At 64.9% G+C, this 55846-nt stretch carries 54 protein-coding genes (1 of these 54 cut by a window edge); 32 read left to right on the top strand and 22 right to left on the bottom strand.

The annotated features are described in order from the left end of the window. The first annotated feature begins 111 nt into the window (after positions 1-111). A complete protein-coding gene (gene pbpC / locus ACH196_RS01875) occupies positions 112-2226 on the top strand; it encodes a penicillin-binding protein 1C (RefSeq protein WP_396644453.1) in 2115 nt (704 codons plus the stop codon). Positions 2227-2526: 300 nt separating this feature from the next. On the opposite strand, the gene ACH196_RS01880 is transcribed toward pbpC, so the two are convergent. Then, a complete protein-coding gene (locus ACH196_RS01880) occupies positions 2527-3558 on the bottom strand; it encodes a histone deacetylase family protein (protein ID WP_396644455.1) in 1032 nt (343 codons plus the stop codon). Positions 3559-3703: 145 nt separating this feature from the next. Here ACH196_RS01880 and ACH196_RS01885 point away from each other — a divergent pair, with 145 nt between their 5' ends. From ACH196_RS01885 to ACH196_RS01915, 7 genes are all read left to right on the top strand, one after another. Continuing rightward, the gene (locus ACH196_RS01885) at positions 3704-5368 is read left to right on the top strand and encodes an amidohydrolase (RefSeq protein WP_396644456.1); all 1665 of its coding nucleotides are present in this window, start codon (positions 3704-3706) and stop codon (positions 5366-5368) included. Between the two features lie 233 nt (positions 5369-5601). After that, positions 5602-6699 carry an ABC transporter ATP-binding protein gene (locus tag ACH196_RS01890; protein ID WP_396644458.1) on the top strand — a complete coding sequence of 366 codons (1098 nt, stop codon included), beginning with the start codon at positions 5602-5604 and terminating at the stop codon, positions 6697-6699. A gap of 3 nt (positions 6700-6702) precedes the next feature. Further along, positions 6703-7620 (top strand): ABC transporter permease, encoded by a 918-nt coding sequence (locus ACH196_RS01895; RefSeq protein ID WP_396644460.1) that lies wholly within the window; start codon positions 6703-6705, stop codon positions 7618-7620. Then, positions 7613-8413 (top strand): ABC transporter permease, encoded by an 801-nt coding sequence (locus ACH196_RS01900; RefSeq protein ID WP_396644462.1) that lies wholly within the window; start codon positions 7613-7615, stop codon positions 8411-8413. Before ACH196_RS01895 ends, ACH196_RS01900 begins: the two co-directional genes overlap by 8 nt. A 23-nt stretch (positions 8414-8436) precedes the next feature. Continuing rightward, complete coding sequence (locus ACH196_RS01905) at positions 8437-9465, top strand: extracellular solute-binding protein (protein WP_396644464.1); 1029 nt, start codon at positions 8437-8439, stop codon at positions 9463-9465. A 51-nt stretch (positions 9466-9516) separates the two neighbouring features. Further along, positions 9517-10719, top strand: a complete 1203-nt coding sequence (locus ACH196_RS01910; RefSeq protein WP_396644757.1) for a serine hydrolase domain-containing protein — start codon at positions 9517-9519, stop codon at positions 10717-10719. 25 nt (positions 10720-10744) lie between these two features. Next, entirely contained in the window at positions 10745-11935 is a 1191-nt protein-coding gene (locus ACH196_RS01915; RefSeq protein WP_396644466.1) for a serine hydrolase domain-containing protein, read from the top strand. Between the two features lie 5 nt (positions 11936-11940). On the opposite strand, the gene ACH196_RS01920 is transcribed toward ACH196_RS01915, so the two are convergent. Together ACH196_RS01920 and ACH196_RS01925 are read right to left on the bottom strand one after the other, a co-directional pair. Further along, positions 11941-13164: an MFS transporter gene (locus ACH196_RS01920; protein WP_396644467.1), complete on the bottom strand. Its 1224-nt coding sequence runs from the start codon at positions 13162-13164 to the stop codon at positions 11941-11943. A 160-nt stretch (positions 13165-13324) separates the two neighbouring features. Next, positions 13325-13636 (bottom strand): hypothetical protein, encoded by a 312-nt coding sequence (locus ACH196_RS01925; RefSeq protein ID WP_396644468.1) that lies wholly within the window; start codon positions 13634-13636, stop codon positions 13325-13327. A 180-nt stretch (positions 13637-13816) separates the two neighbouring features. Between ACH196_RS01925 and ACH196_RS01930 the strand changes: the two genes are divergently transcribed. Both ACH196_RS01930 and ACH196_RS01935 read left to right on the top strand, forming a co-directional pair. Continuing rightward, positions 13817-14311 (top strand): MarR family winged helix-turn-helix transcriptional regulator, encoded by a 495-nt coding sequence (locus ACH196_RS01930; protein WP_396644470.1) that lies wholly within the window; start codon positions 13817-13819, stop codon positions 14309-14311. After that, positions 14308-14994 (top strand): GNAT family N-acetyltransferase, encoded by a 687-nt coding sequence (locus ACH196_RS01935; RefSeq protein ID WP_396644471.1) that lies wholly within the window; start codon positions 14308-14310, stop codon positions 14992-14994. Before ACH196_RS01930 ends, ACH196_RS01935 begins: the two co-directional genes overlap by 4 nt. A gap of 43 nt (positions 14995-15037) precedes the next feature. Here the strand turns inward: ACH196_RS01935 and ilvD are convergent, their stop codons facing one another. From ilvD to ACH196_RS01975, 8 genes are all read right to left on the bottom strand, one after another. Continuing rightward, on the bottom strand, positions 15038-16876 hold the full coding sequence (ilvD, locus tag ACH196_RS01940; protein ID WP_396644472.1) for a dihydroxy-acid dehydratase: 1839 nt from the start codon (positions 16874-16876) through the stop codon (positions 15038-15040). Between the two features lie 151 nt (positions 16877-17027). Continuing rightward, a complete protein-coding gene (locus tag ACH196_RS01945; protein WP_396644473.1) occupies positions 17028-17927 on the bottom strand; it encodes a transglutaminase domain-containing protein in 900 nt (299 codons plus the stop codon). Between the two features lie 253 nt (positions 17928-18180). Then, positions 18181-20583, bottom strand: a complete 2403-nt coding sequence (locus ACH196_RS01950; protein ID WP_396644475.1) for a circularly permuted type 2 ATP-grasp protein — start codon at positions 20581-20583, stop codon at positions 18181-18183. A 34-nt stretch (positions 20584-20617) separates the two neighbouring features. Then, positions 20618-23974, bottom strand: coding sequence for a DUF2126 domain-containing protein (locus tag ACH196_RS01955; protein WP_396644476.1), 3357 nt, complete (start codon positions 23972-23974; stop codon positions 20618-20620). 143 nt (positions 23975-24117) lie between these two features. Then, complete coding sequence (locus ACH196_RS01960; protein WP_396644477.1) at positions 24118-24459, bottom strand: winged helix-turn-helix domain-containing protein; 342 nt, start codon at positions 24457-24459, stop codon at positions 24118-24120. A gap of 249 nt (positions 24460-24708) precedes the next feature. Beyond that, positions 24709-25734: a Gfo/Idh/MocA family protein gene (locus ACH196_RS01965; protein WP_396644478.1), complete on the bottom strand. Its 1026-nt coding sequence runs from the start codon at positions 25732-25734 to the stop codon at positions 24709-24711. Beyond that, positions 25731-26924 carry a mannonate dehydratase gene (gene uxuA, locus ACH196_RS01970; RefSeq protein ID WP_396644480.1) on the bottom strand — a complete coding sequence of 398 codons (1194 nt, stop codon included), beginning with the start codon at positions 26922-26924 and terminating at the stop codon, positions 25731-25733. The genes ACH196_RS01965 and uxuA overlap by 4 nt, the downstream gene beginning before the upstream one ends. Before the next feature lies 1 nt (position 26925). Further along, positions 26926-28398, bottom strand: a complete 1473-nt coding sequence (locus ACH196_RS01975; protein WP_396644482.1) for a mannitol dehydrogenase family protein — start codon at positions 28396-28398, stop codon at positions 26926-26928. Between the two features lie 238 nt (positions 28399-28636). Between ACH196_RS01975 and uxaC the strand changes: the two genes are divergently transcribed. The 8 genes from uxaC to ACH196_RS02015 all read left to right on the top strand — a co-directional run bounded on the left by uxaC (position 28637) and on the right by ACH196_RS02015 (position 35847). After that, on the top strand, positions 28637-30046 hold the full coding sequence (gene uxaC / locus ACH196_RS01980) for a glucuronate isomerase (protein WP_396644484.1): 1410 nt from the start codon (positions 28637-28639) through the stop codon (positions 30044-30046). 34 nt (positions 30047-30080) lie between these two features. Beyond that, positions 30081-31058: a TRAP transporter substrate-binding protein gene (locus tag ACH196_RS01985; protein WP_396644486.1), complete on the top strand. Its 978-nt coding sequence runs from the start codon at positions 30081-30083 to the stop codon at positions 31056-31058. Positions 31059-31222: 164 nt separating this feature from the next. After that, entirely contained in the window at positions 31223-31813 is a 591-nt protein-coding gene (locus ACH196_RS01990) for a TRAP transporter small permease (RefSeq protein ID WP_396644488.1), read from the top strand. 2 nt (positions 31814-31815) lie between these two features. Further along, complete coding sequence (locus tag ACH196_RS01995; protein ID WP_396644490.1) at positions 31816-33096, top strand: TRAP transporter large permease; 1281 nt, start codon at positions 31816-31818, stop codon at positions 33094-33096. 9 nt (positions 33097-33105) lie between these two features. Further along, positions 33106-33873 (top strand): FadR/GntR family transcriptional regulator, encoded by a 768-nt coding sequence (locus tag ACH196_RS02000; protein ID WP_396644492.1) that lies wholly within the window; start codon positions 33106-33108, stop codon positions 33871-33873. A 27-nt stretch (positions 33874-33900) separates the two neighbouring features. Beyond that, entirely contained in the window at positions 33901-34743 is an 843-nt protein-coding gene (kduI, locus tag ACH196_RS02005) for a 5-dehydro-4-deoxy-D-glucuronate isomerase (RefSeq protein ID WP_396644494.1), read from the top strand. Continuing rightward, a complete protein-coding gene (gene kduD / locus ACH196_RS02010) occupies positions 34740-35498 on the top strand; it encodes a 2-dehydro-3-deoxy-D-gluconate 5-dehydrogenase KduD (protein ID WP_396644495.1) in 759 nt (252 codons plus the stop codon). The genes kduI and kduD overlap by 4 nt, the downstream gene beginning before the upstream one ends. 10 nt (positions 35499-35508) lie before the next feature. Continuing rightward, positions 35509-35847 carry a cupin domain-containing protein gene (locus ACH196_RS02015; RefSeq protein ID WP_396644496.1) on the top strand — a complete coding sequence of 113 codons (339 nt, stop codon included), beginning with the start codon at positions 35509-35511 and terminating at the stop codon, positions 35845-35847. Positions 35848-35952: 105 nt separating this feature from the next. Here ACH196_RS02015 and ACH196_RS02020 read toward each other — a convergent pair whose 3' ends face one another. Further along, positions 35953-36270 (bottom strand): hypothetical protein, encoded by a 318-nt coding sequence (locus ACH196_RS02020; RefSeq protein WP_396644497.1) that lies wholly within the window; start codon positions 36268-36270, stop codon positions 35953-35955. 145 nt (positions 36271-36415) lie between these two features. Here ACH196_RS02020 and mbfA point away from each other — a divergent pair, with 145 nt between their 5' ends. Both mbfA and ACH196_RS02030 read left to right on the top strand, forming a co-directional pair. Then, positions 36416-37399 carry an iron exporter MbfA gene (gene mbfA / locus ACH196_RS02025; RefSeq protein ID WP_396644499.1) on the top strand — a complete coding sequence of 328 codons (984 nt, stop codon included), beginning with the start codon at positions 36416-36418 and terminating at the stop codon, positions 37397-37399. A gap of 129 nt (positions 37400-37528) precedes the next feature. Beyond that, entirely contained in the window at positions 37529-38209 is a 681-nt protein-coding gene (locus tag ACH196_RS02030) for an ArsR/SmtB family transcription factor (RefSeq protein WP_396644501.1), read from the top strand. 58 nt (positions 38210-38267) lie between these two features. Here ACH196_RS02030 and ACH196_RS02035 read toward each other — a convergent pair whose 3' ends face one another. Then, the gene (locus tag ACH196_RS02035; RefSeq protein ID WP_396644503.1) at positions 38268-38774 is read right to left on the bottom strand and encodes a ferritin-like domain-containing protein; all 507 of its coding nucleotides are present in this window, start codon (positions 38772-38774) and stop codon (positions 38268-38270) included. 401 nt (positions 38775-39175) lie between these two features. Between ACH196_RS02035 and ACH196_RS02040 the strand changes: the two genes are divergently transcribed. Then, the gene (locus ACH196_RS02040) at positions 39176-39334 is read left to right on the top strand and encodes a hypothetical protein (RefSeq protein WP_396644505.1); all 159 of its coding nucleotides are present in this window, start codon (positions 39176-39178) and stop codon (positions 39332-39334) included. Between the two features lie 75 nt (positions 39335-39409). Here the strand turns inward: ACH196_RS02040 and ACH196_RS02045 are convergent, their stop codons facing one another. Further along, positions 39410-39814, bottom strand: coding sequence for an iron chaperone (locus ACH196_RS02045; RefSeq protein WP_396644507.1), 405 nt, complete (start codon positions 39812-39814; stop codon positions 39410-39412). A gap of 156 nt (positions 39815-39970) precedes the next feature. Here ACH196_RS02045 and ACH196_RS02050 point away from each other — a divergent pair, with 156 nt between their 5' ends. Then, positions 39971-40414 (top strand): thiol-disulfide oxidoreductase DCC family protein, encoded by a 444-nt coding sequence (locus ACH196_RS02050; RefSeq protein ID WP_396644509.1) that lies wholly within the window; start codon positions 39971-39973, stop codon positions 40412-40414. Continuing rightward, positions 40407-42068 (top strand): DUF4166 domain-containing protein, encoded by a 1662-nt coding sequence (locus ACH196_RS02055; protein WP_396644510.1) that lies wholly within the window; start codon positions 40407-40409, stop codon positions 42066-42068. Before ACH196_RS02050 ends, ACH196_RS02055 begins: the two co-directional genes overlap by 8 nt. Before the next feature lie 63 nt (positions 42069-42131). On the opposite strand, the gene ACH196_RS02060 is transcribed toward ACH196_RS02055, so the two are convergent. The 3 genes from ACH196_RS02060 to ACH196_RS02070 form a co-directional block, all read right to left on the bottom strand. Then, positions 42132-42512: a DUF1850 domain-containing protein gene (locus ACH196_RS02060; RefSeq protein WP_396644511.1), complete on the bottom strand. Its 381-nt coding sequence runs from the start codon at positions 42510-42512 to the stop codon at positions 42132-42134. A 37-nt stretch (positions 42513-42549) separates the two neighbouring features. Further along, positions 42550-44628 (bottom strand): TRAP transporter permease, encoded by a 2079-nt coding sequence (locus ACH196_RS02065; protein ID WP_396644513.1) that lies wholly within the window; start codon positions 44626-44628, stop codon positions 42550-42552. A gap of 308 nt (positions 44629-44936) precedes the next feature. After that, entirely contained in the window at positions 44937-45896 is a 960-nt protein-coding gene (locus ACH196_RS02070) for a TAXI family TRAP transporter solute-binding subunit (protein WP_396644515.1), read from the bottom strand. Between ACH196_RS02070 and ACH196_RS02075 the strand changes: the two genes are divergently transcribed. Then, positions 45871-46500, top strand: a complete 630-nt coding sequence (locus ACH196_RS02075) for a YciI family protein (protein WP_396644516.1) — start codon at positions 45871-45873, stop codon at positions 46498-46500. The genes ACH196_RS02070 and ACH196_RS02075 overlap by 26 nt on opposite strands. After that, positions 46497-47768: an RNA polymerase sigma factor gene (locus ACH196_RS02080; RefSeq protein ID WP_396644517.1), complete on the top strand. Its 1272-nt coding sequence runs from the start codon at positions 46497-46499 to the stop codon at positions 47766-47768. The genes ACH196_RS02075 and ACH196_RS02080 overlap by 4 nt, the downstream gene beginning before the upstream one ends. An 85-nt stretch (positions 47769-47853) precedes the next feature. Here ACH196_RS02080 and ACH196_RS02085 read toward each other — a convergent pair whose 3' ends face one another. Together ACH196_RS02085 and cysK are read right to left on the bottom strand one after the other, a co-directional pair. Beyond that, on the bottom strand, positions 47854-48471 hold the full coding sequence (locus ACH196_RS02085) for a glutathione S-transferase family protein (protein WP_396644519.1): 618 nt from the start codon (positions 48469-48471) through the stop codon (positions 47854-47856). A gap of 173 nt (positions 48472-48644) precedes the next feature. Beyond that, positions 48645-49625 carry a cysteine synthase A gene (gene cysK / locus ACH196_RS02090; RefSeq protein WP_396644520.1) on the bottom strand — a complete coding sequence of 327 codons (981 nt, stop codon included), beginning with the start codon at positions 49623-49625 and terminating at the stop codon, positions 48645-48647. A gap of 139 nt (positions 49626-49764) precedes the next feature. On the opposite strand from cysK, the gene ACH196_RS02095 reads away from it, so the two are divergent. Then, positions 49765-50061, top strand: a complete 297-nt coding sequence (locus ACH196_RS02095; RefSeq protein WP_396644522.1) for a DUF3303 domain-containing protein — start codon at positions 49765-49767, stop codon at positions 50059-50061. 8 nt (positions 50062-50069) lie between these two features. Here the strand turns inward: ACH196_RS02095 and ACH196_RS02100 are convergent, their stop codons facing one another. After that, the gene (locus tag ACH196_RS02100) at positions 50070-50687 is read right to left on the bottom strand and encodes a LysE family translocator (RefSeq protein ID WP_396644524.1); all 618 of its coding nucleotides are present in this window, start codon (positions 50685-50687) and stop codon (positions 50070-50072) included. A 170-nt stretch (positions 50688-50857) separates the two neighbouring features. Between ACH196_RS02100 and ACH196_RS02105 the strand changes: the two genes are divergently transcribed. Together ACH196_RS02105 and ACH196_RS02110 are read left to right on the top strand one after the other, a co-directional pair. Next, complete coding sequence (locus tag ACH196_RS02105) at positions 50858-51460, top strand: cytochrome b (RefSeq protein ID WP_396644526.1); 603 nt, start codon at positions 50858-50860, stop codon at positions 51458-51460. Then, positions 51453-52055: a YceI family protein gene (locus tag ACH196_RS02110; RefSeq protein WP_396644527.1), complete on the top strand. Its 603-nt coding sequence runs from the start codon at positions 51453-51455 to the stop codon at positions 52053-52055. The genes ACH196_RS02105 and ACH196_RS02110 overlap by 8 nt, the downstream gene beginning before the upstream one ends. Positions 52056-52094: 39 nt before the next feature. Here the strand turns inward: ACH196_RS02110 and ACH196_RS02115 are convergent, their stop codons facing one another. Together ACH196_RS02115 and hrcA are read right to left on the bottom strand one after the other, a co-directional pair. Then, a complete protein-coding gene (locus ACH196_RS02115; protein ID WP_396644528.1) occupies positions 52095-52280 on the bottom strand; it encodes a hypothetical protein in 186 nt (61 codons plus the stop codon). A gap of 83 nt (positions 52281-52363) precedes the next feature. Continuing rightward, positions 52364-53434: a heat-inducible transcriptional repressor HrcA gene (gene hrcA, locus ACH196_RS02120; RefSeq protein WP_396644529.1), complete on the bottom strand. Its 1071-nt coding sequence runs from the start codon at positions 53432-53434 to the stop codon at positions 52364-52366. Between the two features lie 50 nt (positions 53435-53484). On the opposite strand from hrcA, the gene ACH196_RS02125 reads away from it, so the two are divergent. The 4 genes from ACH196_RS02125 to rdgB form a co-directional block, all read left to right on the top strand. Beyond that, positions 53485-53997: a GNAT family N-acetyltransferase gene (locus tag ACH196_RS02125; protein ID WP_396644530.1), complete on the top strand. Its 513-nt coding sequence runs from the start codon at positions 53485-53487 to the stop codon at positions 53995-53997. Positions 53998-54067: 70 nt separating this feature from the next. Next, positions 54068-54784 carry a ribonuclease PH gene (gene rph / locus ACH196_RS02130; protein ID WP_396644531.1) on the top strand — a complete coding sequence of 239 codons (717 nt, stop codon included), beginning with the start codon at positions 54068-54070 and terminating at the stop codon, positions 54782-54784. Between the two features lie 7 nt (positions 54785-54791). Further along, the gene (locus tag ACH196_RS02135) at positions 54792-55202 is read left to right on the top strand and encodes a VOC family protein (protein ID WP_396644532.1); all 411 of its coding nucleotides are present in this window, start codon (positions 54792-54794) and stop codon (positions 55200-55202) included. Next, on the top strand, positions 55202-55846 hold the 5' portion of the coding sequence (gene rdgB, locus ACH196_RS02140) for an RdgB/HAM1 family non-canonical purine NTP pyrophosphatase (RefSeq protein ID WP_396644533.1). 3 nt of this gene lie beyond the right edge of the window; only the first 645 of its 648 coding nucleotides appear in the window; the start codon lies at positions 55202-55204; the stop codon falls past the right edge of the window. Before ACH196_RS02135 ends, rdgB begins: the two co-directional genes overlap by 1 nt.

Here is a 55846-nt window from a genome sequence, read left to right on the forward strand (position 1 = left end):
CCTTCCCCCCGTGAAGGATGGGGAGAAGGAGGAAGCGGCAAGGGCGCGGCCAGCCCCCTTCTCCCCGTCCTTCACGGGGAGAAGGTCCCGGCTGGGAGATGAGGGGCGGCGATGTCATTTCTCCAGAAGACATCCTCGAGCAAACTCATCCGCCGAGCCACAATCGCCCACGCCGCCTGCGCCACCCTCGCCGCGCTTTCCACCGCCGCGCTCTTCTCGCTCGACCGCGCCTTCCCGCCGCCGCTCCCCGAAAAGATCGTCACCTCCAAGGAAGTCGTCGACCGCGACGGCGTGCTGTTGCGCGCCTACGCCACCCCAGACGGCTTTTGGCGCTTCCAGACATCGCTCGACGACGTCGACCCCGATTTCGTAAAAATGCTGGTCGCCTATGAGGACAAGCGCTTTTGGGAGCACAATGGCGTCGACATGCTCGCCCTCATGCGCGCCGCCGGCCAGCTTGCCGGCCATGGCCGCATCGTCTCTGGCGGATCGACGCTGTCCATGCAGCTTGCCCGCCTGATCGAGCCGCGCGACAGCCGCAGCATAAGCTCAAAGATCACCCAGATCTTCCGCGCCTGGCAGATCGAGCGCCGGGTGTCCAAGCGGGACATCCTCGAACGCTACCTAACGCTCGCCCCCTATGGCGGCAATCTGGAAGGCGTGCGCGCCGCGGCACTCGCTTATTTCGGCAAGGAGCCGAAGCGCCTGACCGTTTCCGAGGCCGCCCTTCTCGTCGCCCTGCCGCAATTGCCCGAGCGCCGCCGTCCCGACCGTTTTCGCGACAACGCCCAGACCGCGCGCGACCGAGTGCTGGCGCGCATGGTCGAGGCCAAGGTGCTGGCCGAGCGGGAAGCCGCCCGCGCGGCCGTCGACGACGTTGCAGCCGGCCGCGCCGCCCTGCCCGCGCTCGCGGCTCACCTTTCCGACGATGCGCTGCGCGCCGCGCCCGGCGAGACACGCCACAAGCTCACCATCCAGAAATCCGTGCAGGCCGGACTGGAGGCCGTCGCAAAAGAAGCCGCGCGAAAACTCGGCGAGCGCGTGTCGGTGGCGATGGTCCTGGCCGACGCCCGCACCGGCGAAATCCTGGGTTCGGTCGGCTCCGCCGATTATTTCGACGCGCGCCGCTTCGGCTGGATCGACATGACCCGCGCCAGCCGCTCTCCCGGCTCGACCTTAAAACCGTTCATCTACGGGCTCGCCTTCGAGCAGGGGCTGATCGCCCAGGAAACGCTGATCGAGGACCGGCCTGCCGACTTCGCCGGCTACCGTCCGAAAAATTTCGACATGAGCTACCAGGGCGACGTCAGCGTCCGCCAAGCCCTGCAACTGTCGCTCAACGTGCCGGCGGTGCGCCTGCTCGACGCGGTCGGCCCGGCGCGGCTGACGGCCCGCTTCCGCAACGCAGGCGTAACGCCGAGCCTACCGCCGGGCGAAACGCCCGGCCTCGCGATCGGTCTCGGCGGCGTCGGCGTCACGCTGCGCGATCTCGTCCAGCTCTACACCGGACTTGCAAACGGCGGCCGCGCCAAAAAACTCCGCGACGGCACCGAGGCGGATTTCCAGCCGCTGGCCGACGGCATGATCCTGGAACCCGCCGCCAACTGGCAGGTCACCGACATTCTCTCCGGCGTTCGCGCTCCGGAAGGCGCCAGCCAGCGCGGCGTCGCCTACAAGACCGGCACCTCCTACGGTTACCGCGACGCCTGGTCGGTCGGTTATGACGGCCGTTACGTTCTCGGCGTCTGGGTCGGCCGCGCCGATTCCGGCTCCGTGCCTGGGCTGGCAGGCTATGTCTCCGCCGCCCCCATCTTGTTCGAGGGATTTGCAAAATCCGGCCTTCCCGCCGTACAGCAGCAGCGGCCGCCGGCCGGCGCCTTCCACGCCGCGCCCAACGACCTTCCGGTCACACTGCGCCGTTTCGAGTCCGGCCGGGACGCCCTGCCCGCGCCGACGGTTTCCGCCTCGGTTGTCGAGCCAGCGCCGAAAATCGTGTTTCCGCCGGACGGCGCCCATGTCGAACTCACGGCTTCATCAGTCAGCCCACTGGTTCTGAAGCTCCAGGGCGGTCGCGCGCCGTTCCGCTGGCTTGCCAACGGCAAGCCGCTGACCGAAATCGTGCGCCGCCGCACCGCCACTTGGCAGCCGGACGGCGCCGGCTATTCGACGCTGACCGTCATCGACGCTGCCGGCCGCGCGGCGAGCGTGAAGGTGTTCGTGGAGTAGTTTTTGGGTGAGTCCTTCGAGGCTCGCCCGCAGATGGTTTCGCTCCGATCATCGACGCCGTGCGGGCTCGCACCTCAGGATGAGGGCGGCCGTGCCTGCAATCGCCAATCGCCGGAAGTGGATTACTTCCCGGAAGCTTGGCTGCCATTGGCCGAGAGATCGGCCCAGCAAAATTCAGGCACGGTGCATAAGGTTGGTATTTCAGGCACGACCGTCCTCATCCTGAGGTACGAGCCCGCAAGTTGCTGAAGATGGAGCGCAATTATTGACGGGCGACCCTCGAAGGACGCACCTAATAACTCACCCCTGCTCGAACCCCGTCAGCACACCCACGGCGTTGACGCCGATCTCCTCGACCGCATAACCGCCTTCCATGACGAAAAGCGTCGGCAGGCCCAGCTTTGCGATACGGCGGCCAATCTTCGGATAATCCTCGGTCTTCAGCTTGAACTGGCTGATCGGATCCTTTTCGAACGTATCGACGCCCAGAGAAACGACAACGATATCAGGGCGATAAGCTGCCAGCTTCACGCATGCATCCTCCAGCGAGGCGCTCCATTCGGCCCACGCCGTGCCGAACGGCATTGGATAGTTGACATTCAATCCTTCGCCCTCGCCCTCGCCGCGCTCGTCGGCATGGCCAAGGAAGAACGGATACTCCGTCATCGGATCGCCATGCAAATTCAGCACCAGCACGTCGGGTCGCGTGTAAAAGATCTCCTGCGTGCCGTTGCCGTGGTGGTAGTCCACGTCGAGGATCGCGACTTTTTTCGCGCCATTGTCGCGAAACCACTGCGCGGCCACAGCCGCATTGTTGATGAAACAATACCCGCCCATGAACGCCGCGCCCGCATGATGTCCCGGCGGCCGGCACAGTGCAAAAGCCGCCCGCTCGCCGCCTTTCACCAACCCGGCCGCGGTCAGCGCCACGTCATGGGAAGACTTGATCGCGTCCCATGTGCCCTTCACGAAAGGCGCTCCAGCATCGAAGGAATAATAGCCCAGCAGCGCATCGATGGTCTTCGGCCTGACGTCGCCACGCAAGCCGCGCGTCGGCCATGTGTATCCGATCGCCGAGCCGCCGCGGCCTGATTTTTCCCATTCCGGCCAGACGGTTGGCAGGAAATCGACATAATCCGCTTTATGCACGCGTTTCGCCGCCGAGAGGTCGAATTCCTCGGGTGGCAGGATCGGCCCTAGCCTTTCCGATTCGACCCTGGCGCGGATGAATTCCGCTCGCGACGGTTTTTCAAAACCCGGCACGATCGCTCCCGCGATCAGTTCCATCTGGCCGGAATGGCCGGAATGCAGCGGCGAAAATATTGTCTTCATGAACCCCTCGTCTGATGATGGCCGCAACCTACCCGTAGCCGCCCGTTCTCCACAAGCACCTGATTTCATTTGGCGCCCGCCGCCATCGATCTGGCTTTCCGGCCCTCGCAGGTGCTAGATCATGGCGTCCAACCGGAAACCTCTCATGACCCGAAACGCCGAGATGATCATCATCAATGGCCGGATCAAGACCATGGATGAGGATCGGCCCGCGGCCGAAGCGCTGGCGGTCAGCGGCGGCGAAATCATCGCCATCGGCGACCGCGCGGCGATCGACGAATTTCGCGGACCGGCCACGAGAATCATCGACGCCGGGATGAATTCGGTCGTTCCAGGTTTTATCGAGGGCCACATGCACCTGTTCTCCGGCGCATCGGAGCTGGCCCATCTGCATCTCGGCGGTGTTCACGGCGCCATCGCGCTGCATGCCGCGATCCAGGATTATGCCCGCTCACGGCCCGACGCGCCGATGCTGCTCGGCCAGGGCGTCGAATACACGGTGCTGGGCGGCCGCCCGGTTACCCGTCATGACCTCGACCGCATCATTTCCGACCGCCCCTTCGCCATGGCCGCGCCGGACCACCACACGGTCTGGGCCAACACAAAAGCACTGGAACTCGGCGGCGTCCTGCATGGCAAGAAACTTCGTCCCGGCAACGAAATCGTCATGGGCGAGGACGGGTTCGCCACCGGTGAACTGCGCGAGAACGAGGCCTTCAGCCCCGTCATGGCGCTGGCGGGCGAGGAGCGCGCCAGGCTGGGTCTTTCCACGGGCGGCGAGCCCGACCCTGTTCCTTCGCAAAAGGAACGCGAGGCCGACCGCGACATCATCCAGCGCGGGTTGGACTGGTGCGCCCGCCACGGCATCACTTCGATCCACAACATGGACGGCAATCTCTACCAGCTCGAATTGCTGTCGGAGATCGAGGATCTCGGCGGGTTGCATTGCCGCACCAAAATCCCGTTTCACTTCAGGAACTTCATGAAAATCGAGATGCTGGAAAAGGCCAGCCTGATGGCCGAGCGCTATCGGTCGGAATGGCTGTCGTCCGGCCTGGTCAAAACGTTCTACGACGGCGTTATCGAGTCCTGGACAGCCGTCCTGATCGAACCCTATGCCGACCGGCAGGACTGGCGCGGCGAGCCGCTGTTCACGCCAGAACGCTTTGCCGAGATCGCCACCGAGGCCGACCGCCGCGGTCTGCAGATCGCCGTCCACTCGATCGGCGACGGCGCGGTGCGCGCCGTGCTCGACGGCTACGAAAAGGCGCGGCGGACCAACGGCGTCCGCGACAGCCGCCACCGGGTCGAGCATATCGAGCTGATTTCGCCCGCTGAAATTCCGCGCTTCGCCGAACTGGGCGCCATTGCGTCCATGCAGCCGACGCATGCGCCGGGCGCGCATGGCGTGCCGCTGGAGCCGACCGCCTCGCGTATCGGCCGGAATCGCTGGCAATACGCATTCCCCGTCCGCAGCCTGCTTTCCGCCGGCGCGCCGCTGGTCTTCGCGTCCGACTGGTCGGTCGCGCCGATCGACCCGATCCTCGGCATGCAGGCTGCGATGCTGCGAAGCCCCTGGGGCGACGGAGATCCGGACCAGAGCCTGACGCTGGACGAGGCGCTCGCCGCCTACACGACCGGCGGCGCCTATGCCGAGTTCATGGAGCACCGCAAGGGCCGGCTGAAGCCCGGTTATCTCGCGGATATCGTCGTGCTGTCAGGTGATCTCGATGCCTGTCCGGCTGAGGAACTGACCGACATCCATCCGGTCGCGACCATCTGCGGCGGGCGGATCACTTTTCGCAACTGACCGTGCCGATCAAAATCCGGGGACAGTTTGCCGAATTCCGGGTAGCGACGCCGAAGCGCGGATGCCCGGAATTCGGCAAACTGTCCCCGGATTTTGAACATGCCGCAAGCTGCGCGATCAAATGGCTTCTGAATCCCGGTTCAAGCCGATTGCCAAGTGCAGCCGCATATGCTGACAATCTGCCCAAGGGGAGCCAATGGTCCGGCGAAGCCGGCTAGAACTGGGGCGTATGCGTGCCGGAAAAACCGGATAGGAACGCGATCGAAGTTCGCACCGTCAGCAAGATTTTCGGCAGCGGCGACGCCCGCTTCGCGGCGCTCGACCGTGTCTCGGTGAACATACGCGAAAACGAGTTCTTCACACTGCTCGGCCCATCGGGCTGCGGAAAAACCACGCTTTTGCGCCTCATCGCCGGCTTCGATTTCCCCACCGAGGGAGAAATTCTGCTCTACGGCGACGACATCGCGCCGCTTCCGCCGTTCAAGCGGCCGGTGAACACGGTGTTCCAGAGCTACGCCCTCTTCCCGCATATGACGGTCGCCCAGAACATCGGCTTCGGGCTGGAAATGCTCGGCAAGCCAAAGGCGGAGGTCGAGGCACGCGTCTCCCAGATGCTGAAACTGGTGCGCATGGAGCAATTGGCGGGACGCCGCACCAGCCAGATTTCCGGCGGCCAGCAGCAGCGCGTCGCTCTGGCCAGGGCGCTGGCGCCGCAGCCGAAGGTTCTGCTGCTCGACGAACCGCTGTCGGCGCTCGACTACAAGCTGCGCAAGGACATGCAGATCGAGTTGAAGACGCTCCAGCACGAGACGGGCATTACCTTCATCTTCGTTACCCACGACCAGGAGGAAGCCCTGACCATGTCCGACCGCATCGCGGTGATGTCGGCGGGAAAGATTTTGCAGGTCGGCAGCCCGCGCGACATCTACGACCGGCCGGCCGAGCGATTCGTCGCCGACTTCATCGGCGAGAGCAATTTCTTGCCCGCCTCGATCGTCTCGACCGCCGGCAATCTGGCGACCGTGCGCCTCGCCTCCGGCGCAGAGATACCGGCGTCGTTGCCGGACGGTTTTGCGCCCAAGGGCGACGTGTCGATCGTTATCCGCCCGGAGCATGCGCAGCTCGCCAAGCCGGAAGGCGCGGCCCTCGCCGGCACGGTGGAAAACGTCGTCTATCTCGGCACCGACACGCATTTCCACCTAAAGCTGGATTCCGGCGAGCCCTTCATCGTGCGAAGGCAGAACGCGCGCGGCCATTCCGACCGCTTCGCGGCGGGCAGCCATGTGGGCCTGCTCATCCCGGCCGATTCCGCCCAGATCCTGAAGGATTGACGGATGTCGGCAGCCGAGCGCCTTCGCGAGCATGAGAAGCGGGATATCCGCAACCGCTGGCTGCTCTCAGCGCCTGCCCTGCTGATCATCCTGTTCGCAGCAACCGGCCCGCTGCTCATCGTTCTCGTCTATTCCTTCCTTACGCCAGGCCAATATGGCGACGTGGAGTGGAAGCTGTCCGGCGAGGCCTGGACCTCGGTGTTTCTCGAACGCGACATTTTTGACGACACGCTCTCGCTCGCCGACGCGCACGTCACCATCTTCTGGCGATCGGTGAAGCTGGCGCTGATGACCACGGCGGCGACGCTGGTTCTCGGCTTCCCGACCGCCTATTTCATCGCGACGAGGCCGGAGAACAAGCGCGACCTCTGGCTGTTCCTGATCACCATCCCGTTCTGGACGAACCTTCTCATCCGAACCTTCGCCGTGCTGCAGATCATCCGCAACGAAGGCATCTTCAACACCGTGCTCATCAAGCTCGGCATCGTTGACGCGCCGCTGCAGATTCTGTTCACCGACACCGCGATCATGCTGGGCATGGTCTATGTCTATCTGCCGCTGATGGTGCTGCCGATCTACGCCAGCATGGAGAAGCTGGATTTCCGCCTGCTGGAGGCCGGCTACGACCTCTACGCCACGCGCTTCGCGGTGCTCAGGCGCATCATCTTCCCGCTGGTCAAGCCGGGCGTCATCGCCGGCTCGATCCTGGTCTTCATTCCGGCCATCGGCTCATATGTGGCGCCGAGCGTGCTCGGCGGCGGCAAGAACATGATGCTGGCCAACCTGATCGAGTTGCAGTTCGGACAAGGCCGCAACTGGCCGCTGGGCGCCGCACTTTCGATCGCCGTGATGGTCATCGTGATGATCGCGCTGCTGCTCTATGTGCGCAATGCCGGCACGGCGGAGACGCGCCATGGCTGACCGTTTTTCCGTCCGTCACCAGCCCGGCTTCACCGCAATTGCCGCGACCTGCTTCGTGCTGCTCTATTTCCCGATTGTCGTGCTTGTCGTCTATGCCTTCAACGCCGCGACCTCCACGTCCGCCTGGGGCGGCCTGTCGCTGAAATGGTTCGTGTCGGCCTGGAACAACGACGCCGTCATCGAAGCATCGATCCGCTCGCTGCAGATCGGCGCGGTCGCGGCCATTCTGTCGACCGCCGTCGCGACCATGGCGGCACTTGCGACGACGCGCACGCCGCCCTACCCCGGCCTGACCTTCAAATACGCGGCGATCAACCAGCCGCTGATGGTGCCGGAGATCGTCACCGGCGTGGCGCTGCTGATCTTCTTCTCGCGCATCAAGATTTTCACCGGCTACACCGGCCTCGGCTACCTGATCGCGGCGCACACGGCGTTCTGCATTCCGTTCGCCTATCTGCCGATCCGCGCCCGGCTGGAAAGCATGGACCTGACGCTGGAGCGCGCCGCGGCCGATCTCTACGCCACGCCGTGGAAAACCTTCCGCCGCGTGACGCTGCCCTTGCTCTGGCCCGCCATTCTCGCCGGACTGATGCTGGCTTTCGTCATCTCGCTGGACGACGTTGTCATCACCGAGTTCGTCAAGTCGGGCGGCCAGGATACGCTGCCCACCTACATGCTCGGCCAGATTCGTCGCGGCATCACGCCGGAGATCAACGCGATTTCGACCGTCTTCCTGCTTCTGTCGGTCGCCATCGTCACGCTGTTCTTCTTCATGAGCAGGAAACGGGAATAACCAACGACAATGGGAGCCTTTAAATGAAACGTTTGCTCGCAACGCTGGCCTTCGGGCTGCTGGCCTCGACCGGGCTGGCGCATGCCGACGGCGAACTCAACATCTACAATTGGGGCAACTACACCAGCCCCGACGTGATCAAGAAGTTCGAGGAAAAATACAACGTCAAGGTCACGATCACCGACTACGATTCCAACGACACCGCGCTCGCCAAGGTGCGCCAGGGCGGCACCGGCTACGACATCGCCGTGCCGTCGCAGACCTTCGTGCCGATCTGGATCAAGGAAGGCCTGGTGCTTGAAACCAATCCCGGCCAGATGGAGAATTTCAAGAACGTCGCGCCGGAATGGGCCAATCCGGACTTCGATCCCGGCCGCAAATACACGGTTCCGTGGGCCTGGGGCACCATCGGCGTCGTGGTCAATACCAGCGTCTACAAAGGCCCCTCGAACAGTTGGAGCATCATCTTCAACACGCCGGACGAGTTGAAGGGCAAGGTCAACGTCGTTCCGGAAATGAACGACGTAATGTTCGCAGCCACCAAATATGTCGGAGGCGCACAGTGCACCGACGACAAGGAAGTGCTGAAGAAGGTGCGCGACACGCTGGTGGCCGCCAAGCCGAACTGGATCGCCATGGAATACAACACCATCGAAAAGATGGGCGCCGGCGACTTCAAGGCGACAAGCGACTGGAACGGCTCGGCGCTGCGCCAGCGGCTCGCCAATCCGGAAATCCAGTTCTTCTATCCTAAGGAAGGCTACGGCCTCTGGAGCGACAACGTCGTGGTGCTCAAGGAAGCCAAGAACGTCGAGAACGCGAAACTCTTCCAGAACTTCATCATGGACCCGGAGAACGCGGCGGGGCTCTCGGCCTTCCATCGCTATGCGAACGGCATCGCCGGCTCCGACAAGTTCATGCCGGAGGACATGAAGACCGCGCCCGAGGTGATCATCCCCGCCGACGTCAAGCCGCTCGGCGAGTTGCAGCACCTGTGTTCGCCCGAGGTGCAGGATCTCTATACGAAAATCTGGACCGAGCTGCAGAAGTAAGCCTGTGACGCCTCCTCCCCGCTCGCGGGGAGGAGGCCACGGTTCATGCCCATGACCTCCTACAAGAACAGCGATCCTCGTCCGCCGATCATGCAAGGCTCGCCGCCGGCGCTCATCGTGCCGCGGCTGGACTGGGACCGGCCGCCGTGGAACCGCTGGTCGTTCCAGCATATCCGCGAACTGCTGACCACCGCCGAGGTGTGGCGTGGCAACGGGCATCGCAAGAAGTTTCCCCGCGCCGAGGTTGATCTCGACGCGCTCGAATTCGACACCGAAGGCGGCCGCACGACACTCCAACGGCATCTCGACGACACCTATACCGACGCTTTCCTTGTCCTGAAGGACGGCGCGGTCGCCTTCGAGCGTTATTTCAACGGCATGGAGGAGCGCACGCTGCATCTGTCGCAATCGGTGGCGAAGTCGGTGACCGGCATGGTGTTCGGCATCGTCGCGGGTCAGGGCCTCGTCGATCCCGCGGCGCTGGTGACCGACTATTTGCCGGAACTTGCCGTGACGGGCTGGCGCGGCGCGACGCTGCGGCAGGTGCTCGACATGACCACCGGCGTGCGTTTCGACGAGACCTACGAGAACCCCTATTCGGATATCGGCCAGGTGGACGTGGCGGGCGGCTGGAAGCCGCCGCCGCCCGGCAGCGATCCGGATTTTTCCTGGCCGACGCATATGTGGGAGCTGATCCTGCGCCTGACCGAGACGGTGCGTCCGCACGGGGCGATGTTCGAATACCGCTCGATCGAGACCGACGTGCTGGCCTTCGTGCTGGAACGCGGAACCGGCAAGCGGCTGCCGCAACTGGTTTCGGAAGAACTCTGGCAGAAGATGGGCGCGGAGGAGAGCGCCTGCTACACCGTCGACAGCGCCGGCTATGCAATCGCCGACGGCGGCTTCAACGCAACGCTGCGCGACTACGGCCGCTTCGGCCAGTTGATCCTCGATGCCGGCGGCGGCATCATCCCGCCGGACTGGATCGAGGCGACAAGGACCGGCAGCTACAACCAGCTCTACAACGACGCGTTTCCGCAAGGCTCCTACCGGAACCAGTTCTGGATCGAGGACCCTCGCTCGCGCACGCTAATGTGCCGCGGCGTGTTCGGGCAGCTCATCTGGATCAATTTCGACCGCCGCATGGTGGCGGTGAAACTCTCCACCTATCCGGACTTCAGCAACGCGGTTTTCGCCCGGGCAACGTTGGCGGCCCTGCATGCCATCGCCGCCGCGCTCGCCAGCCAGGCGTGATTCTTCTTCCAACCGAGTACTCGACTTGAGCCTACCCGTATCAGCCTTCGCCCAAAAGTTCGGTTTCGCGCGTGCCGACGTCAGCCTCGGCAACTGGCGCACGCGGCCCTATTCGGCCTGGTCATTCCAGAACGTCGCCGAACTGGTGCCATCAGTCGAAATCTCCACCAGCGCGACGATCGAGGACGAGACGGTGGAACCGCTGGGGGCGTTGCTCGAACAGACGGTCGATGTCGGGGCCGGGAGCGAAACCGTAAAGAGCTTCCTGGCTCGATCGGACACCGACACGCTGGTGGTGATGAAGGCAGGCAGTTTCGTCGGCGAATACAACGCCCCAACCGTCGATCCATCTGCGCCGCACATCGTGTTTTCCATCAGCAAGTCGCTGACCGCGATCCTTGCCGGCGTGCTTCAGGATGAACGCCTGCTCGACCCGGCCGAACCGGTGACGCGCTACGTGCCCGAGGCCGCAGGCACGGCCTACGAACACACGACGGTCCAGCAGGTGCTGGATATGCGCGTCAGCCTCGATTTCGTCGAAGCCTATCTCGACCCGGAGAGCGACTTCGCCCGCTACCGCCGCGCCATGCTGTGGAACCCGATGCGCGCGAGCGACAAGAGCGAGACGCTGCGCGAGGTTATCCTGTCGCTGCCGAAGGCCGGTGGGCCGCACGGCGGACCGTTCCGCTATTATTCGCCGCTTTCGGACCTGCTCGGCATCATCGTCGAACGCGCTTCGGGTCTGCGCTACGCCGACCTGTTCCGCGAAAAACTCTGGATGCCACTGCGGGCACGCGGACGCTGCACGGTCACGGTCGACGCCGAAGGCACGGCGCGTGCAGCCGGCGGCGTGTCGATGACGGCGCGCGACCTCGCCCGCGTCGGCGAGATGATGCGCAACGGCGGCATGGCCGGCAGCCGCGCCATCGTCACGGAGCGCTGGGTGCGCGACACGCTGTCGGCCGGCGACCCAGCCGCCTGGAAAGCCGGCGACTTCGCGCATCTGCTGAAGGACGGCAGCTACCGCAACAAATGGTATCAGTCGGGATTTCCGAACGGCGCCTTCATGGCCATCGGCATTCATGGCCAGTGGCTCTACGTCGACCCGGTGCGCGAGGTCACGATCGTGCGGCTCTCGTCACAGCACGAGCCGGTCGATGACCCGCTCGACCAGCAGGCGCTGCGTTTCTACGAGCAGATCGCCGCGATGCTTTGAGTTGGTTATGCGTGCACCGTCTTGGCGCGCAACACCTTCTCCGACGGCAGGAAGATCGTCAGCAGGCCGAGCAACGGCATGAACGAGCAGACCCAATAGACATATTCGATGCCTTTTGCGTCCGCGAGCACGCCGAGCACCGCCGCCGCGATGCCGCCCATGCCGAAGGCGAAGCCGAAGAAGATGCCGGCCACCATGCCGACGCGCCCCGGCAGAAGCTCCTGCGCGAACACCACTATGGCCGGGAACGCGGAAGCCAGGATCAGCCCGATGATGCCGGACAGTATGATCGTCCAGGTCAGGTCGACATAAGGCAGCGCCAGCGTGAACGGCAGCACGCCGAGGATCGAGAACCAGATCACGAACTTCGCGCCGAACCGGTCGCCGATCGGCCCGCCAAGCACCGTGCCCAGCGCGGTTGCGCCGAGGAAGACGAACAGCAGATATTGCGACATCTGCACGTCCACGCCGAACCGCTCGATCACATAGAACGTGTAATAGCTGGAGATGCTTGCCGTATAGATGTTCTTGCTGAAGGTGAGCAGCGTCAGCACCACCAGCGCCAGCATGATCGTGCGCCGCGGCAGGTTCACCGAGATCGGCGCCTTCGGCCGCTTGGCCGCGGCGCGCAGATGGCTGCCATACCAGTTGCCGACCCGCCACAGGATGACCATGCCCAGCATGGCGGCAACCGAGAAATACCCGACGCTGCCCTGCCCCATCGGCACGACGATGAAGGCGGCGAGCAGCGGGCCGAGCGCCTGGCCGAAATTGCCGCCCACCTGAAACAGCGACTGCGCAAGGCCGAACCGCCCACCGGAGGCGAGCCGCGCCACACGCGAGGATTCGGGATGGAAGATCGACGAGCCGACGCCGATGAAGCAGGCGCCGACCACCAGCATCCAGTAGGTATGCGCGGTGGCAAGCAGGAACAGGCCGATCATCGACGAGCCCATGCCGAGCGTCAGCGAATAGGGCAACGGCCGCTTGTCGGTATAGATGCCGACCAGCGGCTGCAGCAGCGAGGCCGTCACCTGGAAGGCGAGCGTCAGCATGCCGATCTGCCAGAAGGACAGGCCGAAGTCGCTCTTCAGCATCGGATAGATGGCTGCAAGCAACGACTGCATGATGTCGTTGAGCATGTGGCAGAACGATACCGCGAGGATGATCGCGAAGACCGTGTTGCTCTGGGCCGAAACCTTTCCGGTCGGCGCGGTAACGTCCGTCATTGTCATCGTCCTCGCCGGCGAACCGGTCACGGGTCGCGGGCGCAGGGCGCGCGCGAAAATCCAAGGGAACGGTGAGCCCTTATTCCCAAACTTCCCGCTGCGATTGTGTCAGTTGGCCCAGCCGGTTGGGTCAGACGATTTTTGGGGCCTCGGCAGACTGCTATATTCCCGAGCCGAACAATTCCTCCGCATCCTCGCCCTGCCAGGGCGCCGGCATGCCGGACACCTCGCCGGATGTATTGGCCCTCGGCAGCGGCATCCAGCATTTCAGCTCGGGATCGGCATAGCCGACCACATTGCCCGGGTGCGAATCGGCGGCGCGCCAGCCTTCGATTCCGAACTGGTCGGCCCGCGACCAATAGGCCACGTCGACCTCGGCGGCGCCCTGCTCCGACGACCGCACCGTCACCAGAATCCGGCTGCCGTCCTTCGGCGCGCTTTTCATGTGCCGCCAGCCAGTGGGTTCGTCCATCGCGTGCCTCCTGCTTTGTCGCCGCAGCATAGAGGGGCTGGGCGGCGGCGGGCAATGCTTCTCCTCCGATATCCCTCGAAAGCCGAGGTCGCGCCTGCTCCCCGAACAGAGTGAACCACCGCTGGACATTATCCATGCACAGTTATATAACTTGATATATAAAATCATGGGATCGGAAAAATGGTCGAGGACATCGTCCGCAGTTTTGGATTTTTGACGCTCGGCACCCGCATGAAACGCATCGGCGAGCGGCTGCAGGCCGACACGCAGCGCATCATCGACGAGGCCGGCCTGCCGGTGCAGACGGCTCACTACCCCTATCTGGCGGCGATCGACCGTCAGGGACCGCTGACCATCGGCGAACTGACGGTCGCCGTCGGCATCAGCCAGCCGGGCGTGACCCGCACCGTATCGCAGCTTGCGGCGCTGGATTTTCTGGAGGTCCGCCCATCGCCTGACGACCAGCGCCGTCGTGTGGTGGAGCTGACGCCGGCCGGAGAAGAGATCGTGCGCCGGTCGAAAGAGCATATCTGGCCGCGCATCGAAGCGGCGGTGAAAAACCTTTGCGAAGACCTGTCCGGTCCCCTGCTCCACCAGCTCGCGGCCATCGAACAAGGTCTTGCCGACGCGCCGCTCGACCGCCGCGCCGCCAAAGCCGAGGAGGCGGTATCGTGAGCGTTCATAGTCTCGACCGCCCTGTCTGGGGCGCGCTGACCTCCCGCCAGGCGGATTTTTCCGAAGGCGGCGCGCTCGCCCGCCGTTACCGGCCCGGCATCATCCCCTTCGCCGCCACAGGCAGCGACGACTCGGACAGCCTCAAAGCGCTGGCGGATCTGCTGCATGACGACGACGAAACGCTCATCATGGCGCAGGCCGACGCCATCATATTGCCGCCACGCTCCGCCGCGACGCTAACGGCCCGTGTCGTGCAGATGGTGGCCGACCGGCCGCTTTCGCAACCGGCCGACGGCAAGATCGAAAGGCTGAGCGAGAAGGACGCGCAGGAAATGCTCGACCTGGCGGTACTCACCAAGCCGGGTCCGTTCTCGCTGCGCGCCGGCGAACTCGGCGAGTTCTGGGGCATAAAGCGCAACGGAAAACTGGTCGCCATGGCCGGCGAGCGCATGAAGCAGGACGGTTTTTCGGAACTGAGCGGCGTCTGCTCGCATCCGGACGCTCGCGGCCAGGGTTTTGGCCGGCTGCTCTCGATATTCGTCACATCGCGCATCCAGGCGCGCGGCGACACGCCCTTCCTGCACGCCTGGGAGACCAACCACGCGGCGATCAACCTCTACGAGTCGATCAGCTTTCGGTTGCGCACGACGCTCAATCTCGCGGTGATCAAGCGGCAAAGATGAAGCCCAGCGTGGGTCTATGGCCCACGCCGGCTTTGCTTGAAATTTACTCCTCCGGCACGAAGCGCACCGCGCCCTTGTCGGCGCTGAGGGCGAAGGCGGCGTAGGCGCGCAGCGCGGTGGTGACATTGCGCTTGCGCTTTTCGGCCGGCTTCCAGCCCTTGGCGTCCTGCTCGGCGCGACGGGCGGCAAGCTCGCTTTCGTCGACCTTCAGGTTGATGGTGCGGTTGGGGATGTCGATCTCGATGATGTCGCCCTGGCGCACCAGACCGATCGCGCCACCCGAAGCCGCCTCCGGTGCGGCATGGCCGATGGAAAGGCCGGAGGTGCCGCCGGAGAAGCGGCCGTCGGTCAAGAGCGCACAGGCCTTGCCGAGGCCTTTCGACTTCAGATAGCTGGTCGGATAGAGCATTTCCTGCATGCCGGGGCCACCCTTCGGCCCTTCGTAGCGAATGACGACGACGTCGCCGGCCTTCACCTCGTTGGCCAAAATGCCCTTCACGGCAGCGTCCTGGCTTTCATAGACAACGGCAGGGCCGGTGAATTTCAAGATGGAGTCGTCGACGCCGGCGGTCTTCACGACGCAGCCGTCGAGCGCGATGTTTCCCTTGAGCACGGCCAGCCCGCCATCCTTGGAGAACGGATGCTCGGCTGAGCGGATGACGCCGCCGCGACGGTCGAGGTCGAGCTCCTTCCAGCGATTGGACTGGGAGAAGGCCTGGGTGGTGCGCACGCCGCCCGGGGCGGCGAGGAAGAAATCGCGTACGCTTTCGGAATTGGTGCGGGTCACGTCCCACTGGTCGATGGCATCACCCATTGTGACGGCGTGAACGGTCGGCTCCTCGCGATGGATGAGCCCGGCGCGGTCGAGCTCGCCCAGGATGCTCATGATGCCCCCGGCCCGATGCACGTCCTCGACATGCACGTCGCTCTTGGCCGGCGCCACCTTGCACAGCACCGGAACGCGCAGCGACAGCGCATTGATGTCGTCCAGCGTGAAGTCGACGCCGCCCTCATAGGCGGCCGCCAGGATGTGCAGGATGGTGTTGGTCGAGCCGCCCATGGCGATGTCGAGCGACATGGCGTTCTCGAACGCCTTCTTGGTGGCGATGCTGCGCGGCAGCGCGGTCTCGTCGTCCTGCTCGTAATAGCGGCGGGCGAGATCGACGATGAGGTGGCCAGCCTCGACGAAGAGCCGCTTGCGGTCGGAATGGGTGGCAAGCGTCGAGCCGTTGCCGGGCAGCGACAGGCCGAGCGCTTCCGTCAGGCAGTTCATCGAGTTGGCGGTGAACATGCCGGAGCAGGACCCGCAGGTTGGGCAGGCGGCCTGTTCGACGGCCAGCACTTCCTCGGCCGTGTACTTGTCGTCGGCCGCGTAGACCATCGCGTCGATCAGGTCGAGCGCCTGCAGCTTGCCCTTCACCATCGCCTTGCCGGCTTCCATCGGCCCGCCGGAGACGAACACCGCCGGGATGTTCAAACGCATGGCGGCATTGAGCATGCCGGGCGTGATCTTGTCGCAATTGGAAATGCACACCATGGCGTCGGCGCAGTGGCCGTTGACCATGTATTCGACCGCATCGGCGATGACCTCACGCGAGGGCAGCGAATAGAGCATGCCGTCATGGCCCATGGCGATGCCGTCGTCGACCGCGATGGTGTTGAATTCCTTGGCGACGCCCCCTGCCCGCTCGATCTCGCGCGCCACAAGCTGGCCGAGATCCTTCAGGTGCACATGCCCCGGCACGAACTGGGTGAAGGAATTCACCACCGCGATGATCGGCTTGCCGAAATCGCCGTCCTTCATGCCTGTGGCGCGCCACAGGCCGCGGGCGCCGGCCATGTTGCGGCCATGGGTGGTGGTGCGGGAGCGATAGGCTGGCATCGATATCCTCGATTTGATGCGGGCTCGCAGCCTGCGCTGCGACAACAGGGCTGTTTAGACCGTTTTCAGTGGATCGGCAATGAAAAATGCGTACCGTAACGTACGGTACGGAACCTAATTGACGTTCTGCCTGCTAACCGGGGGCCGGCCTTCAGCGGGCCGCCTCGACCGATTTCGCATCCACCGGCACCACGTCCACCTTCTGCTCCGCCTCCTGTCCGCCCGTGGTCTTCAGCACGCCGACGATCGGCGCCACGTCCGAATAGTCGCGGCCGTAGCCGACGGTGATGTGGTCGTTGGAGGCCAGCATGTCGTTGGTCGGGTCGAATTCGATCCAGCCGCTCTCGCGCCCGCACCAGACTTTTACCCAGGCATGCATGGCGTCCGCCCCTTCCAGCCGCTCCTTGCCCGGCGGCGGGATGGTGCGCAGAAAACCGCTGACATAACCGGCGGGAATGCCGAGGCCGCGCAGCCCGGCGATCATGACGTGCGAAAAATCCTGGCAGACGCCGCGCTTGAGCGCGAACGCATCGCTGGCGTGCGTGGCGACGGTGGTGGCCTCGCCGTCATAGGCGAAATCGCGGTGGATGCGGCCGCAGAGGTCGCGCGCCAGCGCCCTGACCGACGGCTCGCCGAGGCTGACCGCGGCATAGGCGGTGATGTCGGCGTCGATGCCGGCATGGTCGCTCGCCGCCAGAAAGTGTTGCGGCGATTCCGGCGCCAGCGACAGCACGCCGGCGACCTCCTCCCTCAGCCGCGACAGGGTCGGCGACACGTCGAGGCCGATCTCCGGCCGCGCCACCGCCACCCGCGCCGACATTTTCACGTCCAGCGTGTCGTGTGCGTCGCGGCAGACGATGGCCGTGACATTGGTGCCGAAGAAATCCGTAAAGTCGGAGCGCTCCGTCGGCGCCGGCGCAAAGGACAGCGATGCCGCGACCACCCGCTGGACGCCGGGAATGGTCGGCGGCAGCACGCGCACCTGATGCCGTCCACCACCCGCCCAGGCATCGTAGGCATAGTGCAGCGAGAGGCGGATGTCGTAGTGCATCAGGACAGGATGCCGGAGGTGGAAGAGTGACGCACATCGAGGTAGCGCCCCGTCGCACCCCCCTCTGTCCTACCGGACATCTCCCCCTCAAGGGGGGAGATTGGCAGTTTCAAGCTTGCCGCCTCTCCTCCAACGTTGGTGATTGGCGAAAGCAAAGCGACCGGCGCAATCTCCCCCCTTGAGGGGGAGATGTCCGGCAGGACAGAGGGGGGTGCGAAGGCGACCAAGCGATCAAGCATAATTCCCAGCGATCCTACCCGAAATACGCCTGCGAAATCTTCTCATACAGCCCGCCGACATCCCAGGCGATCTGTTCCAGCGCCTCGGGCGAAAGCTCGCCGGCCTCCCTGGTCGCGAGCCCGGTATGCAGCCGCCAGACCTCCTTGGCCGGCTCCGACAGGCCGTGCCCGCCGGCGTTGGGCAGATGGTCGATCTCGTATTTCAGCCGTTCGAGTTGGAACAGCACCGAGCGCGGGTTGAGCGGGTCGAGCGCCAGAAGGTCGACCACCGTGCGCCGGCCGGAGCGCACGGTGTATTGCCGGCGATGGGTCATCACGCTGTCACCGATCTCCAGCATCATGTCCAGCGCGCCGTCCGGCGCATCGTCTCGCGTCACCCGGCCGAGCGTGCGGGCGATCTGCATCGCCCGCTCCAGCCGCCGGCCGATCTCCAAAAAACGCCAGCCGGTGAAGCGGTACATGTTCTCGTTGAGCAGGCCGGAGAAACCGGCGATCTTGCGCAGCAGCACCGTCATCGCCCGCGTCGCGTCGTCGCCCGGCTCCACCGTGCCGGCGAATCTGTGCAGCGTGCGCGACAGGTCGCGCAGCGCCAGCCAGCCGTCCGGCGAAAAACGGTCGCGGATCTGCCCGGCGCTGTAGATGGCGCTGTCGATCATGCCGAGCAGGCCGACGGGAACGGCAGCGTCCATGTCGATGCCGAGCGGTTCCATGAAGTCGCGCACGTCTTCCAGCAGCGGCAGCGCCGGATCGTCCGTCTCGGCCAGCCGCACATGATAAGCGCGCAGCACGCGCACCGTGTCCTCCGCCCGCTCCACGTAGCGGCCGAGCCAGGTAAGGTTTTCGGCGGCACGGCTGGGCAGGCTGCCGGGCGTGCGGCGGCGGAAATCGTCGCCGGCGCCGGGCAGCAGCGTGTCACGCGCCACCGCGTCCTTCGCCACCACCCAGACGTCGGCCGCGTGGCCGCCGCGCTGCATGGCGATCGCCGCCGCGTCCTGCGTCTCGCCGACCCGCGCAAAACCGCCGGGCATAACGATCCAGCCCTGCGGCGTGCGCGCTAGATAGACGCGCAGTGCGGCCGGCCGCGGCTCCAGCCGCCCGTCGACATGCACCGGCGTGGTCGACAGCGTCACCGCCTCCTGGCCGACGAAATTTCCGCCCTCGCCGCGCATCCGGCGCACCAGCGCCTCGCGCGCCTCCTTGTCCAGAGTGGAGCCGAGCAGCGTGTTGCCCTCGTCCTCGAAGGCGAGCCGCGTCGACAGCGCCGGCCCCACCATCATGCGGTCGAGATTGGCGACGACATGGTCGCGCTCGGCCTGCTGTCCGCACCACCAGGTGGCGATCGACGGCAGCGCCAGATCCTCGCCGCGCAGCGCCCGAGAAATGCGCGGCAGGAAGGCCGCCAGCGCCCGGGTTTCCAATATGCCGGAGCCCAGTGCATTGACCACCGCGACCGACCCTTGCCGCACCGCCTGTGCCAAGCCTGGCGTGCCAATGCGCGAGGCCGGGTTGAGCTCCAGCAGATCGGCGAAGGCGGCATCGAGCCGCCGCCAGAGCACGCTGACCGGCTTCAGGCCGGCGACGGTGCGCACCATCAGCCGGCCTTCCGACACGGTCAGGTCCTCGCCTTCCAGAAGCATGATGCCGAGATAGCGGGCGATGTAGGCGTGCTCGTAATAGGTCTCGTTGAGCGGTCCGGGCGTCAGAATCGCGACACGGCCTTCGGGATCGCCCGCCGCCTCCACCAGCGCGTCGCGGAACCGGCGGAAGAAACCCGCCAGCCGGTGCACATGCATCTCGCCATAGATGTCCGACAGCGCGCGCGTCGTCGCCACGCGGTTTTCCAGCGCGAAACCGGCGCCGGAGGGCGCCTGGGTGCGGTCGCCCAGCACCCACCAGCCGCCATCCGGTCCCCGGCCCAACTCGAAGGCGCAGAAATGCAGGAAGTGTCCGCCGGCCGGCTTCACCCCGGCGAGCGGGCGCAGATATTCGGGGCTGGAAGCGACCAGCCCCGGCGGTAGCAGGCCCTGCGCCACCAGCCGGTTGTCGCCATAAATGTCGGCGACGATCTCTTCGAACAGATCGGCGCGCTGCATCAGCCCGGCGCTGATGACAGCCCATTCCTGTTCGTCGATCAAAAGCGGTACATGCGACAGCGGCCATTCGCGCTCATTGGCCCCGACCTTGTCGTAGACCCGGTAATAAACGCCGGCGTCGCGCAGATACTGGTCGGCGCGGGCGAAGCGTTTCGACAGTTCCGCCGGCCCGAGATCGTCCAGCGCGGCGATGAAATCCCGCCACACGGGGCGCGGATTGCCGGAAGAATCCACCATCTCGTCCGGAACGCCCGGCAGCGGGCGATAGCCGTCGAGCAGGAGTTTTTGGCGCGGTTTTGCGCGCTTGCGCACGTCTTCAGTCATGCGTGCTGGCCGAAAATGAGCCGAGCATCGCCCCTCACACCCCCGCCGGCCGCCGCAAATCGAGCGTCATCGGGAAATCCGCCGGGGGTTGCTCCTCGAACAGCGTGAACGCCGCCGGCGTGTGGCCGGTCGCTTCGAACCGCGCCAGCCGCCGCGCCTCGGCCTCGTTGGCGTTGACCGGGAACGTCTCGTAGTTGCGCCCGCCCGGATGCGCGACATGGTAGACGCAGCCGCCGACGGAGCGGCCCGACCAGCGGTCGTAGATGTCGAAGGTCAGCGGCGTGTTGACCGGCAGCGCCGGATGCATGCCCGACGCAGGCTGCCACGCCTTGAAGCGCACGCCCGCAACGGAAACCTCGCGGTTGTCGGTGACCTTCAGCGGCACGAGGCGCCGGTTGCAGAGCACCGCGTGGCGCTCGGGGTTCAGGCCCTCGGTGCGCACCTGCAGCCGCTCCACTGAGGAATCGACGAAGCGCACGGTTCCGCCGATCGCGCCCTGCTCGCCCATGACATGCCACGGCTCCAGCGCCTGCCGGATCTCCAGTTTTACGCCGGCCTGGCTGATCTCGCCGCAGAACGGAAAGCGGAATTCCAGTTGCGCGAAAAACCATTCGGGCCGGAAGGCAAAGCCGTTCTGACTGAGATCCTCCAGCACGTCCAGAAAATCCTGCCAGACATAATGCGGCAGCATGAAGCGGTCGTGCAGCGCCGTGCCCCAGCGGGTGAAGCGGCCGTCCAGTGGGTTCTTCCACAATCTCGCGATGATGGCGCGCACCAGCAGTTGCTGCGCGAGACTCATGCGCGCATTGGGCGGCATCTCGAAACCGCGGAACTCGACCAGTCCCAGCCGCCCGGTCGGCCCGTCGGGCGAGAACAGCTTGTCGATGCAGATTTCCGAGCGATGCGTGTTGCCGGTCACGTCGACCAGAAGGTTGCGGAACAGCCGGTCGACCAGCCACGGCAGCGGCGGCAGCCCCTGTCCCGGCAACGGCACCTGCGCCATCGCAATCTCAAGCTCGTAGAGCGAATCGTGCCGTGCCTCGTCGAAACGCGGCGCCTGGCTGGTCGGGCCGATGAACAGGCCGGAAAACAGGTAGGACAGCGCCGGATGCCGCTGCCAGTAAAGCACCAGGCTTTTCAACAGGTCCGGCCGGCGCAGGAACGGGCTGTCGTTGGGCGTCGCCCCGCCGACCACGACATGATTGCCGCCGCCCGTACCGGTGTGCTTGCCGTCGATCATGAACTTGTCGGCGCCGAGCCGGCTCTGCCGCGCCTCCTCGTAGATCGCGGTGGTCGTCGCCACACATTCCGCCCAGTTTTTCGCCGGATGGATGTTCACCTCGATGACGCCGGGGTCGGGCGCGACGCGGATGACGTTGAGGCGCGGGTCGTGCGGCGGCGCATAGCCCTCGATGTGGACGGCGAGCCCTGTCTTGCGCGCCGCCTCTTCCGCTGCCGCGATCAGTTCCAGATAATCTTCCAGCGCCTCGACCGGCGGCATGAACACGGTGAGCCGCCCGTCGCGCGGTTCCACCGAGATCGCGGTGCGCACCGCGCCGCCGATTTCACCAAGCTGCTGCTCGACGATGTCCTGCTGCGGGGTGGCTGCCGTGAAGGACGCCTCCGCCTGGCGATGCGCCATCTCGTCGGCACCAACGGGCTGATCGGCGCTCAGCGTTTCGCGGCGCGGCAGCGGGCCGCGCGGTACGGAAGGGTCGACCGGCACGATGAACGGAAACTGCGACGGCGCAATGTAAGGCAGCGTACCCAAGGGCAGGCGGTAGCCGACCGGCGAGTCGCCCGGCACCAGAAAGAGCCGGCCGCGCCGCGTCTTCCACTTTTCCGACTTCCAGCGCCGGCCGTTCGCCTGAGCGTTCCAGCGCTGGATCGGCAACACGTAGCCGGAGGGTTGCGTCAGGCCGCGCTCGAAGACGCGCGCCATGCGGCTGCGCTCCTCGGGATCGGCGAGTTTCGAGTTCGCCGGATCGAGATTGTCCGGCAGCTTCGCTTCCTTCAGCACCCATTCGCCCGGGTCCTCATAGGCCTCGTCGACCATGCCGGCATCGACGCCGAGTTCGGCGGCCAGCGTCTTCAGCAGGATTTCCGCATCCTTCGGCGTCGGGTTGCCGCCACCGCCCTCAGCCGCGATGAGCGACGGATCGCGCCACACCGGCTCGCCATCGGCGCGCCAGTAGAGCGAAAAGGTCCAGCGCGGCAGGCTTTCGCCCGGATACCACTTGCCCTGCCCGTAATGCAGGAAGCCGCCCGGCGCGAATTTTTCGCGCAAGCGTCGGATCAATATGTCCGCCTTCTCGCGTTTGGTCGGCCCGACCGCCGCCGTGTTCCATTCCGCCGATTCGAAATCGTCGATCGACACAAAAGTCGGCTCGCCGCCCATGGTGAGCCGCACGTCCTGTTCCTGCAGCACCGCGTCGACCTGGTTGCCCAGCCGGTCCAGCGCTTCCCAGGATTCGTCGGAAAACGGTTTTGTGATGCGCGGATGCTCGGCGATGCGGTCGACCCGCATGTCGAAGGCGAAGTCGATCCTGGTGCTGGGGTCGCCGGTAAAGCCGCCGGAGATCGGCGCGGCGTTGCGATAGTGCGGCGTCGCCGAGAGCGGCACGTGGCTTTCGCCGGTCAGCAGGCCGGACGTCGGGTCGAGCCCGATCCAGCCGGCGCCCGGCAGATAGACCTCGCACCAGGCGTGCAGGTCGGTGAAATCGACGGAAGTTCCGGCAGGACCATCGAGCGAAACGAGGTCAGGCTTGAGCTGGATGAGATAGCCCGAGACGAAGCGGGCGGCAAAACCCAGATGCCGCAGCACCTGCACCAGCAGCCAGCTCGAATCGCGGCACGAGCCCATCGCCAGCGACAGCGTCTCGTCCGGGGTCTGCACGCCGGGCTCCATACGCACGATGTAGTTCACCTCGCGCTGGATGCGGGCGTTGAGGTCGACGATGAAATCCACCGTGTTCCTCGAACTGCGGTCGATCGACACGACAAATTTTTCGAGCAGCGGGTCAGCCGGCTCCGGCCGGCGGTAGATGGACAGGTCCTCGGTCAGGTCCTCGGGGTAGTCGAACGGAAACGTCTCGGCCGAGGGTTCGACGAAAAAATCGAACGGATTGTAGACCGTCATGTCGGCGACGAGATCGACCTCGATCTTCAGCTCGGTGACCGGTTCGGGAAAGACGTAGCGCGCGAGGAAATTGCCGTAAGGGTCCTGCTGGACATTCACGAAATGGTTCGCTGGCGAAACCCTCAGCGAATGGCTGAGCACCTTGGTGCGCGAATGCGGCGCGGGCTTCAGGCGGATGATCTGGGGACTGAGGATGACCGGTCGGTCATACTTGTAATGCGTCAGATGGTAGACGGCTGCCAGTATTGCCATGTGGGGCGCGAAAACCTTTCGACGGGGCCTGAGCACCACATTTCCACAAATCGGCGAATTGCGCCAAGCCTTTATTGCAGTGCGGAAGAGAGGGGTTGGCTTTTCGGCCCGGCCGACAATTGTGCCGTTCCGGCCAGACCTGGTCAGGCCGCGTCGATCTCGCGCTGCAGCGCTTCCATGTGCGGAGCGGCCGCCTCGTGGGCGGCGCGTTCGATGGCGCGGAATCGCGCGACGACGGCCAGCCCGACCGGCGTGAGCTGCGCGCCGCCGCCTCGTTTGCCGCCTGTCTGTGCCGCCACCACCGGTTTGCCGAACAACTGGTTCAGTTCCTCGACCAGGTCCCAGGCGTGTTTGTAGGACATGTCCATGCGCCGCGCCGCCGCCGAGATCGAACCGAAGGCGGCGATATGTTCGAGCAATTCGATCTTGCCCGGGCCGATGCGCCCGTCCGGGTCGAGATTGATGCGCAGGCTGAGCGACGGCATGGCCTGGACTACCGAAAATCCATATCCGGCGGGAGGGCCGTCTGCCGCGATGCATCGGCCATTGGATTGACTGGTATCATCCGCTTCCTCCCTTGGCGCCGCAATGCCAATCCGTACCGAAATCCGTGCGAGAATGAAATTGCCGTGTCTGGCAAAATGCATGGCGCCACTGGGCCCGACGCCGCCATCCCTCCGATTTGGAACGGTTCGGCCACAGGTCGGGGATGGTCGGCAGGCAACGCCGGGCGCTCAGACGTGCTCGCGCTTTCCGCTCTCGGCCGCGCGCAGCAGAGCGTCTATGAGACGATGCACCTTCAGCGCCTCCCGCCCGCTGACCTTCGGCTGCCGCGCCGGATCATCGGCCTCGATGGCGTCGAGGAAATCCTCCAGCACGGCGCGATGGTGATGATGGGGGAAGGCCATGGGATCGGCGCCGGCCCCGCCGCCAGGCTCGCCATCGTCATGCTCCAGATCCAAGCCGTCGTGGAAGGCGGCATAAAGTTTCGTGCCCTCAATGCGCGCCGTACCCTTCGTGCCGATCAGGTCGATGGAGTCGGGCAGGCCGGGAAAGGCTGTCGTGGTCGCATGGATCGTTCCCAGCGCGCCGTTGCCATAGCGGACGGCACCGACGGCGAGATCCTCGGTCTCCATTCGGTGCACTGGCGTGGTGGTTGCATAGGCCGAAACGTCGGCAGGCAGGCCGGCGAGCGAAATCAGCAGATCGAGCGTGTGGATGCCTTGGGTCAGCAGCACCCCGCCGCCGTCGCGCGCTTTCGTGCCGCGCCCCGGCTGGTCATAGTAGCTTTGCGGCCGCCAGTTGGCGAGTTTCGCCGAGGCGCTGACGAGGTCGCCGAGCCGGCCTTCCGCGATCAAGCCGGCGAGAACCGTCGAGACCGGACGAAAGCGGTGCTGAAGCACGACCCCCAGCTTCACGCCGGCATTCTCGGCAGCCGCAACCAGCCGCTCGGAACGCTGCATCGAGATGTCGAGCGGCTTTTCCAAGAGCACATGCTTGCCGGCGGCCGCCGCTCGCTCGACGAGGTCGAGATGCGAATTGGGCGGCGTCAGCACCATCACCGCGTCGATCGACGAATCGGAGAAGATCGCATCGAGATCGGCGCTCACCGGCAAACCCCAAGCCTCGGCGAAGGTTTTGCGCCGCGCCTCGGTCGGGCTGTAAGCGGCGGCCACCGCGACCCGGTCCTTGAGGTCCAGCAGACTCTTCGCGTGCGGCCCCGACGCCATGCCGAGGCCGATGACGGCGATGCGCTTCATCGCGGCCAGTTCTCGGCAGGCACGTTTTCCAGCGTGCGCATGATGCCGCGAAGCTCCGCCAGCCCTCTTAGCCGCCCGATGCAGGAATAGCCGGGGTTCACCTTCTTGCCGATGTCGTCAACGATGGCGTGGCCATGGTCGGGCCGCAGCGGGATCTGCCAGTCGGCGCGGCCTTGCTGCTTGCGCCGGCGTTCTTCCGCCATCAGCGCCGCCACCACCCGCACCATGTCGGTGTCGCCCTCCAGATGCTCGGCCTCGTGGAAGGAAAAATCACCTTCCTTGGTGACGTTGCGCAGATGCGCGAAATGGATGTCGGGTCCGAATTCCTTCGCCATGGCGACGAGGTCGTTGTCGGGATTGGCCCCGTAGGACCCGGTGCACAGCGTGATGCCGTTGGACGGCGACTTGGCTGCGGCAATCAGAGCGCGCGCATCCGGGGCCGAGGTGACGATGCGCGGCAGGCCGAACAGCGGGAATGGCGGATCGTCCGGATGGATCGCCATCTTGACGCCGGCCTCCTCGGCCGCCGGCACAATCTCGCGCAGGAAGGCGAACAGGTTCTCCCGCAGCCCTTCACGCGTAACGTCCTTGTAGAGGTCGAGCGCGCGGCGAAAGCTGTCGCGGTCGAAGATGAACTCGCGGGCAGGCACCCAGCCGATGAGATTCTGCTCCAGCTTCGCAAGCTGGCTCTCGCTCATTTTTGCCAGGCGCTGGCGAGCCGCCTCGATGCGCGCCGGTGGATGATCGGCCTCCGCGCCAGGCCGCTTGAGGACCAGCACGTCATAGGCGCAGAATTCGACCATGTCGAAACGCAGCGCCGTGCCGCCATGCCACATCGGATAGTCGAGGTCGGTGCGCGTCCAGTCGGTGATCGCCATGAAATTGTAGCAGACCACCTTGATACCGGCCGACGCCACGGCGCGGATCGACGCCTTGTAGTTTTCCACATAGTCGCGCCAGCGGCCGGTGCGGGTCTTGATGTCCTCGTGCACCACGATGCTCTCGACGATCGGCCAGTCCAGCCCGGCCGCCTCGATCTCCGCCTTGCGCTTGAGGATCTCGTCGACCGGCCAGGCGCGCCCGTCATTGAGGTGATGCAGCGCACTGACGACGCCGGTCGCGCCGGCCTGCCGCACGTGCGAGAGTTTTACGGTGTCGTCCGGCCCGAACCAGCGCCAGGTCTGCTTCATGTCATGCCCTCTGCTTGGCGGCGGCAGAGATCGCATCGGCCGCGCCCTTCTCAAAAATGGTGGTCAGATGCCGCGTGGCGGTTGCTTCCATCGCGTCGCCGCCCCCGCCTGAGAAGCCGGCCGCCGCAAACACGGCGTGGACCAGTTCGGCCGGCTCGCCAGTGCTCGCAAAGATATCGGCGAGCCGCGCGTCGAGCGGGTCTGTAAAATGGCCGGCAGGCAGTGAGCGCCCGCGCTTCCGGCAGGCGGCGATCCAGGCGGCGGCGACCAGCATCAGATGAGTGACCGACTGGCCCTCCCTCAGCCGCAGGCGCGCCGAGGCGATGATGCGCTGCGGCAGTTTCTGGCTGCCGTCCATGGCGATCTGGGCGGTGCGGTGGCGCAGCGCCGGGCTGGAGAAGCGTTCGGCCAGCGCGGCTGTATAGGCATCCGTATCGAGGCCCGCATCCTTCGGCAGGGTCGGGATCACCTCCCGCCAGTAGCGTTCGACGAAACCGCGGATGAGCGGATCGCCGAACGAATCCGCCACGGTCGGGTGGCCGGTGAGCAGGCCGAGATAGGCGATGCCGGAATGGGCGCCGTTGAGCAGCCTGAGCTTCATGTCCTCGAATGGCGCCACGTCCTTCACCATGGTCACGCCGAATTTTTCCCAGCGCGGCCGGCCCGTCGGGAAGTTCTCTTCCACCACCCACTGCATGAAGGGCTCGGTCATCACCGGCCATGCGTCCTTCGCGCCGAGCGTCTCGGAAACGCGCTCGCGGTCGGCATCGGTCGTCGCCGGCACGATGCGGTCGACCATGGTCGAGGGGAATGCCACTTCGTTCTCAATGAACGCGGCGAGATCGCCACCGGCAAGCCCGGCGAATTGCAGCATCAGCCGGCGCACCGTCTCGCCATTGGCGGGAAGGTTGTCGCAGCAGAGCACGGTGAAGGGCGGAACGCCGGCAGCGCGGCGTCGCGCCATCGCACCGGCCAGGAAGCCGAACACCGTGCGCGGCCGATCCGGATTGGCGACGTCCCAGACAACGTCGGCATGGCCGGCATCGAGATTGCCGTCAGCGCCGCGCAGATAGGCCTTTTCGGTGACCGTCAGCGTGACGATGCGCACGCGCGGATCGGCCAATCGGGCAAGGACCGCTCCGGGATCTTCCGGCGCGACCAGCAGGGATTTCATCGACCCGATGACGCGCAGCGCATCGCCCTCGCCGCTGCGCACCGCAATCGTGTAGAGCCCGTCTTGAGGAGCCAGCGCGTCGCGCGTGTCGGGACTACGCAGGGAGACGCCGGTAATGCCCCAGTCGCGCTCGCCGGCGCCAAGGCAATCGTCGACATAGACGGCCTGATGCGCGCGATGGAAGGCGCCGACGCCGAGATGCACGATGCCTTCGGTGACCGCCGAGCGGTCATAGCCCGGCACCGTCGCCGCACGGATTGTTGGCAAAGTTGCCGGGCCGAGCCTTTGGCCTGCAGCCATCTTTATCTATCCTCCCTGCAGCGTCCGAAGGTCGGCGACTGCATACAGCTCAATTCCGCACCGCCAGCGCAGAATACAACATGCAAAGTGGCCACCGGCTCCCTCCCGCTCTCCTATGCCACGACGCCCCGCACCGATGCAACAGAAGTCATCATACAACCTTATGATTTTTGTATGTTGACATTATCTCTATCCGGCCCTAGCCATGATCGGCCGAAGGAGGAGCGGCGCTACCCGCATGAATGCACTGATCGACCCCGATCTGCTGTTCCCGAGCGAGCCGGGCGTTCGGTCCATCGCGCGCGGCCTCTACGCCACGGTGAAGGACCTGCCGATCGTCAGCCCGCACGGGCATACCGATCCGCGCTGGTATGCGCTCAACGAGCCGTTCCCCGATCCGGCGCGGCTGCTGATCGTCCCCGACCACTACATCTTCCGCATGCTGTTCAGCCAGGGCATTTCGCTGGAAAGCCTCGGTGTGCCGCGCCTCGACGGCGCGCCGGTCGAGATCGACGGGCGAAAAATCTGGCGCCTGTTCGCCGAAAACTATTTTCTCTTCCGCGGCACCCCGACCCGGCTGTGGATGGACTACGTTCTGTCCCACCTGTTCGGCGTCGACGAGCCGCTGACCGCCGCTACGGCCGACGTCGCCTATGACGTCATCGCCGAAAAACTAGCCACGGAAGAGTATCGTCCCCGCGCGCTGTTCGAGCGCTTCAACATCGAGGCGATCGCCACAACCGAGGGCGCGCTGGACGATCTGCGCTGGCACCAGATCATCCGCGACAGCGGCTGGACTGGCCGCGTCGTCACCGCCTATCGGCCGGACGCAGTGATCGATCCGGATTTCGAGGGTTTTTCCGACAATCTCGATAAGCTTGCCGACATCACCGGCTGCGATACCGGCCTGTGGAGAGGTTATCTCGACGCCCACCGCACGCGCCGCGCCTTCTTCAAGACTTACGGCGCGACCTCGAGCGACCATGGCCACCCCTCCGCCGAGACTGCGAACCTGTCCGACGCGGCGGCGGAAGAGCTGTTCAACCGCATCCGCCGCGGCTCGACCGACGAGCGCGAGCGCCGCCTGTTCCGTGCCCAGATGCTGACCGAGATGGCCAGGATGAGCCTGGACGACGGGCTGGTCATGCAGATCCATCCGGGCGCGACGCGCAACCACTCGGCCGCGATGATGGCGCGCTTCGGCCGCGACAAGGGTTTCGATATCCCGACCCATACGGACTATGTCGCGGCGCTGCGGCCGCTGCTCGACGCGGTCGGGCTGGAGCCCAACCTGACCGTCATCGCCTTCACATTGGACGAGACCAGCTATGCGCGCGAGTTGGCGCCGCTGGCGGGAGTCTACCCGGCGCTGCGGCTCGGCCCCGCCTGGTGGTTCCACGACAGCCCGGAAGGCATGCGCCGCTTCCGCGAGATGACGACGGAGACTGCCGGTTTCTACAACACGGTGGGTTTCAACGACGACACCCGCGCCTTCCCGTCGATTCCGGCGCGCCACGACATCGCGCGGCGGGTCGACTGTGCATTCCTCGCACGCCTGGTGGCTGAGCACCGGCTGCGGGAAGAAGAGGCCTACGAACTGGCAACGGAGCTTGCCCATACGCTGGCGAAAAGAGCGTATCGGCTTTGAAGGGTCATTGGGACCAACAAAAAGGGAGGAGAACATGCTGCATTTTTCGAAACTTCTTGCCGCCGCGAGCGTCGCCGCGGTCTTCATGGTCGGGTCGGCCGGCGCCCAAACGGTGCTGAAATCGTCCGACACCCATCCGGACGGCTATCCGACCGTCGAGGGCGTCAAATATTTCGGCGACCTGGTGAAGGAACGCACCGGCGGCCGCTATGCCGTCGAGGTCTACCACTCCGCGCAACTCGGCCAGGAGAAGGACACGATCGAACAGGTCCGCTCCGGGGTGATCGAGCTGAACCGCATCTCAATGGCGCCGTTCAACGGCACGGTGAAGGAAACCATCGTTCCCGCCCTGCCCTACATCTTCCGCTCGGAAGACCACATGCACAAGGTCATGGACGGTGCGATCGGCGACCAGATCAAGGCAGCTTTCGAGCCGGCCGGCCTGGTGGTGCTCGCCTTCTATGACGCCGGCGCGCGCTCCTTCTACAACAAGACCAAGCCGATCGGTTCGGTGGCCGACATGAAGGGCCTGAAATTTCGCGTCATCCAGTCCGACATTTTTGTCGACATGGTCGCGGCCCTCGGCGCCAACGCGACCCCGATGCCTTACGGCGAGGTCTATTCGGCGATCGAGACCGGCGTCATCGACGGTGCGGAAAACAATTTTCCGAGCTACGACACCGCCAAGCATTTCGAGGTAGCGAAGAACTATTCGCTCGACGAGCACACTATCCTCCCGGAAGTGTTTGTGATGAACAAGGCCGCCTTCGACGCCTTGACTCCGGAAGACCAGGAAATCTTCAAGCAGGCCGCCAAGGACAGCGTCGCCAAGCAGCGTGAACTGTGGGCCGCCAAGGTCGCGGAATCGCGCAAGGTCGTCGAGGCGGCGGGCGCCCAGATCACCACGCCGGAGAAGCAAGGTTTTATCGACGCCATGAAACCCGTCTACGAGAAGCACATCACCGACGAAGTGTTGAAGAAGATGGTCGCCGACGTGCAGGCGGTGCAGTAGCCCGGGTTACCCTCCCCCTTGCGGGGAGGGTCGATCCGCAAAGCGGATCGGGGCGGGGGTCTGACCGCCAGGTTACCCCCACCCTGGCTCTCGATTTTCGCGTTGCTCCAATCGCGCGCCGATCCTCCCAACAAGGGAGGGTGAGGGCGCCGCAGGAACATCCAATGACCACCGATCTACGCACCGGCGTCCCCATCCTCTCCCGCCTCAACACGGCGGCGCTCTATCTAGCCGGCATCGGCCTGGTGGTGATGACGTTCACCGTCGCCTACCAGGTCTACTGCCGATACGTGCTCAACGATTCGCCGAGCTGGACCGAGCCCGGCGCCGTCATGCTGATGAGCTGGTTCATCTTCCTTGGCGCCGCCGTCGGCGTGCGCGAGAACAATCACATGGGCTTCGACGTGCTGCTCTACGTGCTGCCGCCGGCGGCGAAGAAGTGGCTGCGCATGATTTCCGACCTCGTCGTGCTCGCCTTCGGCATCGGCATGATCTGGTACGGCGGCAAGCTGGTCGGCCTGACCTGGGATACCGTCATGCCCGCCCTGCATATTTCCGGCGGCTGGGACTACGTCCCGGTCGTGGCCGGCGGCACACTGGTTTCGCTGTTCGCGCTGGAGCGTGTGGTGTTGCGCCTGCGCGGTGCGCCGATCGACGAGATCCTTGACGAGATGCCGCCGCCAGAGATCGCCGTCGAGCTGGAAAACGTCGAGGAAGTGCGCCGCGACGCGGCCGAACTCGCCAAGAGGAACTGACGATGGAACTGTGGATCCTCTTCGGCGTCTTCACGCTGCTGATGCTGATCGGCACGCCGATCGCCTTCTGCCTCGGCGTCGCCAGCCTGGCCACCGTGCTCTATATGGGCCTGCCGCCGCTGGTCGTATTCCAGCAGCTCAATTCCGGCATGAGCGTGTTCTCGCTCCTTGCCATCCCGTTCTTCATCTATTCGGGCGACCTGATGGTGCGCGGCGGCATCGCACAGCGCATTGTCGCCTTCGCGGCCTCCCTGGTCGGCCATATCCGCGGCGGCCTCGGTCAGGTGAACATCGTCACCGCGACGCTGTTCGGCGGCATTTCCGGTTCGGCGGTCGCGGAAGCCGCTGCTGTCGGCGGCCTGATGATCCCGCAGATGAAGGCCCGCGGCTACGGCGCCGACTATGCGGTCAACGTCACCTCGATGGCGGCGCTCATCGCGCTGCTGCTGCCGCCCTCGCACAACATGATCATCTATTCCATCTCGGCCGGCGGGAAGATTTCGATCGCCGACCTGTTCACGGCAGGCATCATCCCGGGCCTTCTCCTCGCTGCGTCGCTGATGGTCACGGCCTATTTCGTAGCCCGTCGCAGAGGTTATCCGACCGAGCCGTTCCCGGGCTTCGGCGCGATCGTCTATCTCTTCGCGGTCGCCACGCCGGGCCTGCTCCTCATCGCCATCATCTTCGGCGGCGTCCGCTCCGGCATCTTCACCGCGACCGAGAGTTCGTGCGTCGCCGTGCTCTACGCGCTGCTGGTCACGCTCACCGTCTACCGCCAGATGAGCTGGAGCGACTTCGTCCACGCCACGATGGGGGCAGTGCGCACGACGGCGATGGTGCTGCTGATCATTGGTACAGCCGCCGCCTTTTCCTGGCTGATGGCCTTCCTGAAAGTGCCCGCCACGCTGGTGGCCTGGATGCAGACGATCTCGGAAAACCCGATCATCATCCTGCTGCTGCTCAACCTGATAATGCTGCTGCTCGGCACTTTCATGGACATGGGGCCGACCATCATCATCACCACGCCGATCTTCCTGCCGATCGTCTCGGCCTATGGCATCGATCCCGTGCATTTCGGCGTCATCATGATCCTGAACTATGGCATCGGGCTGAACACCCCGCCGGTCGGGGGCGTCCAGTTCGTCGCCTGCGCCGTCGGCAAGATATCGGTGTGGGAAGCGATGCGCTCGATCTGGCCGTTCTACGGCGCCGGCGTCGTCGTGCTGATGCTGGTGACCTACATCCCGGCGCTGTCGCTCTGGCTGCCGAACGCATTCCGGTGAGAGGCGAGGATGGCCGCCGACTTCACAGCCGACATGCGCATCGAGCGGAGACCGAAGCTTTCCGAACGAGTCGTCTCGGCGCTGCGCGCGCAGGTTCTGTCGGGTGAGTTCCCGGTCGGCCAAAAACTGCCGACTGAGACGCAGATGACCGAAGCTTTCGGCGTCAGCCGCACGGTGATCCGCGAGGCGATCGCCACGCTTGCCGCCGACGGGCTGGTCGAGCCGCGCCAGGGCGCCGGCGTCTTCGTGCGCGAACGGCCGGCGCAGGCCTTCAGTTCGCTGACTTTGGAGATCGGCAACAAGATCTCACATGCCTTGAACGTGCTGGAAGTGCGCCTCGGAATCGAGATCGAGAGCGCCGCACTTGCCTCCATCCGACGCAACGGTGCGCAACTGGCGGAAATCCAGGAAGCTTTTTTCGAGTTCGACCGGCTGATCACTGTTGGCGAGGCGACAGGAAAATCCGACTTCGCCTTCCACCGCGCCATCGCCGCCGCCACCAACAATCCCTTCTATGTCGATGTGCTGGAAGCGCTGGGCACCCGCGCCATCCCTTGCGACGTGACCTCGCCCTGGGGCACGGATTCGGTCCTGACCCGCGAATACCAGGAGGGCCTCCAGCAGGAGCATCTCGCCATCCTGCGGGCGATCTCCTCGGGCGACCCCGACGCGGCGCGCACCGCCATGCGCATGCACCTCTCCGCCAGCCAGCAGCGCTACCGTGCGCGACTGAGCGACCAGCAAGCCGATTACAGTTTTGGCCGGACGGCGCCTTGACTGGCGTGCGAATACTCAGGGACAGGCATGACCGACAGTCACATCAGCTACTCCACGCGCCATTCCATCGACCCGGCGGCGGCGGCCCGCATGGGCACCGAGGAACTGCGCTCCAACTTCCACATTGGCGGGCTGTTCGAGCCGGGCCGCGTCAACCTCACCTACACGCATTACGACCGGATGGTTGTCGGCGGCGCGATGCCCGCCGGCAAGCCGCTCGCTCTTGAAGCAATCAAGCCGACCGGCACCAAAAGCTTTCTCGAGCGCCGTGAACTTGTCGCGGTCAATATCGGCGGGCCGGGCAAGGCCATCACCGGAAGCGGCACTTTTGATCTCGGCACGCGCGACATGATCTATGTCGGCATGGGCGAGACGGTTTCGTTCACGTCGGATGATGCGAAAGCCCCAGCGAAGTTCTACCTGCTCTCGGCACCTGCCCACAAAACCTATCCGACAAAGCTGCTCACCATCGCGAACGCGAAGCGCCTCGACCTTGGCAGCCAGGAAACCTCCAACGAGCGCTCCATCTTCCAGTTCACGACGACCATCGAAACCTGCCAGATCGTCGTCGGCATGACGCAACTCGCCAAGGGTTCCGTCTGGAACACCATGCCGGCGCATGTGCACGACCGGCGCATGGAGGCCTATCTCTATTTCGATCTCGCCGAAACGGCGCGTGTCTTCCATTTCATGGGCGAGCCGGCGGAAACCCGGCACGTCGTCATGGCCAACGAGGAAGCGGTTCTGTCGCCGGTCTGGTCGATCCATTCCGGCTGCGGCACCGCCAACTATGCCTTCATCTGGGCCATGGCCGGCGACAATGTCGACTACACCGACGTCGACCCTGTGCCGCTGGGATCGATGCGATGAACGCGGCCTTCAGCCTGGCCGGCAAGCGCATCATGGTTACCGGCGCCAACACCGGCATCGGACAGGGCATTTGCGTGTCGGTGGCGCGCGCCGGAGGATCGGTGATCGGCGTCGGCCGCTCGTCGATGGACGAGACCGCCCGGCTGGTCGCCGCCGAGGGCAGCGCGTTCCACCCCGTTCATTGTGATCTCGGCGATACGTCCGCCGTGCAGGCAATGTTTGTCGACACCTGCAAAGACGCCGGCCCGATCGATGGGCTGGTCAACAATGCCGGCATCATCCGCCGAGCCGACGCGGTCGATTTCAGCGTCGCCGACTGGGACGAGGTAATGGACGTCAATCTGAAGACGACCTTCCTGCTCTGCCAGGCGTTCGGCCGCCATGTCCTTGGCGACGGCCGAAAGGGCAATATCGTCAACATCGGCTCGGTCCTGTCCTTCCAGGGCGGCATCCGTATCGCCTCCTACACGGCGTCGAAACATGGCGTCGCTGGGCTGACAAAGCTGCTCGCCTGCGAATGGGCGGCCAAGGGCATCAATGTCAACGCCATCGCGCCGGGCTATGTTGTCACCAACAACACCGAGGCGCTGCGCAACGATCCGGACCGCAGCACCGCGATCCTCGCCCGCATCCCGGCCGGCCGCTGGGCCGAGCCGGACGACATCGGCGACGCAGCAGTGTTCCTGCTGGCGCCGGCCTCCAAATACATGCACGGCGCCGTGATCCCTGTGGATGGCGGCTGGCTGGCAAGATAAGGATTTTCGGATGACCGAGACCCGGATTTTCGCGCGAAGCACGGATGGCGAATGGACGGCGACGCCGGACGGCAACCGCCGCCGGGTCGTTCTCCACACCGACGAACTGATGATGGTGGAGTTCGCCTTCGAGAAGGGCGGCATCGGCGTGCTGCATTCGCACCCGCATGTGCAGGCGAGCTATGTCGCCGAAGGCCGTTTCGAGGTGACGGTCGGCGGTAAGACTGAGACGTTGTCGGCCGGCGACAGTTTCATCGCGCCGTCGAATGTGGTGCACGGTGTGAAAGCTCTGGAAGCCGGACGACTGATCGATTCCTTCACGCCGCACAGGGCGGATTTTTTGGCGTAGCATGGCGCTTCCGCCGGCCGCTCCTGCCCTTCGCTTTCGCTACGGGCGTTCGTCGCTCGAAAAGCCAAATCATTGGCTTTTTCTCGGCCTTCGGCCGACCGCTCCTCACCCCATCAGCGACATTGTGCGCTTGGCGCCGCCCGCCTCGCGCCACGCCTTGAAGCGGTGCGTGGCCGCGGCGAAGGAGATCTTCATGGCGCGCGCCACCGAATAGCGGCTCTGGCCCTCGTCGAACATCCGGTAGCAGCAGGCGACGCCTTCCGGCGTCAGCTTGCCCTCCGCCGTCTTGTTGTGCGGATTGGCCGGATCGAACTCCTCCGGCGGAACCTCCAGCATCGCCCTGAGCCGCAGCAGGTCGGCTTCGATGGAGGTGATCAATTCAAGGATGGGTTTGGTGTCGAGGGGCTGTCTGCCGGCGGCCATCAGGCGGTCCTTTCTATAGGTGAACCTTCGCCAATATAGGCAAGCGTTTCGCTATAAAAAGGGGTGCCCGAACACCGCCGGAAATTCTTGATCGACATCTTCTCTTCCCATAGTTTAGAATTATTCTAAACTGGAGTGCATTTGCATGCTTTCGCGCGTGTTCGGTTTTGGCCGCCGGCCCTTCTCGTCGCTGAGCGAGCAGGAGGTGCTGGCGCTGGCCATCTCGTCGGAGGAGGACGACGGGCGAATCTATCGCGCCTATGCCGACGGACTGCGCGACGCCTATCCGAACTCGGCCGCCGTTTTCGACGACATGGCCGACGAGGAGGACCGGCATCGCGGCGTGCTGATCGACCTGCATCGAAAACGCTTCGGCGAGCGCATCCCGCTGATCCGCCGCGAGCATGTGAGCGGCTACTATGACCGCAGGCCCGACTGGCTGATGCGCCCGCTCGGCCTCGAAACGGTCCGCGTGCAGGCCGAGCGCATGGAGCATTCGGCGCGGCTCTTCTACGAGGAGGCCGCGAAACGCACTCAGGACGCCGGCACGCGAAAACTGCTGGGCGACCTGGCGGCAGCGGAAACGGGCCATGAATCGCTTGCCCGCCGCCTCGGCGGCGCGCATCTGCCCGAGGCCGTACGCAAACAGGAACAGGCGGACGAGCGGCGAAAATTCATCCTCACCTATGTGCAACCGGGCCTGGCCGGCCTGATGGACGGTTCGGTCTCCACGCTGGCGCCGATCTTCGCCGCCGCCTTCGCCACCGGCGACACCTGGCAGACTTTTCTGGTCGGGCTGTCGGCTTCGGTCGGCGCCGGCATTTCCATGGGATTCACCGAAGCCGCGCATGACGACGGCAAACTGTCAGGGCGCGGCTCGCCAGTCACGCGCGGCCTGTCGTCGGGCATCATGACGGCGATCGGCGGGCTGGGGCACGCCCTGCCCTACCTGATCCCCGACTTCTGGACGGCGACGACGGTGGCGGCCGCCGTGGTCTTCATCGAACTCTGGGCGATCGCCTTCATCCAGAACCGTTTCATGGAAACGCCGTTCCTGCGGGCAGCGCTGCAGGTGGTGCTGGGCGGGGCGCTTGTGTTCGGTGCCGGCGTGCTGATCGGCAACGCCTGAGTGCGCCAACGGAAGACTGGCCGGCAAGCAATGGAAAAGCTGTCAGGATATGTCCGCATGGTCATCCCCCTGGGCCGATACCGGCCGGTTATCCATTGCCAACCAGAATACTTCGACTAGGATCGAACCATGCGCGAAGGACCCGACATTGCCCGCATCGCCAGCCTGGTCGGAGACCCGGCGCGAGCAAACATGCTGACGGCGCTGATGGGCGGTGCCGCACTCACCGCCAGCGAGCTTGCAATGGAGGCCGGCGTCGGCCTGCCGACCGCGAGTTCACATCTGGCGAAACTTGGCGAGGGTGGATTGCTGACACAGTCGAGCCAGGGCCGGCACCGCTATTTCCGGCTCGCCGGGCCGCAGGTCGCGGCCATGCTGGAATCCATCATGGGCGTAGCCGAGGCGGCCGGCCCGAAACGCGCCCGCCCAGGCCCGCGCGACGCTTCGATGCGTGAGGCGCGGGTCTGCTACGACCATCTCGCCGGCGACCAGGCGGTCGCGATGCTTGACGGTTTTGTCGCGCGCGGAATTCTCCAGCGTGAAGGCGAGGACGTGGCGATGGGCAGCGCCGGGCCGGTGTTTTTTGCCGATTCCGGTATCGATCTTTCAAATCTACCCGGCAAAAGGCGACCGGTCTGCCGCGCCTGCCTCGACTGGAGCGTGCGCCGCTCGCATCTGGCCGGCGCGCTGGGCGCCGCCATCCTCGACCGCATCCTTGCGGAAAAATGGGCGCGCCGCGACCCGGAAAGCCGCGTCGTGCGATTTACGCCGCCGGGGCGCAAGGTGTTCGAAAAGACCTTTTTGTCGTAGAGAAGGCCGGCGCTCGCGCACCGGCCTTCCCGATTGTGTCGGATAGGCTTTGGCCGCGCTACTCGGCAGCCTGCAGGTTCACGCTGCTTTCGGCCATCTGCGTGAGCTTCTTGTCGGTTGCTTCCTCTTCCTTGAGGTTCTTGGCGAGCACCGCCGCGCAGTCCGAACGGCCGAGTTCCTTGGCCCAGGCGATCAGCGTGCCGTAGCGCGTGATCTCGTAGTGCTCCACGGCCTGCGCGGCGGCGATCAACCCGGCGTCCAGCACCTTCTTGTCGGCGATGTCGCCGGCCAGTTCGTCAGCTTCCTCCAGAATGCCGTCGATCGCCGGGCAGTTCACCTGCTTGGCCTTGACGCCATGCAGTTCGAACACTTCCTCGACCCGCGCAATATGACCTTCCGTTTCCTTCAGGTGTTTCTCGAAGCCGGCCTTGAGGTTCGGATTGGTCGCCTTGTCGATCATCTTCGGCAGCGCCTTCTCGATCTGCTTTTCAGCGTAATAGATGTCGCGCAACGTGTGCACGAAGAGGTCGTCGAGTGTCTTGATGTCCTTGGAGAAAAAGCCCATGGCTCTTGTCCCTTCCTGTTTCGGATTGTGATGAAACGGTCAGGAGGTGCCCTCGCCGCACCTGGCCTGGCCGGCGGCGCCGGTTGATCCCGCAACGTGCTGGACAAACGGCGGTTCCTGCCGCCCGCCGATTTCTTTGTAGCCGCGCCTGCGGTGTTTCGTAACGACCCGGAAACCTGAGCCCGTAACGGCGGCATCGGCAGGAAACCATGTGGTGTGAAAGTCACACCAAGGCAAAAACGGTCACAAGCCGTCAAAAGACCGCGTCAAAACCGACTTTTTGCCACGATGCAACGGGTTTTCGGCACGAGATTAACATGTCGTTCACGGAGGATTCAGAAGTGCCGGCTAAGATGTCTCCCCAATCGGACGGGACATCCGAGGGACAGGGATCTAAGAAAATGACGTTCTGGACAAGTCTTTCGACTTACGCCTTCGCTATTCGCGAATTCATCGCACCGACCTACAGGCCGGAGCGGCACTACATGCGCGGACCGGGACCGGCCTGCGCGCGCCGCCGCGGCACGCTGTCGATGGCCGCCCGCGCCTCCTTCCACTGAAGGCGAACAGAATTGGCGGGCGCGCCGGGGATGGGCGTGTCCGCAACCTGCTGAACCGGGCTGCCTGAACCAGCCTCAGCGTTTCTTCTTCGCCGCAGCCGCCGCAGCTTTGGTCTTCGCCTCTTCCTCGACTTCCTTGGCGCGAAACAACGCCATGCGTCCGATCAGGTCTTCCGGCACGGGCGCCGAAAGCGGGAAACGGATCGTTCCCTTCTCCACCTCATAGACTGCAAGTTCGTGCTTGAATGCCGCGACGAGAGGCCCGGTCGCCGGATAGAGCGAATAGTGCTTTTTCCACCCCGAGAAATAGATCGGCCTGCCGGCTTTCGTCTTGTAGGCGGGGATCTGGTACGAAATCACCTCCTCGGCCCCCGGCAGCGCCTTGCGGATGCTTTCGCGGACCTGCTTCAGCACGCCTTGCGCCGCCTCCGGCTGCGCGGCGATATATTCGTCCACGGATTTGTAATCGGTCTTGGCCAAGCGCTCCTCCCAAACAGATTGGCCCGGACAATCCTCACAACGTGCCCGCCTGCGCTCTCGCGCGGGCTCGAGAGGGTCGGGCTGCGGCGTCGACGCGCCTTGCGGGCAATACAAACGTCGCTACCTTGATGACGAAGCATCATGCGAAAATCCGACATGCCTGCCGACAAAAATCTGGACGACATCCTGCCGCCGGACCTTCGTGACCGGCCGCTGATTGTCTTCGACGGCGTCTGCGTCCTGTGCTCCGGTTTTGCGCGTCTGGTGACGCGGCTTGACCGCCGCAACCGCTTCCGTTTCGTCACCGCGCAGTCGCCGCTGGGCGAAGCCCTGTTCCGGCATTTCGGCCTGCCGACCGACGTCTACGAGACCAATCTCGTCCTGATCGACGGCGTCGGCTACATGCGCATAGAGAGCTTTGTCGCCGTCATGCGCGAACTCGGCTGGCCTTGGCGGGCCGCGTCGATGCTGCTGGTTCTACCGCCGACGCTGCGCGGCTGGCTCTACGACCGCATCGCCAAAAATCGCTACGCGCTGTTCGGCAAGCGCGACACCTGCGACATCCCCTCGCCTGCCTTGCGGAGCCGGTTGATTGGCTAAAATCCTGGTGCTCGGCGGCTACGGGGTGTTCGGTGGCCGCCTCGTCGGACGGTTGGTCCAGGAAACCGACGCGGAAATTCTGGTTGCCGGCCGATCGATTGGCAAGGCGCGGGCGCATTGCGGCAGACGTGGTGGGACGCCGCTGCAACTGGATCGTGACGCCGACCTCACGGCGATCTTCGCGGAACTGCGGCCGACGATCGTGATCGACGCCGCCGGCCCATTCCAGGCCTATGGCGAAGATCCCTATCGCGTCGCGCGAGCAGCAGTTGCCACTGGCGCGCACTATCTGGACCTCGCCGACGACGGCCTCTTCGTAGCCGGTATCGACGCGCTGGACGATGCCGCCAAGGCGGCCGGCGTAGCCGTCATCTCGGGCGCCAGCAGCGTGCCGACGATTTCCTCCGCCGCGCTTGACCGGTTGACCGAGGGCATGATCTCCGTCGGCCCCGTCTATTCGGCGATCCTGCCCGGCAACCGGGCGCCGCGCGGACTTTCGGTGGTGCAGGCCATCGTCGGCCAGGCGGGCCGGCCGGTGGCCGCCCTGCGCGGCGGGCGATGGGAGGACATCGCGGCGTGGGGCAGAGTCTCCCGCCGCGATCTTGTCGTGGATGGCGCGGCACCGTTGCGAGGGCGGCTTGCCAGCCCGATCGGCGCACCGGACCTGCTGCTGTTTCGCGACCGCTACGGCGCGCGCACGGTCAGCTTCGAAGCCGGGCTGGAGCTAAAGATTCTGCATCTTGGCCTGTGGGCGCTCGCCTTGCCCGTGCGCTGGCGATGGTTGAAATCCCTGTCGCCGTTGGCGCCTGCCCTGAAATGGATGGCCGACAGGCTGGAACGCTTCGGCTCGGACCGTGGCGGCATGATCGCCCGCGCCGCCGGCCGCGACCAAGATGGCAACGCCGTGGAGCGGACCTGGACGCTGATTGCCGAATCCGGCGACGGGCCGGAAATCCCGCCGACACCGGCGCTACTTCTGGCGAAACGGCTGCTTGCGGCGGACGGACCAGCGCCTGGCGCGCGGCCCGCAGTCGGGGTGCTGTCACTTGCGGAAATCGAAGCAGGACTTGCCGGCTTTGTCTTCCGCTTCGGCATGGACGAAAGGCCGGCAACGCCGTTGCTGGAACAGGTTCTGTCCAGGGACCTTGCTTGCCTGCCGGTAGAATGGCGGCGGCTGGCCGAGATTTACGATTGCGATACCTTCGCCGGGGAAGCCTCGGTCGAGCGCGGCAAGGGTCTTCTGTCGAGGTTGGCCGGTTGGACGTTCGGCTTTCCCGCCGAAACCCGGAAAGTGGCGGTGGAGGTCTTCAAGGAAAAGACCGCCCGCGGCGAGCGCTGGACACGGCGCTTCGACGGAAAACCCTTCGTGTCGCACCTGTCGCGAAAACCCGACTATCCGCCCGGCCGCCTGACCGAACGCTTCGGCCCGTTCAGCTTCCGGCTGCAACTTTCCACGACGGATGGCCGCGTGACCTGGCCGGTTGAAAGCTGGTGTTTTCTGGGCATACCAATGCCGAAGGCGCTGATGCCAAGAAGCGAGACCGCCGAATATGTCGAGGACGGCCGCTTCCGTTTCGATGTCGGCATCTCTCTCCCGCTGGCCGGCCTGGTGGTGCGCTATCGCGGCTGGCTGGCACCGGTTTCCGGCACCTGATGCCAAGCCGCACCGACGAACGAAAACAAATAAACAACAATGCGTTAGCGTACTTTCCGGATTCTATTTCGAGGCACCCGGTGAACCATTGCAGGCGGAAATCTCGATAGCGCTGCCCGCCGCCGCGCCGAGTTCCCGGCAGCCTGCCGCGGTGCACAATGTCCAGCCCGAAGGCGTGGCGCCGGAGGCGGCGAGCACGATCCGGTCGCGCGGCGGCAGTTTCGGCGCATAGACCCACCAGCCATCCTTCAACACCGCATCGGCGGGTGGCTCCATGCCGGCACCCGAGCCTTTTACGCGCGCTTCGACGATCTCCAGGCCGGCGGGCGTCACCCGCCAGTCCTCCTCCCAGCGAGTCTTCTCCACCGAATGCGTCCACGACAGGGTGAAGGCGGAGGCAGCAAGCACAGTCGTCTTGCCGGCCGCGAGGAGGCAGAGCATCACGGTCAGGCTCGACAATCCGCAAAGGGGGCAACCTTGGTCATGGCCAAACCGTCTCTCGCCCACGCCACCAGTGCTGCGCTACCAGCAGCGCCGCCAGCGCGAAACCGGTCTCGTCGGTGAGCGGCAGGCCGAGCACCAGCAGCAATCCTGCACCGAAGGCCACCAGCCGTTCCCATATGGCCAGCCTTCCGAACAGGAAGCCGACGACGGCTGCTCCCCACAGGCCGATGCCGATACAAGCCTTGAAAACGATATACGCGACCTCGACCGGGTAGCCGAAGGCGGCCGCCATCGGCCCCGGCTCCTGCAGCATCAGCGCCGGCGTGTAGACCGCCATGAACGGCACGACATAACCCGCCATCGCAAGTTTCGTCGCCTCCCAGCCGATCTTCTGGCCCGAGACCTTCGCCATCGGCGCGGCGGCGAAGGCGGCCAGCGCCACGGGCGGGGTCAGGTCCGCCATGATGCCGAAATAGAACACGAACATGTGGCTGACGATCAGCGGCACGCCGAGTTCGAGCAGCGCCGGCCCAGCCAGCGACGAGGTGATGATGTAGTTGGGAATGGTCGGGATACCCATGCCAAGGATCAGGCATGTGACCATGGTCAGAACCAGCGACAGGAACAGATTGTCCTTGCCGATGGCAATGATCGCGCCAATCAGCGTCGAGGCGATGCCGGTCAGCGTCAGCGTGCCGATGACGATGCCGACGATGGCGCAGGCAATGCCGACCGGCAGCGCATTCTTGGCCCCCTCCGCAAGCGAGTCGCGGCAGATCGCCAGCGTTTCCCGCCCGCCCTTGAAGGCCAAGCAGGCCGCGACCAGCGCCCCGATGACCAGCGCCAGCACATTGACGCCGAAGCGCATGAAGGCTGCCGCCGCAAGTCCGAGCGCGATCCAGAACACGATGCGGAAGGCGACGGGCCCGATCAGCGCCGCAAGCGGCGTGCCAAGGATGAGCACGACGGTCAGCGCCAGCCCCATCGTGCCGGCGAAGATCGGCGTGTAGCCGGCAAACAGCAGATAGACCAGCGCGGCCAGCGGCAGCACCAACGGCCAATGCTGCTTTATCGCATCCCATGGATTCGGCAGTTCGGCCTTGTTCATGCCGCGCAGCCCGGCCTTTCCGGCCTCCAGATAGACCTGCCAGAAGCAGGCGCCGAAATAGAGGATTGCCGGAATGATCGCCGCCTTGACCACTTCCGCATAGGGAATGTTCAGCGTCTCGGCCATGATGAAGGCGACGGCGCCCATCACCGGCGGCATGATCTGGCCGCCCATCGACGACGTCGCCTCGACCCCGCCGGCGAAGGCGGCGCGAAAACCGAAACGTTTCATCAGCGGGATGGTGAACTGGCCGCTGGCCACCACATTGGCGACGCCCGAGCCGGAAATCGTTCCCATCAGCGCCGAGGAAAGCACGCAGACCTGCGCCGGCCCGCCGCGCCACGCGCCGACGAGGCCGAGCGCCACATCGTTGAACAGCGCGATCATGCCCGCCCGTTCGAGGAAGGCGGCAAACACCACGAAAATGAAGATGTAAGCCGCCGACACATAGACCGGCGTGCCGAAAATGCCCTCGGTGCCATAGGCGAAATAGTCGACGATCTGCACGAAATCGTAGCCGCGATGCACGAGCGGACCCGGCAGGTACTGGCCGAAGAAGCAGTAGGCGAGGAACAGGCCGCACATGATGGTGAGCGGCAGCCCCATCAGTTGCCGCGACGCCTCGAACACCAGCACGATCAGCAGCGTGCCGATGATCACGTCGGGCGTGGTCAGAAAGCCGCTGCGATGCAGCAGCGGCACATATTCGATCCAGTTGTAGAGGCCGGTGGCGAAGCCGAGGATACCCAGGAGCCAGAACCAGCCTTTCGCCGCTGGGCTTTTGGCCCGCAAATTGGCGATCAGCCCGAAGCCGAGCAGCAGCAGGAAGCCGACATGCATGGCCCGGATGACCTGGCTGGGCAGGACGCCATAGGCGGCGGTGAAAAGCTGGAAGGCGGAGAAAGCGATGGCGATGCCGAAGGCGATCCGTGCGGAAAACCCCACGCCCCAGCCTTCGGGAAGGCCTTCGATCGGTTCTTCGGCGGTGGATGGCGTCATCGCGCTCATTGGAGTTTCCACACGCGATTGAACGACATGCGCGAGGCACCCCCCTCTGTCCTGCCGGACATCTCCCCCGCAAGGGGGGAGATTGGCAGCTTCGATGAAGCCGCCCACTCCGCAACGTCCGCGATTAGCGAAAGCAGTCGTGACGGCCAATCTCCCCCGTTGAGGGGGGTGAGGAGCGGTCCGCGTAGCGGACGAAAAGCCAAGGATTTGGCTTTTCGAGCGACGAACGCCCGAAGCGACAGCGAAGGGCGTCCGACAGGACAGAGGGGGGTGCGACGGAGCAAAAGCTTAGCCGTGCGGCGCTGGCTCTACTTCAGCAGGCCCGCTTCCTTGTAGTAGCGCTCGGCGCCCGGATGCAGGGGAACCGGCATGCCGTCCAGCGCCTTCTTCGGGTCGATCGCCTTGGCGGCGGCGTGGGCGGCGACCAGTTGCGGCAGGTTCTCGAACAGAAGCTTCGTCATCTGGTAGGCCGTCTCGTCGGAGACGTCTGAATGGGTGATCAGGAAATTGCCGACCGCCGCCGTGCTCACGTCCTCCGCCTGCCCCTCATACGTGCCTGCGGGGATCGTCACCGACAGATAGGGCGAGCCGATCTTGGCCACGGCGTCCGCCGGAACCGCGACGACGTTGATCGGCAGCGAGGTGGCGAGGTCGCGGATGGAGGCGACGCCGAGGCCGGCCGACTGCAAGGTGGCGTCGAGCTGGCGGTTCTTGATCAGTTCGACGGATTCGGCGAAGGGCAGATACTCGACCTTGCCGAGATCCTCGTATTTCATGCCGGCGGCGGCGAAGATGGCGCGGGCGTTGAGTTCCGTGCCGGAGGCAGGCGCGCCAACCGACAGGCTTTTTCCCTTGAGATCGGCCAGCGACTTGATGCCGGATTCCTGCGACGCGACGATTTGAATGTAGTTCGGATAGATGGCGGCGATGCCGCGCAGCTTGTCGAGCTTGCCGGGATAGCCCGCCTCCTTGTCGCCTTCCCAAGCCAAAGCGACCGAATCGCCCAGCGCGAAAGCGATCTCGCCCTTGCCTTGCTGCAGCAGGTTCAAATTCTCGACCGAGGCCTTGGTCGCCTGCACCTGCGTGCGCGAACCCTCGATGCCCTTGCCGTAGATTTCCGACAGGGCGACGCCGAGCGGATAATAGACGCCGGACGTGCCGCCGGTCAGCACGTTGATGAATTCCTGCGCCTTGGCGGGCATGGCGGCAAAGCCGACCGCCACAGCCACCGCGCCGGCTGTCATGATTTTCCTGCCCAATTCCAGCATGCCGTTCCTCCCTGATGATTTGCCGCTGCGCCTGCTCGCACCTCGATCGCCTGGGGAGTTTAGCGGCCGAGCCCGAAATGCCAACCACCAATTGGCAATTGAGACGAATGGCTTAGGCTCGCGCGAAAGAGCCTATGAAAAACGTGGCTGCGAGGGAATTTTTCTGCTGGCCTGTCGAAATGGCGGACTGCCGCGCGACATAGGATCGGTACGCGACATACGCGGCCCGCGAACAAGGAGAATTCCCATGCAATATCTGCTGATGATCTACATCAACGAGGCCGAAGCGGCGAAAATCCCGCCGGCGCGGATGCAGACCATGCTGCCTGCCTATGCCACCTACACGGATGACATGAAAAAGGCCGGGGTATGGATCGCCGGCGACCGGCTGCGGCCCACCAGCGCTGCAACGACCGTGCGCATGCGCGACGACAAGACCCAGGTCCTCGACGGACCGTATGCCGACACCAAGGAGGCATTCGGCGGCTACTACAAGATCGAGGCGCCGGACCTGGATGCAGCGATATCGTGGGCGGCCCGCTGCCCGGCCGCGAGCCACGGGGTCATCGAAGTGCGGCCGATCTGGGAGATGCAGGTGGCATGACCGCCGTGCCGAGACCCTGGGATGCACGGGCGGCGGCCGAAACCGCCGCCCGGCAGAGTTATGGCCGGCTGCTCGCGGTGCTGGCCGCCCGCAGCCGCGACGTGGCCGCCGCCGAGGATGCACTGGCTGATGCCTTCGCCACCGCGCTGGAGCAGTGGCCGCGCAACGGCGTGCCGGACCGGCCGGAGGCCTGGCTGCTGACGGTCGTCCGCCGCCGCGCCATCGACCGCCAGAGGCATCTCAAGGTGGGGATCGACGCACAGGACCACCTGCTGCTGATCGGCGAGGAGAGCAAGGCGATGGAACTGAAAGCCGACAGCGAGGACGTGCCCGACAAGCGGCTGGCGCTGATGTTTGCTTGCGCGCATCCGGCGATCAACCCCGAAATCCGGGCGCCGCTGATCTTGCAGACCGTACTCGGCTTTGACGCCACCACCATCGCTTCCGCCTTTCTTGTGGCGCCGGCCACCATGGGGCAGCGGCTGGTCCGCGCGAAGACGCGTATTCGCCAGACCGGTATTCCGTTCCGGCTGCCCGACCGCGCCGATCTGCCGGAGCGGCTCGACGCCGTGCTGGAGGCGATCTACGCGGCCTTCACCGAAGGCTGGTCGGATCCCGCCGGCGGCGACAGCCGGCGCCGTGACCTCGCCGGCGAGGCGATCTGGCTCGGGCGCCTGGTCGCATCCCTGATGCCCGGCGAGCCTGAGGCGCTCGGCCTGCTGGCGCTCATGCTCTACGCAGAGGCGCGGCGCGAAGCGCGGCGAACAGCGGGCGGCGACTACGTACCGCTGGCCGACCAGGATATCGCTCTCTGGGACGACGCGATGATCGACGATGCGGAACAGATGCTGGCATGCGCCATGCGCCTTGCGCAGCCCGGCCGCTACCAGATCGAGGCGGCGCTGCAATCGGCCCATTGCGCGCGGCGGCAAACCGGCCGCACCGATTGGCCGGCCATCGCCGAACTCTACCGGATGCTGGGGCGCCTGTCCTATTCGCCGGTCGTCGAGGTCAACCGAGCCGTGGCGCTCGCCGAATCCGGCCATGCCAAGGCTGGCCTCGCGATCCTCGACCGTCTTTCGGCCGACCGCAGGCTAGCCGACTACCAGCCCTACTGGGCAGCGCGCGGCATCGTGCTGACCCGGCTGGATCACAACGACAGCGCTCGCGAGGCCTATCGGCGGGCAATTGCGCTTGAGCGCGACCCGGCGGTGCAACGGTTTTTGCAGGGCAGGATGGACGAACTGCCGACGTCGCTGCTGAATTGACGGCGCCTTTATGCCTCAGGTTATTTTTATGACCGTCAGCGCTGACGGCCACGGCAAATGAACCTGCTATCTGATCACCTTCCGCTCACCAGAACCGGTGCATCTCATTGAGCTCCGCCACCAGCGGATCGCGCTTCAGCGCCTCACAAACGCGGATGATGTTCGTCCACTCGTCGCGCGGCTTATCAGCAATCGGATGCCAGTAGGCGAGCATCAGCAGATAGATATCGGCGATCGATCTTTGTCCGCCAACCAGCCAATCGCGGCCCGTCAGAGCTTGGTCCATGATCGAAAACCCCCGGTCGGCCTCGATAACAGCCGCTTCCTTCACCGCCTCCAGACCGCCTGGGTCGGTGGTCGAGCGCTCGCAGAAGAAGAAGCGCATCAGCGTCGGATAGAGCATGGACGACAGGAAAAACATCCAGCGCAGGAATTCCGGCCGGTCCTGCGAACCTGCTGCCGGGCCGAGCCCGGCATCGGGAAATGTCTCCGAAAGCAGCAGGCAGATAGCGCCGGATTCGGTGATGGTTCGCCCGTCCGGCAGCGTCAGCGCCGGCACTTGCCTGAGCGGGCTCAGCTTTTCAAAGCCTGCGGGCGGCGACGCCTTCTCGACATGGACGACTTCATAGGGCGCGCCGGCAATCGCCAGCGCCGCCTCAACGACGAACCCGCCGGAACCCGGCCGGCTGTAAAGCGTGTGCATGAAATCCCCTCCCGTTGTTTGCCTGACAGAACAGTGGGAGGAGGTTTTCGTCAACGCCGTGGCGGTCTAACAGTTTGGACCAGCGCGTGCCACCCTCCGTCTGCCCGCAAGGCATCGGAGCGCGACGGCCGCAGCCGGGCAGGGAACGGTCCGGATGTGCCGGGACAGCCTTCTTAGCCGCCCAGACCCTCGAACAGCACCGTCGACAGATAGCGCTCTGCGAAGGACGGGATGATCACGACCAGATTCTTGCCGGCATTCTCCGGCCGCGAGCCGACGACGATGGCCGCCTGCAGCGCCGCGCCGGACGAAATGCCGACCGGCACGCCTTCCAGCCGCGCGACCAGCCGCGCATTGGCGATCGAATCCTCGTTCGAAACCTTGACGATCTCGTCATAGATCGTCGTGTCGAGAATTTTCGGCGCAAAACCGGCACCGATGCCCTGGATCTTGTGCGGGCCGGGCTGGCCGCCGGACAGCACCGGCGAGGCCTCCGGCTCGACCGCCACCACATGCAGCGACGGTTTTCGCTTCTTGATCACCTGGCCGACGCCGGTGATCGTGCCGCCGGTGCCGATGCCGGCGACAAAAATGTCGATGCCGCCCTGCGTGTCGTTCCATATCTCTTCCGCCGTCGTCTGCCGGTGGATTTCCGGATTGGCCGGGTTCTCGAACTGCTGCGGGATCACCGCGTCGGGCAGCGTGGTGGCAAGCTCGTCCGCCTTGGCGATCGCCCCCTTCATGCCCTTGGCGCCTTCGGTCAGCACCAGCTCGGCGCCGAGCAGGGCCAGCATTTTCCGCCGCTCCAGCGACATGGTCTCGGGCATGGTGAGGATCAGCTTGTAGCCCTTGGCCGCCGCCGCGAAGGCCAGCGCGATGCCGGTATTGCCCGAGGTCGGCTCGATCAGCGTCGTCTTGCCGGGCGTGATCCGCCCCTGCGCTTCCAGCGCCTCGATCATGGCGACGCCGATGCGGTCCTTGACGCTGGCGATCGGATTGAAGAATTCGAGTTTTGCCAACAGGTTGGCGACGATGCCCTTCTCCTTGGCGAACTTGTCGAGCCGGACCAGCGGTGTGTCGCCGATCGTCTCGGTGATGGAATGGTAGACGCGTCCGCGTCCGGGAACGTGCGTCGTGCTGACCGGCTTGTTCATCGTTTCGCTCCTCGATTGATTTTGGCGGGCAAGATAGCCGAGATTGGTAGAGGTGCCGAGCCCCGGAATCGGAACATTAAACCGGCTTTGGCAACTTCAACGCAAAGCTGTTTGGCGAGAGCGACGAAAGCAGGAACAAATGCTTTTCATGGTCATCGAACGCTTCGAAAACAACGACATGGTTCCGATCTACGAGCGCTTTCGCGAGAGCGGGCGCGGCCTTCCGGATGGGTTGGAATTCGTCGACAGTTGGGTCGAAGCCAATTTCGCGCGCTGTTTCCAGGTCATGCGGTGCGACGATCCGAAGCTGTTCCAGCAATGGATCCTGCACTGGCGGGGAACGGGTGTGACCATGGAGATCGTGCCGGTCGTCGCAAGCGCCGACACGCGATCGGTCGTCACGTCCTACATCGACGCAAAGTCGGCGCCGGCTTGAACCGCGCGTTACTGCCGCGACGCAATCGCCAGCGCCGCACCCGCCATGAAGGTGGCGGCCGTGCGGTTGAGCGCCCTCAGCGCGCGCGGCGTCTTCAGGAACCAGCGCGCCTTCGCCGCCAGCGCCAGGTAAGGCACCAGCACGATCAGCAGCACGACGACAGTGATTGCCGCCAGCACGCCGTAGTCGCGAAGCGTGATCGTCTGGAGATCGACCAGCGTCGGCACCAGCGCAAGGTAGAAGATCATCGTCTTGGGATTGCCCAGCGTCACCGTCAGGCCGGCGACGAAGCTAGATGCCAGCCCACCCTTGCCCTTGCGCGCCTCGACGCTTTCCGGCGTGATCCCGCTTCTCCAGAACGTCCAGGCAAGATACGCGAGATAAGCGACACCGAACCATTTGACCACGAGGAACAGCATGCCGAAGGTCTGCGCCACCAGCGCCAGGCCGAGCACTACCGCCGTCAGATAAGTCAGGTCGCCGACGATCAGCCCGAGCGACATGAACAGCGACGAGCGAAAACCCGAACCCAGCGCACGCGCCACCAGCGCCGTCACCCCCGGACCGGGAATGGCAGCGGCCAGCGCCAGCGCGCCGCTATAGGCAATGAAACCGGCAAGCGTCATGGCTGCTCTCCGAAACGGGACGCAGCTATTGCCACAAATCCGCTGTATGGAAAATAGCGCAGCGCGGAATTTCCATCCGGGCCAGTCAAGGCGATCTTCGCCGGAATATTGGCGCTACGCGCAGCGTTAGTCTCGATGAAGCCGGAAGATCCGGCACGCTTGGAACGGACATGTCGCGCAATCGCGAAAACACCTACGGCTACGTCGCGATCGCCCTGCACTGGACGATCGCGCTGCTGTTTCTAGGCCAGATCGCTTTCGGCTTCTCGATGGAGCAGGTCAAAAGCATGGCCCTGCAGTTCGAGATGATCCAGTGGCACAAATCCTTCGGTTTCCTGATCCTGGCACTGGCGCTGCTGCGCCTGCTGTGGCGGCTGGCGGCGAGAAAACCTGGGCCGGTCTCCACGATGTCCGGCCCGGAGCGGGTCGCCGCGGAGATCGTGCAATGGACGTTGCTCATCGCCACGCTCGTAGTGCCGCTGGCCGGTTGGGCGCTGGCGTCAACCTCGACGCTGGGCATACCGAGCTTCGCCTTCAACCTCGTGGTCGTGCCGCATCTGCCGATGGCGCCTTCCGACGAAGCGGAAGCGTTCTGGCGCGAGGCACACAAACTCCTGGCCTATGGCGCCGGCGCGCTGGCCGTCGGCCACGCGGCAGCGGCGCTGGCGCATCATTTTGTCCTGCGCGACGACGTGCTTGTCCGCATGCTGCCCGGCCGGGCGGCACGGCCGGCGACGCGTCGCGTCACTCTGGAGACCAACGACCATGTCTGATCATGTCCCCCTGCGGGCCCGCGCCGGCAAACTTGCCGGATGGGCTCTGGCCGCAGGCCTCTTGCTTGCCGTCACGCCTGCCTCCGCCGACACGCTGTCCGAAGCAGCCGGCAACTACCGCATCGATCCCTCCTCCAGGATCAACTTCAAGGTCGACCAGGTCGGCGGCGGCGGCATCAACGGCAGCTTCGGCTCCTACAGCGGCTCCTTCAAGATCGACGGCAACAACGTCGCGAAGTCGAATGTGACGATCACCCTGTTCTCCAAGAGCGTGAAGGCCGACCAAGCACGCATCACGGATTTCCTGCGCTCCGACGCGGTGTTCGACATCGCCAACTATCCCGAAATCACCTTCCGCTCGACCTCGGTCACCAGGACCGGCAACGACGAGGCTCGCATCGACGGCGTGCTGACGGCGCGCGGCAAATCGCGAAAAGCGCAGTTCGCGGCGACGGTCGGCAAGCGCAACGGCAAGGCCATCTCCTTCCGCGTCACCGGCTCGATCTACCGCTCGCCCTACGGCATGGATGTCGGCACGCCGATCTATTCCAACGTCGTGCAGTTCGACATGACGCTGAACGGCACGCGCAAGTAGCGGTGAACTTGGCGTCTGCCGAAACGCGGCGCCGGTCTCTCAGTACCCTGCCTGGTCGAGCATCTGCTCCAGTTCGACCAGGTCCTGCGGCAGCGGCATGCCCATTGCCCGTAGCTCGGAGAGCTTTTCGCGCACCTGCTCGTGCACCTCGTGCGCGTCTTCGGGCCGGCTGACCATCTCTTCCAGCAAAAGCGCAATCTGCGCCTTAATCTGTTCCAGAGCCATGACAGCCTCCCGCCTCGTCACTTCATATGAAGGAGCCTATACCGGATCGGACGGCCGGGCCACGCCTACATGCGACGACGCGCCTACCGCAGCATCCTCGAGATCAACTGCGCCGTATAATCCACCATCGGCACGATGCGGGCATAATTCAGCCGCGTCGGCCCGATGACGCCAAGCGCTCCCACAACGCGCGCATCCTTGTCGCGATAGGGCGCCACCACCAGCGACGAGCCGGAAAGCGAAAACAGCTTGTTCTCCGAGCCGATGAAGATGCGCACGCCGGACCCTGCCTCGGCAAGATCGAGAAGCTGGATCATGCCGTCCTGCGTCTCCATGTCCTCGAACAGGTGCCGCAGCAAATCCAGGTCGGCCTGAGCCGTCACATTCTCCAGCAGATTGGCGCGGCCGCGCACGATCAGGCGGGCCGGCAGGCCGCTTTCGGCGCCGGCCCACACCGCCAGCCCCTTTTCCACCAATTGCTGCGACAGCGTATCCAGCGCTGCCTTGGTCTCCTCTTGGACACGCGCGATCTCGGTGCGCGCCTCGGCCAGCGTGCGGCCGCGTATATGGGCGTTGAGAAAATTCGACGCCTCCTGCAATTGCGACGCGGTCACGCCCGCCGGCAGCTCGATCACGCGGTTCTCGACGTCGCCATTCTGCGACACCAGCACCGCCAGCGCCCGCTGCGGCTCCAACGGGATGAATTCGATATGCTTCAGCGGCACCTCGCTCTTGGCCGCCAGCACCAGCCCCGCGCCGCGCGAGGCGCCGGAAAGCAGTTGGCTGGCCTCCGTCAGCATCTGCTCGACCGACACCCCCTGCCCCGATGCCTTGATCTGCGTGTCGATCGAGCGGCGTTCCTCTTCCGTCAGGTCGCCGAGTTCGAGGAAAGCGTCGACGAAGAAGCGCAGCCCCCTTTGCGTCGGCAGCCGCCCGGCCGAGATATGCGGGGCATAGATCAGTCCAAGCTGCTCCAGGTCGCTCATGACGTTGCGCACGGTGGCCGGCGACAGCGTTGCCGGCAGCATGCGCGAGAGATTGCGCGACCCCACCGGCTCGCCGTCGAGCAGATAGGAATCGACGATGCGCCGGAAAATATCGCGCGAACGGGCATCGAGCGATTGCAGGGTTGGATCTTTGATCGGCGTGTTCATGTCCTTGTGAAAGATATAAACAGCGTGGCCCACCTGACAAGCGGAACCCGATGATCGAGACCGAACGCCTTATCCTCCGTCCCCATATCCTCAACGATTTTGACGAATTGCTGGCCGTCAGCAACGACGCCGAAGTGATGCAGTTCATCACCCATGGCGCGCATGCGACCCGACAGGACGTCTGGAACAAGCTTCTGCGCAACATCGGCCATTGGACGGCCCTCGGCCATGGCGTCTTCGCCGTCGTCGACAGGCAGACCGGCCGCTATGTCGGAGACACCGGCCTTGCCGACTTCCATCGAGATCTCGGCGACGACTTCGATCCTTTCCCGGAGGCTGCGTGGGTTTTCGCAGGCCACGGCCAGGGCAAAGGCTACGCCACCGAAGCGGCACACGCTGCCCATCGCTGGTTCGACGCCGAACGTGGCGCCCGGCGCACCGTCTGCATCATCGATCCGGACAATGCCGCGTCCATCGGCGTCGCGCGCAAGCTCGGCTACGGGCACTACGGCGAGATCGAATACAAGGGCGATCACGTGCTGAAATTCGAACGCCTGCCCTGACCGCTTTTCCTTTGCTCTGCCTTGCGCGCGGGTCTACAAGCCCGCCACGATTTGAACCCTAGGAGTATTGATGCGTCCCTCCAAGAGACAGCCCGACGAAATGCGCGCGATTTCTTTCGAGCGCAACGTCTCCAAACACGCGGAGGGCTCCTGCCTGGTGAAGTTCGGCGACACGCATGTGCTTTGCACCGCAAGCCTCGAGGAAAAGGTGCCGGGCTGGATGCGCAACACCGGCCGAGGTTGGGTGACGGCCGAATATGGCATGCTGCCCCGCGCCACCGGCGAACGCACCCGCCGCGAGGCCTCCACCGGCAAGCAGGGTGGGCGCACGCTGGAAATCCAGCGGCTGATCGGCCGCTCGCTGCGTGCCGTGGTCGATCTTCAGGCACTAGGCGAGATGCAGATCACGGTGGATTGTGACGTCATCCAGGCCGATGGCGGCACCCGCACCGCCTCCATTACCGGCGGCTGGGTGGCGCTGCACGACTGCCTGCGCTGGATGGAGACTCGCCAGATGACGACGGTGTCCAAGGTGCTGAAGGACCATGTCGCCGCCATCTCCTGCGGCATCCATGACGGCCAGCCGGTGCTCGACCTCGACTATGTCGAGGATTCCGCCGCCGGCACCGACGCCAACTTCGTCATGACCGGCAAGGGCGGCATCGTCGAGATACAGGGCACGGCGGAAGGCGCGCCGTTCACCGAAGAGGAATTCGCCGCCCTGATGGCGCTCGCCCGCAAGGGCATTTCACGGCTGGTGAATCTGCAGCAGATGGCAGTGGCCTAGCGGCGCAATGACCCCTTCCGCCATCCTCGAATCCGCGCTCTATGTGACCGATCTCGATGCGGCGGAAGTTTTTTACCGCGACGCGCTCGGTCTGTCGCGGATCGCCCGCGTCGACGGCCGGCACGTCTTCTTCCGCTGCGGCCAGGGCGTGCTGCTGCTCTTCAACGCCGAGGCGACCAAAATCCCGCCAGCACCGGAAGCGAGATTGCCCGTGCCGCCGCACGGCGCCGCTGGCCGGGGCCATCTCTGCTTTGCCGCCACGGCGCAGGAAATTGAACAGTGGAAAACCCGGCTCGCGGCACTGGGAATCACCATCGAGGCCGATTTCGAATGGCCGAATGGCGGCCGCTCGATCTATTTTCGCGATCCGTCTGGCAATTCGCTCGAATTCGCCGAGCCGAGGATCTGGGGTTTTTGATGCGGCCACTAGCCGAGAAGAAACTGGTCGTCGCCAGCCATAACGGCGGCAAGCTGCGCGAGTTCGCCGACCTGATGGCGCCCTTCGGCATCGAAGCGCGCTCGGCGAAGGATTTTGGCCTGCCCGAGCCCGACGAGACCGGCACGACCTTCGAGGAAAACGCCTACATCAAGGCATTCGCGGCGGCGAAGGCCACCGGCCTGCCGGCGCTGTCCGACGATTCCGGCCTGTGCATTGACGCGCTTGGGGGCCAGCCCGGCGTCTACACCGCAACCTGGGCCGAGACGCCGGACGGCGGTCGCGACTTCAACCTCGCCATGCAGCGCGCCGAGGTGGCCCTGCAGGAAGTCGGCGCGACAGAGCCGGCACAACGCACCGGCCGCTTCGTCGCCGTCATCTGCCTCGCCTGGCCGGACGGCGAGGCCGAATATTTTCGCGGCGAGGCGGAGGGCCACCTCGTCTGGCCGCCGCGCGGCGACAAGGGTTTCGGTTACGACCCGGTCTTCGTCCCCGATGGCCACGACCGCACATTCGGCGAGATGAGCGCCGAGGAAAAGCACGGATGGAAGCCCGGACAGGCCGACGCCCTGTCGCACCGCGCCCGCGCCTTCCAGAAATTCGCCCGGGCGAAGCTGGGCTCGGCG

It is taken from the genome of Mesorhizobium sp. IMUNJ 23232, assembly GCF_044326205.1.
Classification (GTDB): domain Bacteria; phylum Pseudomonadota; class Alphaproteobacteria; order Rhizobiales; family Rhizobiaceae; genus Kumtagia.

What these genes read in the sequence shown, in the direction of transcription:
- pbpC (WP_396644453.1), top strand. Translation starts at nt 112, where the DNA reads ATGTCATTTCTCCAGAAGACATCCTCGAGCAAACTCATCCGCCGAGCC.
- ACH196_RS01880 (WP_396644455.1), bottom strand. Translation starts at nt 3,558, where the DNA reads ATGAAGACAATATTTTCGCCGCTGCATTCCGGCCATTCCGGCCAGATG.
- ACH196_RS01885 (WP_396644456.1), top strand. Translation starts at nt 3,704, where the DNA reads ATGACCCGAAACGCCGAGATGATCATCATCAATGGCCGGATCAAGACC.
- ACH196_RS01895 (WP_396644460.1), top strand. Translation starts at nt 6,703, where the DNA reads ATGTCGGCAGCCGAGCGCCTTCGCGAGCATGAGAAGCGGGATATCCGC.
- ACH196_RS01900 (WP_396644462.1), top strand. Translation starts at nt 7,613, where the DNA reads ATGGCTGACCGTTTTTCCGTCCGTCACCAGCCCGGCTTCACCGCAATT.
- ACH196_RS01905 (WP_396644464.1), top strand. Translation starts at nt 8,437, where the DNA reads ATGAAACGTTTGCTCGCAACGCTGGCCTTCGGGCTGCTGGCCTCGACC.
- ACH196_RS01910 (WP_396644757.1), top strand. Translation starts at nt 9,517, where the DNA reads ATGACCTCCTACAAGAACAGCGATCCTCGTCCGCCGATCATGCAAGGC.
- ACH196_RS01920 (WP_396644467.1), bottom strand. Translation starts at nt 13,164, where the DNA reads ATGACGGACGTTACCGCGCCGACCGGAAAGGTTTCGGCCCAGAGCAAC.
- ACH196_RS01925 (WP_396644468.1), bottom strand. Translation starts at nt 13,636, where the DNA reads ATGGACGAACCCACTGGCTGGCGGCACATGAAAAGCGCGCCGAAGGAC.
- ACH196_RS01930 (WP_396644470.1), top strand. Translation starts at nt 13,817, where the DNA reads ATGGTCGAGGACATCGTCCGCAGTTTTGGATTTTTGACGCTCGGCACC.
- ilvD (WP_396644472.1), bottom strand. Translation starts at nt 16,876, where the DNA reads ATGCCAGCCTATCGCTCCCGCACCACCACCCATGGCCGCAACATGGCC.
- ACH196_RS01945 (WP_396644473.1), bottom strand. Translation starts at nt 17,927, where the DNA reads ATGCACTACGACATCCGCCTCTCGCTGCACTATGCCTACGATGCCTGG.
- ACH196_RS01950 (WP_396644475.1), bottom strand. Translation starts at nt 20,583, where the DNA reads ATGACTGAAGACGTGCGCAAGCGCGCAAAACCGCGCCAAAAACTCCTG.
- ACH196_RS01955 (WP_396644476.1), bottom strand. Translation starts at nt 23,974, where the DNA reads ATGGCAATACTGGCAGCCGTCTACCATCTGACGCATTACAAGTATGAC.
- ACH196_RS01960 (WP_396644477.1), bottom strand. Translation starts at nt 24,459, where the DNA reads ATGCCGTCGCTCAGCCTGCGCATCAATCTCGACCCGGACGGGCGCATC.
- ACH196_RS01965 (WP_396644478.1), bottom strand. Translation starts at nt 25,734, where the DNA reads ATGAAGCGCATCGCCGTCATCGGCCTCGGCATGGCGTCGGGGCCGCAC.
- uxuA (WP_396644480.1), bottom strand. Translation starts at nt 26,924, where the DNA reads ATGAAGCAGACCTGGCGCTGGTTCGGGCCGGACGACACCGTAAAACTC.
- ACH196_RS01975 (WP_396644482.1), bottom strand. Translation starts at nt 28,398, where the DNA reads ATGGCTGCAGGCCAAAGGCTCGGCCCGGCAACTTTGCCAACAATCCGT.
- uxaC (WP_396644484.1), top strand. Translation starts at nt 28,637, where the DNA reads ATGAATGCACTGATCGACCCCGATCTGCTGTTCCCGAGCGAGCCGGGC.
- ACH196_RS01985 (WP_396644486.1), top strand. Translation starts at nt 30,081, where the DNA reads ATGCTGCATTTTTCGAAACTTCTTGCCGCCGCGAGCGTCGCCGCGGTC.
- ACH196_RS01990 (WP_396644488.1), top strand. Translation starts at nt 31,223, where the DNA reads ATGACCACCGATCTACGCACCGGCGTCCCCATCCTCTCCCGCCTCAAC.
- ACH196_RS01995 (WP_396644490.1), top strand. Translation starts at nt 31,816, where the DNA reads ATGGAACTGTGGATCCTCTTCGGCGTCTTCACGCTGCTGATGCTGATC.
- ACH196_RS02000 (WP_396644492.1), top strand. Translation starts at nt 33,106, where the DNA reads ATGGCCGCCGACTTCACAGCCGACATGCGCATCGAGCGGAGACCGAAG.
- kduI (WP_396644494.1), top strand. Translation starts at nt 33,901, where the DNA reads ATGACCGACAGTCACATCAGCTACTCCACGCGCCATTCCATCGACCCG.
- kduD (WP_396644495.1), top strand. Translation starts at nt 34,740, where the DNA reads ATGAACGCGGCCTTCAGCCTGGCCGGCAAGCGCATCATGGTTACCGGC.
- ACH196_RS02015 (WP_396644496.1), top strand. Translation starts at nt 35,509, where the DNA reads ATGACCGAGACCCGGATTTTCGCGCGAAGCACGGATGGCGAATGGACG.
- ACH196_RS02020 (WP_396644497.1), bottom strand. Translation starts at nt 36,270, where the DNA reads ATGGCCGCCGGCAGACAGCCCCTCGACACCAAACCCATCCTTGAATTG.
- mbfA (WP_396644499.1), top strand. Translation starts at nt 36,416, where the DNA reads ATGCTTTCGCGCGTGTTCGGTTTTGGCCGCCGGCCCTTCTCGTCGCTG.
- ACH196_RS02030 (WP_396644501.1), top strand. Translation starts at nt 37,529, where the DNA reads ATGCGCGAAGGACCCGACATTGCCCGCATCGCCAGCCTGGTCGGAGAC.
- ACH196_RS02035 (WP_396644503.1), bottom strand. Translation starts at nt 38,774, where the DNA reads ATGGGCTTTTTCTCCAAGGACATCAAGACACTCGACGACCTCTTCGTG.
- ACH196_RS02040 (WP_396644505.1), top strand. Translation starts at nt 39,176, where the DNA reads ATGACGTTCTGGACAAGTCTTTCGACTTACGCCTTCGCTATTCGCGAA.
- ACH196_RS02050 (WP_396644509.1), top strand. Translation starts at nt 39,971, where the DNA reads ATGCCTGCCGACAAAAATCTGGACGACATCCTGCCGCCGGACCTTCGT.
- ACH196_RS02065 (WP_396644513.1), bottom strand. Translation starts at nt 44,628, where the DNA reads ATGAGCGCGATGACGCCATCCACCGCCGAAGAACCGATCGAAGGCCTT.
- ACH196_RS02075 (WP_396644516.1), top strand. Translation starts at nt 45,871, where the DNA reads ATGATTTTCCTGCCCAATTCCAGCATGCCGTTCCTCCCTGATGATTTG.
- ACH196_RS02070 (WP_396644515.1), bottom strand. Translation starts at nt 45,896, where the DNA reads ATGCTGGAATTGGGCAGGAAAATCATGACAGCCGGCGCGGTGGCTGTG.
- ACH196_RS02080 (WP_396644517.1), top strand. Translation starts at nt 46,497, where the DNA reads ATGACCGCCGTGCCGAGACCCTGGGATGCACGGGCGGCGGCCGAAACC.
- ACH196_RS02085 (WP_396644519.1), bottom strand. Translation starts at nt 48,471, where the DNA reads ATGCACACGCTTTACAGCCGGCCGGGTTCCGGCGGGTTCGTCGTTGAG.
- cysK (WP_396644520.1), bottom strand. Translation starts at nt 49,625, where the DNA reads ATGAACAAGCCGGTCAGCACGACGCACGTTCCCGGACGCGGACGCGTC.
- ACH196_RS02095 (WP_396644522.1), top strand. Translation starts at nt 49,765, where the DNA reads ATGCTTTTCATGGTCATCGAACGCTTCGAAAACAACGACATGGTTCCG.
- ACH196_RS02100 (WP_396644524.1), bottom strand. Translation starts at nt 50,687, where the DNA reads ATGACGCTTGCCGGTTTCATTGCCTATAGCGGCGCGCTGGCGCTGGCC.
- ACH196_RS02105 (WP_396644526.1), top strand. Translation starts at nt 50,858, where the DNA reads ATGTCGCGCAATCGCGAAAACACCTACGGCTACGTCGCGATCGCCCTG.
- ACH196_RS02110 (WP_396644527.1), top strand. Translation starts at nt 51,453, where the DNA reads ATGTCTGATCATGTCCCCCTGCGGGCCCGCGCCGGCAAACTTGCCGGA.
- ACH196_RS02115 (WP_396644528.1), bottom strand. Translation starts at nt 52,280, where the DNA reads ATGGCTCTGGAACAGATTAAGGCGCAGATTGCGCTTTTGCTGGAAGAG.
- hrcA (WP_396644529.1), bottom strand. Translation starts at nt 53,434, where the DNA reads ATGAACACGCCGATCAAAGATCCAACCCTGCAATCGCTCGATGCCCGT.
- ACH196_RS02125 (WP_396644530.1), top strand. Translation starts at nt 53,485, where the DNA reads ATGATCGAGACCGAACGCCTTATCCTCCGTCCCCATATCCTCAACGAT.
- rph (WP_396644531.1), top strand. Translation starts at nt 54,068, where the DNA reads ATGCGTCCCTCCAAGAGACAGCCCGACGAAATGCGCGCGATTTCTTTC.
- ACH196_RS02135 (WP_396644532.1), top strand. Translation starts at nt 54,792, where the DNA reads ATGACCCCTTCCGCCATCCTCGAATCCGCGCTCTATGTGACCGATCTC.